51 protein-coding genes (2 of these 51 only partly in view) are annotated in these 56,158 nt (G+C 74.2%); 26 read left to right on the top strand and 25 right to left on the bottom strand.

Annotated features, from left to right (window positions below; genetic code table 11):
• Positions 1-422, bottom strand: the start of a protein-coding gene (locus tag ACIP5W_RS17605) for a hypothetical protein (protein ID WP_401473620.1). Its footprint begins 1,018 nt before the window's first position; the window shows 422 of its 1,440 coding nt (coding positions 1-422); the start codon lies at positions 420-422; its stop codon lies beyond the left edge, outside the window.
• 113 nt (positions 423-535) lie between these two features.
• Here ACIP5W_RS17605 and ACIP5W_RS17600 point away from each other — a divergent pair, with 113 nt between their 5' ends.
• Positions 536-1,804: a molybdopterin-dependent oxidoreductase gene (locus tag ACIP5W_RS17600; protein WP_401473617.1), complete on the top strand. Its 1,269-nt coding sequence runs from the start codon at positions 536-538 to the stop codon at positions 1,802-1,804.
• A 322-nt stretch (positions 1,805-2,126) separates the two neighbouring features.
• On the opposite strand, the gene ACIP5W_RS17595 is transcribed toward ACIP5W_RS17600, so the two are convergent.
• From ACIP5W_RS17595 to ACIP5W_RS17585, 3 genes are read right to left on the bottom strand one after another with little or no spacing between them, the layout of a single operon-like run.
• Entirely contained in the window at positions 2,127-2,891 is a 765-nt protein-coding gene (locus tag ACIP5W_RS17595; protein ID WP_401473614.1) for a class I SAM-dependent methyltransferase, read from the bottom strand.
• Positions 2,888-3,502 (bottom strand): DUF2064 domain-containing protein, encoded by a 615-nt coding sequence (locus ACIP5W_RS17590; RefSeq protein ID WP_401473964.1) that lies wholly within the window; start codon positions 3,500-3,502, stop codon positions 2,888-2,890. Before ACIP5W_RS17590 ends, ACIP5W_RS17595 begins: the two co-directional genes overlap by 4 nt.
• Positions 3,503-3,534: 32 nt before the next feature.
• Positions 3,535-4,245 (bottom strand): glycosyltransferase family 2 protein, encoded by a 711-nt coding sequence (locus ACIP5W_RS17585; protein WP_401473611.1) that lies wholly within the window; start codon positions 4,243-4,245, stop codon positions 3,535-3,537.
• Positions 4,246-4,359: 114 nt separating this feature from the next.
• Between ACIP5W_RS17585 and ACIP5W_RS17580 the strand changes: the two genes are divergently transcribed.
• Both ACIP5W_RS17580 and ACIP5W_RS17575 read left to right on the top strand, forming a co-directional pair.
• Positions 4,360-5,109: a response regulator transcription factor gene (locus ACIP5W_RS17580; RefSeq protein WP_401473609.1), complete on the top strand. Its 750-nt coding sequence runs from the start codon at positions 4,360-4,362 to the stop codon at positions 5,107-5,109.
• A 2-nt stretch (positions 5,110-5,111) separates the two neighbouring features.
• Positions 5,112-6,221, top strand: coding sequence for a sensor histidine kinase (locus ACIP5W_RS17575; protein WP_401473606.1), 1,110 nt, complete (start codon positions 5,112-5,114; stop codon positions 6,219-6,221).
• 33 nt (positions 6,222-6,254) lie between these two features.
• Here ACIP5W_RS17575 and ACIP5W_RS17570 read toward each other — a convergent pair whose 3' ends face one another.
• The 4 genes from ACIP5W_RS17570 to ACIP5W_RS17555 form a co-directional block, all read right to left on the bottom strand.
• Positions 6,255-7,256 carry an NAD-dependent epimerase/dehydratase family protein gene (locus ACIP5W_RS17570; protein ID WP_401473603.1) on the bottom strand — a complete coding sequence of 334 codons (1,002 nt, stop codon included), beginning with the start codon at positions 7,254-7,256 and terminating at the stop codon, positions 6,255-6,257.
• 153 nt (positions 7,257-7,409) lie between these two features.
• A complete protein-coding gene (locus ACIP5W_RS17565; RefSeq protein WP_401473600.1) occupies positions 7,410-8,693 on the bottom strand; it encodes an acyltransferase in 1,284 nt (427 codons plus the stop codon).
• Positions 8,690-10,888 (bottom strand): glycosyltransferase, encoded by a 2,199-nt coding sequence (locus ACIP5W_RS17560; RefSeq protein ID WP_401473597.1) that lies wholly within the window; start codon positions 10,886-10,888, stop codon positions 8,690-8,692. Before ACIP5W_RS17560 ends, ACIP5W_RS17565 begins: the two co-directional genes overlap by 4 nt.
• Positions 10,889-10,965: 77 nt before the next feature.
• On the bottom strand, positions 10,966-11,781 hold the full coding sequence (locus ACIP5W_RS17555; RefSeq protein WP_401473594.1) for a hypothetical protein: 816 nt from the start codon (positions 11,779-11,781) through the stop codon (positions 10,966-10,968).
• 628 nt (positions 11,782-12,409) lie between these two features.
• Here ACIP5W_RS17555 and ACIP5W_RS17550 point away from each other — a divergent pair.
• From ACIP5W_RS17550 to ACIP5W_RS17540, 3 genes are all read left to right on the top strand, one after another.
• Positions 12,410-13,642, top strand: a complete 1,233-nt coding sequence (locus ACIP5W_RS17550; protein ID WP_401473591.1) for an MFS transporter — start codon at positions 12,410-12,412, stop codon at positions 13,640-13,642.
• A gap of 503 nt (positions 13,643-14,145) precedes the next feature.
• A complete protein-coding gene (locus tag ACIP5W_RS17545; RefSeq protein WP_401473588.1) occupies positions 14,146-15,423 on the top strand; it encodes a ricin-type beta-trefoil lectin domain protein in 1,278 nt (425 codons plus the stop codon).
• Between the two features lie 296 nt (positions 15,424-15,719).
• On the top strand, positions 15,720-16,067 hold the full coding sequence (locus ACIP5W_RS17540; RefSeq protein ID WP_401473961.1) for a DUF1330 domain-containing protein: 348 nt from the start codon (positions 15,720-15,722) through the stop codon (positions 16,065-16,067).
• Between the two features lie 22 nt (positions 16,068-16,089).
• On the opposite strand, the gene ACIP5W_RS17535 is transcribed toward ACIP5W_RS17540, so the two are convergent.
• Positions 16,090-16,512, bottom strand: a complete 423-nt coding sequence (locus ACIP5W_RS17535) for an ATP-binding protein (protein ID WP_401473585.1) — start codon at positions 16,510-16,512, stop codon at positions 16,090-16,092.
• A 200-nt stretch (positions 16,513-16,712) separates the two neighbouring features.
• On the opposite strand from ACIP5W_RS17535, the gene ACIP5W_RS17530 reads away from it, so the two are divergent.
• Positions 16,713-17,690, top strand: a complete 978-nt coding sequence (locus ACIP5W_RS17530; RefSeq protein WP_401473582.1) for an expansin EXLX1 family cellulose-binding protein — start codon at positions 16,713-16,715, stop codon at positions 17,688-17,690.
• 36 nt (positions 17,691-17,726) lie between these two features.
• On the opposite strand, the gene ACIP5W_RS17525 is transcribed toward ACIP5W_RS17530, so the two are convergent.
• On the bottom strand, positions 17,727-18,488 hold the full coding sequence (locus tag ACIP5W_RS17525) for a hypothetical protein (RefSeq protein ID WP_401473579.1): 762 nt from the start codon (positions 18,486-18,488) through the stop codon (positions 17,727-17,729).
• Positions 18,489-18,589: 101 nt separating this feature from the next.
• On the opposite strand from ACIP5W_RS17525, the gene ACIP5W_RS17520 reads away from it, so the two are divergent.
• Both ACIP5W_RS17520 and ACIP5W_RS17515 read left to right on the top strand, forming a co-directional pair.
• Entirely contained in the window at positions 18,590-19,099 is a 510-nt protein-coding gene (locus ACIP5W_RS17520) for an SRPBCC family protein (RefSeq protein ID WP_401473576.1), read from the top strand.
• Positions 19,100-19,415: 316 nt separating this feature from the next.
• Positions 19,416-20,150, top strand: coding sequence for a D-Ala-D-Ala carboxypeptidase family metallohydrolase (locus ACIP5W_RS17515; RefSeq protein WP_401473573.1), 735 nt, complete (start codon positions 19,416-19,418; stop codon positions 20,148-20,150).
• A 454-nt stretch (positions 20,151-20,604) separates the two neighbouring features.
• Here the strand turns inward: ACIP5W_RS17515 and glpK are convergent, their stop codons facing one another.
• Positions 20,605-22,122, bottom strand: a complete 1,518-nt coding sequence (gene glpK, locus ACIP5W_RS17510; RefSeq protein ID WP_401473570.1) for a glycerol kinase GlpK — start codon at positions 22,120-22,122, stop codon at positions 20,605-20,607.
• Between the two features lie 24 nt (positions 22,123-22,146).
• Entirely contained in the window at positions 22,147-22,998 is an 852-nt protein-coding gene (locus ACIP5W_RS17505; RefSeq protein ID WP_401473568.1) for an MIP/aquaporin family protein, read from the bottom strand.
• Between the two features lie 310 nt (positions 22,999-23,308).
• On the opposite strand from ACIP5W_RS17505, the gene ACIP5W_RS17500 reads away from it, so the two are divergent.
• On the top strand, positions 23,309-25,294 hold the full coding sequence (locus ACIP5W_RS17500; RefSeq protein ID WP_401473958.1) for a SpoIIE family protein phosphatase: 1,986 nt from the start codon (positions 23,309-23,311) through the stop codon (positions 25,292-25,294).
• 53 nt (positions 25,295-25,347) lie between these two features.
• Here ACIP5W_RS17500 and ACIP5W_RS17495 read toward each other — a convergent pair whose 3' ends face one another.
• From ACIP5W_RS17495 to ACIP5W_RS17485, 3 genes are all read right to left on the bottom strand, one after another.
• A complete protein-coding gene (locus ACIP5W_RS17495) occupies positions 25,348-25,881 on the bottom strand; it encodes a GNAT family N-acetyltransferase (RefSeq protein ID WP_401473565.1) in 534 nt (177 codons plus the stop codon).
• Between the two features lie 57 nt (positions 25,882-25,938).
• Positions 25,939-26,427: an iron chaperone gene (locus ACIP5W_RS17490; protein ID WP_401473562.1), complete on the bottom strand. Its 489-nt coding sequence runs from the start codon at positions 26,425-26,427 to the stop codon at positions 25,939-25,941.
• Between the two features lie 115 nt (positions 26,428-26,542).
• Positions 26,543-27,100 (bottom strand): pyridoxamine 5'-phosphate oxidase family protein, encoded by a 558-nt coding sequence (locus ACIP5W_RS17485; protein WP_401473559.1) that lies wholly within the window; start codon positions 27,098-27,100, stop codon positions 26,543-26,545.
• Between the two features lie 136 nt (positions 27,101-27,236).
• On the opposite strand from ACIP5W_RS17485, the gene ACIP5W_RS17480 reads away from it, so the two are divergent.
• Positions 27,237-30,155, top strand: coding sequence for an ATP-binding protein (locus ACIP5W_RS17480; RefSeq protein ID WP_401473556.1), 2,919 nt, complete (start codon positions 27,237-27,239; stop codon positions 30,153-30,155).
• A 40-nt stretch (positions 30,156-30,195) separates the two neighbouring features.
• Here the strand turns inward: ACIP5W_RS17480 and ACIP5W_RS17475 are convergent, their stop codons facing one another.
• On the bottom strand, positions 30,196-31,782 hold the full coding sequence (locus tag ACIP5W_RS17475) for a glycerol-3-phosphate dehydrogenase/oxidase (protein WP_401473553.1): 1,587 nt from the start codon (positions 31,780-31,782) through the stop codon (positions 30,196-30,198).
• Complete coding sequence (locus ACIP5W_RS17470) at positions 31,779-32,378, bottom strand: TetR/AcrR family transcriptional regulator (protein WP_401473550.1); 600 nt, start codon at positions 32,376-32,378, stop codon at positions 31,779-31,781. Before ACIP5W_RS17470 ends, ACIP5W_RS17475 begins: the two co-directional genes overlap by 4 nt.
• A gap of 74 nt (positions 32,379-32,452) precedes the next feature.
• Between ACIP5W_RS17470 and ACIP5W_RS17465 the strand changes: the two genes are divergently transcribed.
• The 4 genes from ACIP5W_RS17465 to ACIP5W_RS17450 all read left to right on the top strand — a co-directional run bounded on the left by ACIP5W_RS17465 (position 32,453) and on the right by ACIP5W_RS17450 (position 36,671).
• Entirely contained in the window at positions 32,453-34,051 is a 1,599-nt protein-coding gene (locus ACIP5W_RS17465) for an FAD-binding oxidoreductase (protein ID WP_401473547.1), read from the top strand.
• 96 nt (positions 34,052-34,147) lie between these two features.
• Positions 34,148-35,029 (top strand): YegS/Rv2252/BmrU family lipid kinase, encoded by an 882-nt coding sequence (locus tag ACIP5W_RS17460; protein WP_401473544.1) that lies wholly within the window; start codon positions 34,148-34,150, stop codon positions 35,027-35,029.
• 333 nt (positions 35,030-35,362) lie between these two features.
• Positions 35,363-35,989 carry a hypothetical protein gene (locus ACIP5W_RS17455; RefSeq protein WP_401473541.1) on the top strand — a complete coding sequence of 209 codons (627 nt, stop codon included), beginning with the start codon at positions 35,363-35,365 and terminating at the stop codon, positions 35,987-35,989.
• Positions 35,990-36,230: 241 nt separating this feature from the next.
• Positions 36,231-36,671, top strand: a complete 441-nt coding sequence (locus ACIP5W_RS17450) for an OsmC family protein (RefSeq protein WP_401473538.1) — start codon at positions 36,231-36,233, stop codon at positions 36,669-36,671.
• 57 nt (positions 36,672-36,728) lie between these two features.
• Here the strand turns inward: ACIP5W_RS17450 and ACIP5W_RS17445 are convergent, their stop codons facing one another.
• Positions 36,729-37,802: an ABC transporter permease gene (locus tag ACIP5W_RS17445; RefSeq protein ID WP_401473535.1), complete on the bottom strand. Its 1,074-nt coding sequence runs from the start codon at positions 37,800-37,802 to the stop codon at positions 36,729-36,731.
• Between the two features lie 326 nt (positions 37,803-38,128).
• Here ACIP5W_RS17445 and ctaD point away from each other — a divergent pair, with 326 nt between their 5' ends.
• Positions 38,129-39,841 (top strand): cytochrome c oxidase subunit I, encoded by a 1,713-nt coding sequence (gene ctaD / locus ACIP5W_RS17440; protein ID WP_401473532.1) that lies wholly within the window; start codon positions 38,129-38,131, stop codon positions 39,839-39,841.
• Positions 39,838-40,209, top strand: a complete 372-nt coding sequence (locus ACIP5W_RS17435; RefSeq protein WP_401473529.1) for a hypothetical protein — start codon at positions 39,838-39,840, stop codon at positions 40,207-40,209. The genes ctaD and ACIP5W_RS17435 overlap by 4 nt, the downstream gene beginning before the upstream one ends.
• Before the next feature lie 138 nt (positions 40,210-40,347).
• On the opposite strand, the gene ACIP5W_RS17430 is transcribed toward ACIP5W_RS17435, so the two are convergent.
• The gene (locus ACIP5W_RS17430; RefSeq protein ID WP_401473526.1) at positions 40,348-41,307 is read right to left on the bottom strand and encodes a Rieske 2Fe-2S domain-containing protein; all 960 of its coding nucleotides are present in this window, start codon (positions 41,305-41,307) and stop codon (positions 40,348-40,350) included.
• Between the two features lie 629 nt (positions 41,308-41,936).
• Here ACIP5W_RS17430 and ACIP5W_RS17425 point away from each other — a divergent pair.
• The gene (locus ACIP5W_RS17425) at positions 41,937-42,275 is read left to right on the top strand and encodes a MerR family transcriptional regulator (RefSeq protein ID WP_401473523.1); all 339 of its coding nucleotides are present in this window, start codon (positions 41,937-41,939) and stop codon (positions 42,273-42,275) included.
• Positions 42,276-42,331: 56 nt separating this feature from the next.
• Here ACIP5W_RS17425 and ACIP5W_RS17420 read toward each other — a convergent pair whose 3' ends face one another.
• Positions 42,332-43,750 carry a DEAD/DEAH box helicase gene (locus ACIP5W_RS17420; RefSeq protein WP_401473520.1) on the bottom strand — a complete coding sequence of 473 codons (1,419 nt, stop codon included), beginning with the start codon at positions 43,748-43,750 and terminating at the stop codon, positions 42,332-42,334.
• A gap of 332 nt (positions 43,751-44,082) precedes the next feature.
• Between ACIP5W_RS17420 and ACIP5W_RS17415 the strand changes: the two genes are divergently transcribed.
• Together ACIP5W_RS17415 and ACIP5W_RS17410 are read left to right on the top strand one after the other, a co-directional pair.
• On the top strand, positions 44,083-44,670 hold the full coding sequence (locus ACIP5W_RS17415; protein WP_401473955.1) for a rhomboid family intramembrane serine protease: 588 nt from the start codon (positions 44,083-44,085) through the stop codon (positions 44,668-44,670).
• 101 nt (positions 44,671-44,771) lie between these two features.
• Positions 44,772-45,065 (top strand): hypothetical protein, encoded by a 294-nt coding sequence (locus ACIP5W_RS17410; protein WP_401473517.1) that lies wholly within the window; start codon positions 44,772-44,774, stop codon positions 45,063-45,065.
• Between the two features lie 181 nt (positions 45,066-45,246).
• Here ACIP5W_RS17410 and ACIP5W_RS17405 read toward each other — a convergent pair whose 3' ends face one another.
• Positions 45,247-45,714, bottom strand: coding sequence for a winged helix-turn-helix transcriptional regulator (locus ACIP5W_RS17405; RefSeq protein WP_401473514.1), 468 nt, complete (start codon positions 45,712-45,714; stop codon positions 45,247-45,249).
• Between the two features lie 93 nt (positions 45,715-45,807).
• On the opposite strand from ACIP5W_RS17405, the gene ACIP5W_RS17400 reads away from it, so the two are divergent.
• The 3 genes from ACIP5W_RS17400 to ACIP5W_RS17390 all read left to right on the top strand — a co-directional run bounded on the left by ACIP5W_RS17400 (position 45,808) and on the right by ACIP5W_RS17390 (position 48,304).
• A complete protein-coding gene (locus ACIP5W_RS17400; RefSeq protein ID WP_401473511.1) occupies positions 45,808-46,305 on the top strand; it encodes a PaaI family thioesterase in 498 nt (165 codons plus the stop codon).
• Between the two features lie 143 nt (positions 46,306-46,448).
• A complete protein-coding gene (locus ACIP5W_RS17395) occupies positions 46,449-46,694 on the top strand; it encodes a hypothetical protein (protein ID WP_401473508.1) in 246 nt (81 codons plus the stop codon).
• A gap of 368 nt (positions 46,695-47,062) precedes the next feature.
• A complete protein-coding gene (locus ACIP5W_RS17390) occupies positions 47,063-48,304 on the top strand; it encodes an NAD(P)/FAD-dependent oxidoreductase (RefSeq protein ID WP_401473505.1) in 1,242 nt (413 codons plus the stop codon).
• Positions 48,305-48,508: 204 nt separating this feature from the next.
• Here ACIP5W_RS17390 and ACIP5W_RS17385 read toward each other — a convergent pair whose 3' ends face one another.
• Positions 48,509-49,999, bottom strand: coding sequence for a cryptochrome/photolyase family protein (locus ACIP5W_RS17385; RefSeq protein WP_401473503.1), 1,491 nt, complete (start codon positions 49,997-49,999; stop codon positions 48,509-48,511).
• 267 nt (positions 50,000-50,266) lie between these two features.
• On the opposite strand from ACIP5W_RS17385, the gene ACIP5W_RS17380 reads away from it, so the two are divergent.
• Positions 50,267-50,938: an SDR family NAD(P)-dependent oxidoreductase gene (locus ACIP5W_RS17380; RefSeq protein WP_401473500.1), complete on the top strand. Its 672-nt coding sequence runs from the start codon at positions 50,267-50,269 to the stop codon at positions 50,936-50,938.
• Positions 50,939-51,185: 247 nt separating this feature from the next.
• A complete protein-coding gene (locus ACIP5W_RS17375; RefSeq protein ID WP_401473497.1) occupies positions 51,186-51,959 on the top strand; it encodes a YqjF family protein in 774 nt (257 codons plus the stop codon).
• Between the two features lie 14 nt (positions 51,960-51,973).
• Here ACIP5W_RS17375 and ACIP5W_RS17370 read toward each other — a convergent pair whose 3' ends face one another.
• Complete coding sequence (locus ACIP5W_RS17370; protein ID WP_401473494.1) at positions 51,974-53,311, bottom strand: nucleotide disphospho-sugar-binding domain-containing protein; 1,338 nt, start codon at positions 53,309-53,311, stop codon at positions 51,974-51,976.
• A gap of 284 nt (positions 53,312-53,595) precedes the next feature.
• Here ACIP5W_RS17370 and ACIP5W_RS17365 point away from each other — a divergent pair, with 284 nt between their 5' ends.
• Positions 53,596-55,653 carry a glycosyltransferase family 4 protein gene (locus ACIP5W_RS17365; RefSeq protein ID WP_401473491.1) on the top strand — a complete coding sequence of 686 codons (2,058 nt, stop codon included), beginning with the start codon at positions 53,596-53,598 and terminating at the stop codon, positions 55,651-55,653.
• A gap of 186 nt (positions 55,654-55,839) precedes the next feature.
• Here the strand turns inward: ACIP5W_RS17365 and ACIP5W_RS17360 are convergent, their stop codons facing one another.
• Both ACIP5W_RS17360 and ACIP5W_RS17355 read right to left on the bottom strand, forming a co-directional pair.
• Positions 55,840-56,019 (bottom strand): DUF6480 family protein, encoded by a 180-nt coding sequence (locus ACIP5W_RS17360; protein WP_401473488.1) that lies wholly within the window; start codon positions 56,017-56,019, stop codon positions 55,840-55,842.
• A gap of 2 nt (positions 56,020-56,021) precedes the next feature.
• Positions 56,022-56,158, bottom strand: partial view of a hypothetical protein gene (locus ACIP5W_RS17355; protein ID WP_401473485.1) — the 3' portion only. The gene runs 124 nt beyond the window's last position; only the last 137 of its 261 coding nucleotides appear in the window; the start codon falls outside the window, past its right edge; it ends in the stop codon at positions 56,022-56,024.

Below are 56,158 nucleotides of genomic sequence, written 5' to 3'. Positions count from 1 at the left end.
ACGACCCGCAGGTACTCGTGGCGCGTGGTGAGCCGGCCGGCGACGCCCCGCCCCCAGCCGTCGACCAGGGCGAGCGAGAGGATCCACGCCGTCGCCGTGCCCCAGGCCGCCGCGAGCAGCGCCCGCCAGGGCAGGCGGGCCGCCACGGCGGGGCCGTACGCCACGCAGGCCACCGCCAGGACGATCGCCGCCGGAGTGCCCGGGCCCACGTGAGGCCCCCAGCTCGCCAGCAACGGCGGCCAGTCGACGAACAGGGTGTGGCGGCTGCGCTGGATGTGACGGCCGATCAGCACGGCCGCCGCCACCAGCAGGACGGCCGCCCCCACGACGTACAGATCGAGGCGCACGCTGCCGGAGCCGGAGCCGGAGCCGGAGCTTGCGTGCGGGGTGCGGGGCCGGGTGGAGCGCGGGGTGCGGGTCACACCGGAACGCTAGGCCGCGGGGCCCGCGCCGGGCCGCCCGCGGCGCCGGACGTCAGCGTTTCGTCATGGGTCGCGCGCCCGTTCGCCGGGGTGCGCGGGCCTACGGTCGGGGCATGCGAGACGATCCACGGCTTCCCTCCGCGCCCGGCTTCTGGCGCAGCCCCCTGCGCGGCCCCTGGTTCACCTCGGTGCTGGGCCTCGTCCTCCTGGCCGGCATCACCGTGCTGTTCGTGACGGGCCTGCTGTCGTACGCCGCCTACAACCCGGATCTGGCGCCGGTCAACGACAAGACCCCGGACAAGGGGATCCTCGGCTTCTACCTCTTCGCCTGGCCGACGAACCCGCACTGGCTGTACCGGCTGAACCAGGGCGTCCACGTCACCCTCGGCATCACCCTGATCCCGGTGCTGCTGGCCAAACTGTGGTCCGTGGTCCCGAAGCTGTTCGCGCTGCCGCCGGCCCGCTCGCTCGCGCACGCGCTGGAGCGGATCTCCCTGCTGCTCCTGGTCGGGGGAGCGCTCTTCGAGTTCGTGACCGGCGTGCTCAACGTCCAGCTGGACTACGTCTTCCCGGGCTCCTTCTACCCGCTGCACTTCTACGGCGCGTGGGTGTTCTTCGCCGCGTTCGCCGCCCACGCCGCCCTGAGGACCCCGGCGGCCCTACGGAACCTGCGCGGACCCCGGAACGATCGGGAACCGCGGCCCGCGGCGGAGCCGGCCTGCGGGACCGACCCGCTGGTCTCCCCGCGGCCCGGCACCCCGACCGTCTCCCGGCGCGGCGCCCTGGGGTTCGTGGGCGGCGGCGCACTGCTGCTGTTCGCGACGACGGCCGGTCAGACCACCGACGGCCCGCTGCGACGCACCGCCCTCCTCGCGCCGCACGGCGGACCGGACCCCGGCACCGGACCGAACGGCTTCCAGATCAACAAGACGGCCCGGTACGCGGGCATCCGCCCGTCGGAGACGAGCCCGCACACGTGGCGGCTCGTGGTCACCGGACGCACGGGCACCGTCCGCCTCACCCGCACCGACCTCCTGCGCCTCCCGCTGCACAGCGCGGCCCTGCCCATCGCCTGCGTCGAGGGCTGGTCGACGTCCGACCAGTGGTGGCGCGGCGTGCGGCTGCGGGACCTCGCGGCGCTCGTCGGACACGAGGACGATCCGCCGGACGTGTTCGTCGAGTCCCTCCAGCTCCGCGGCGCCTTCCGGCACGCCGCCCTGCGCGCCGGCCAGGTGGCCGACCCGCGCTCCCTGCTCGCCCTGTACGTCAACGGCGAGGAACTCTCCCCCGACCACGGTCACCCGGCACGCGTCGTCGTGCCCGCCGCACCCGGTGTGCTCAACACCAAGTGGGTGGCCCGACTGACGTTCGGAGACCTGTGACGAGGCCGGCGCGACGACGGATTCCCCTCGGCAGCCCTCTGCAACTCCTGCTGCTCGCCTGCTCGTTCGCGCTGGCCGGTTACGCGGGCGTACGGCTGCTCGCCGGCGACCGGTTCGGCGTGCTCCTGTGGTTCGCGGGGGCCGCGGTCCTGCACGACCTGGTGCTGCTGCCCCTGTACGCGACGGCCGACCGGGCCCTGGTCCGGGGGCTGCGCACGGCCGGCCGCGGCGAGTGGACCGGGTACGTCCGTGTCCCGGCCGCCCTGTCCGGACTGCTCCTGCTGGTGTGGTTCCCGCTGATCAGCGGGACGGTGGCCGGGCGTTACCGCTCGGCCACCGGGCTCCCCGCGGACGGGTTCGCGGCCCGCTGGCTGCTGATCACCGCCGTGCTCTTCGGCACCTCGGCGCTGCTGCTGGCGCTGCGGCTGCGCAGGGCGACGAAGCAACGCCCGCCCGCCGCCCACTGATCGGCGGCACTCCAGCCCGCCCGGTCCGCGTACCGGGACAGGGCCGGGGTGCCGAGCCGCGCCCACGGGAACGGACTGCCGCTTTCCGCGTGGGCCTCGGTGACGTCGACGACCCGCACCTCGGCGCGTTCGTCGACGTCCACCGGCAGGGTCTCGGCGATCAGCAGGCCGCCGGGGGAGAGGAGCCGGGCCGCCCGGTCCAGCAGAGCACGCGGATCACCGCCGATGCCGACGTTGCCGTCCATCAGCAGGACGGTGCCCCAGCGGCCCTCGCCGGGCAGCGGCTCGAAGACGGAGCGCCGCAACGCCTGCCCGCCGAGCCGGACGGTGTGCTCCACGGCCGCCTCGCTCACGTCGACACCGAGGACCGTACGGCCGCGGGCGGCGAGTTCCGCCACCAGGCGCCCGGGCCCGCAGCCGACGTCGAGCACGGCGCCCTCGCACCGGTCCAGCACCTCCAGATCGACCCGGTCGGCCCGCGCGCACCAGCGCTCCACCTCCAGCGGCAGCAGCCGGCCGTCGGCGCGGCGCAGGAACAGCGGACCGCGACCGGCCCGCAGAGCGGTGGAGTACGGGTCGGCCGCGGCCCAGGGGACGGCGCCGGCCTGCCGGGTCCTCATCGGTGCGCCGCCGCGCAGCGGGCCAGCCGGGCCGCGAACCGGCCGTGCGGGGCCAGCGCGGCGACGGCACGGGCGTCCCGGGCGTCGTCCACGTCCCGCAGGCGCGGCAGATCGCGCACCCGCAGCCCGGCGGCGACGAGCCGCTCGCGCTGGACGGCCCCGGTGGACGGCGTCGACATGGGCACGCCCCGCAGCAGCGCGGGGTCCGGCTCGGCGAGTCCCAGCGCCCAGAAACCGCCGTCCTCGGCGGGCCCGAAGTACGCGTCGCAGCCCGCGAAGTCCACCGTCAGCAGGTTCGGCGTCACCTGCGGGGTGTCCATGCCGATCAGCAGCGCGGGCCCCTCGCAGCAGGCGAAGGCCTCCGCCAGCCGTTCGTCCAGACCCCCCGCGCACTGCGGCACGACGTCGAAGCCGGGCGGCAGCCACGGTCCGGGCGCGCCGTCCAGCACGAGGAGCCGCCGGACGGCCGGGGCGGCGGCGACGGCCGCCAGGGTGTCCGCGAGGGCGGCCGCCGCGAGAGCCGCCGCCTCCCACGGCGCGAAAGGAGGGGTGAGCCGGGTCTTCACCCGGCCGGGCAGCGGCTCCTTCGCGATGACGAGGAGCGTGGTCACCGGTGTCGGTGCGGTCACCGGGTCCGGCCGGATCACCGCGGGATCCCCTCGCGGGCGGGGACGTCGTTCAGGACGCGGCTCATGTCCCGTACCGCCTGCCAGGTGCCGCGCCAGGTTCCGGTGACCTTCGAGGCGCCGGTACGGGGCAGGTAGGGGACGTCGTGCTCGGTGATCCGCCAGCCCGCGTCGGCCGCCCGCACCACCATCTCCAGCGGGTAGCCGCTGCGCCGGTCGGTGAGGCCGAGGCCGAGCAGCGCCTCGCGGCGGCCGGCCCGCAGCGGGCCCAGGTCGTGCAGGCGCAGACCGGTGCGGCGGCGCAGCAGCCGGGCCAGGGCGAGATTGCCGGCCCGGGCGTGCGCGGGCCAGCTGCCCCGGCCGTGCGGCCGCCTCCGGCCGAGCACCAGGTCGGCCCCGCCCGCGCGCACCTCCCGGACGAACGGCTCCAGCAGGGACGGGTCGAGCGAGGCGTCGCAGTCGCAGAAGCACACCACCTCGGCGGTGGCGGCGGTCAGCCCGGCGTGGCAGGCCGCGCCGAAGCCCCGGCGCGGCTCGTGGACGACGGTCGCGCCGAGCCGCCGGGCGATCTCTGCCGAACCGTCGGTGGAGCCGTTGTCCACGACGAGCGCGCGCCAGCCGGCCGGGATCCTGGCCAGCACCCAGGGCAGGGCCCCGGCCTCGTCGAGACAGGGCAGGACGACATCGACGCCGCCCGGAGGCGGTGGGGAAAGGGTCACGGCGTTCACCCTACGAACGCGAACCGGGCGAACCGGACTTCGGCTCCTTACGAAACGCGGACGTCGACGCCGTGCGGACCCCTGCGGCCCCCACCGGCGACCCGGTGGTGCGAGGCTGGAGGCATGCAGCCGCCGTTCGAGTCCCCGCAGGCGGGAACCACCGCCGGGCCCGCGCCGGGCGCCACCGCCCGCATCCTGGTCGTCGACGACGACCCCACGGTCGCGGAGGTCGTCACCGGCTACCTCGACCGCGCCGGCTACACCGTCGACCGGGCCGACGACGGCCCCGCCGCCCTGGCCCGCGCCGCCGCCCACCGGCCCGACCTGGTGGTGCTGGACCTCATGCTGCCCGGCATGGACGGCCTGGAGGTCTGCCGCAGGCTGCGCGGCCACGGACCCGTCCCCGTCATCATGCTCACCGCCCGGGGCGACGAGGACGACCGCATACTCGGCCTGGAGGTGGGCGCCGACGACTACGTCACCAAACCCTTCAGCCCGCGCGAACTCGTCCTGCGGGTGGAGTCCGTGCTGCGCCGCGCCCGGCCAGCCACCGCCGCGCCCCCGCTGGACGCGGCCGGCCTGACGGTCGACCCCACCGCCCGCCGCGCCACCAAGAACGGCACCGAACTCGCGCTCACCCTGAGGGAGTTCGACCTCCTCGCCTTTCTCCTGCGGCACCCGGGACGGGCGTTCGGCCGCGAGGACCTGATGCGTGAGGTGTGGGGCTGGGACTTCGGCGACCTGTCCACCGTCACCGTCCACGTCCGCAGGCTGCGCGGCAAGGTCGAGGACGACCCGGCCCGTCCGCGTCTGATCCGGACCGTGTGGGGCGTGGGCTACCGCTTCGACCCCCGCGGCCAGGAGGCCGGCTGACCATGCGCGACACCCTCCTCATCGCCCTGTACGCCTTCGCCGGTGCCGCCGTCACCGGCATCGCCGGAGCGGTCGCGCTGCGTCTGATCCGACGTCGCTCGCTCACCGCCTCCCTCGCCGTGGTCGCCGCCGTCGGAGTGGTCGCGATGCTCGCGGGCACCCTCGCCGTCGCCCGGGCGATGTTCCTGTCCCCGCACGACCTCACCGTGGTGACCACCGTCGTGGCGATGGCCGCCGTGGTCTCCCTGGCGACCGCGCTGCTCCTGGGCCGCTGGGTCGTCGCCCGCAGCCGCGCACTCACCGTCGCCGCCCGCTCCTTCGGCGACGGCGGCGCCTTCACCGTCCCCGCGGGCCCGACGACCGCCGAACTGGACTCGTTGAGCCGCGAGTTGGCGTCGACCAGTGCCCGGCTCGCCGAATCCCGCGACCGCGAGCGCGCCCTGGAGACCTCCCGGCGCGAACTGGTCGCCTGGATCTCCCACGACCTGCGCACCCCGCTCGCCGGCCTGCGCGCCATGTCGGAGGCGCTGGAGGACGGGGTCGCCGCCGACCCCGGCCGCTATCTGCGGCAGATCCGCACCGAGGTCGAACGCCTCAACGACATGGTCGGCGACCTCTTCCAACTCTCCCGCATCCACGCCGGAACCCTCCCGCTCACCCCCGCCCGCATGTCCCTGTACGACCTCGTCGGCGACGCCCTCGCCGGCGCCGACCCCCTCGCCCGCGAGCACGGCGTCCGCCTCGTCGGCCACCCCGTCGAGGCGGTGCCGGTCGAGGTCGACGGCAAGGAGATGAGCCGCGTCCTGGGAAACCTCCTGGTCAACGCGATCCGGCGGACCCCCGCCGACGGCACGGTCGCGGTGAGCGCCGAGAGCTGCCCGCACGGGGTCGTGGTGTCCGTGACCGACGGCTGCGGCGGCATCCCCGAGGAGGACCTGCCGCGCGTCTTCGACACCGGCTGGCGCGGCACCCACGCGCGCACCCCGCCGGCCGGAGCGGGTCTGGGCCTGGCCATCGTGCGGGGCATCGTGGAGGCCCACCGGGGGCGCGCCACCGTCCGCAACATCCCGGGCGGCTGCCGCTTCGAGGTGACCCTGCCCACGGCGCCGTAGCCTGCCCGCCCCGGCCTGCCCGCCCGGCCGGGCTCAGGCCTCGCGCAGCCCGGCCCGCGCGAACTCCCGCATCCCCTCCGCGAAGCCGACCTCGGGCTGCCAGCCGAGACCGGCCCGCAGCCGGGCGGAGTCCGCGGTGATGTGCCGCACGTCGCCCAGCCGGTACTCGCCGGTGACCACGGGCTCGGGGCCGCCGTACGCGGCGGCCAGCGCACGGGCCGTCTCGCCCACCGTGCGCGGCTCGCCGCTGCCGGTGTTGTACGCCGTGAGCAGGCCGGCCGGGCCCCGCGCCTCCAGGGCGGCCAGGTTGGCCGCGGCCACGTCCCGCACGTGCACGAAGTCCCGCCGCTGCCGGCCGTCCTCGAAGACGCGCGGGGCCTCGCCCCGGGCGAGCGCGGAACGGAAGAAGGAGGCCACGCCGGCGTACGGCGTGTCGCGGGGCATCCGCGGTCCGTACACGTTGTGGTAGCGCAGCGAGACCGCCGAACCGCCGGTGGCCCGCGCCCACGCGGCGGCCAGGTGCTCCTGCGCGAGCTTGGTCGTCGCGTACACGTTGCGCGGGTCGGGGGGAGCGTCCTCGCCGACCAGCCCGGGGGACAGGCTCTTCCCGCACGCCGGACACGGCGGCTCGAACCGGCCCGCGTCCAGGTCGGCGACGGCCCGCGGCCCCGGCCGCACGACACCGTGCCGCGCGCACGCGTAGCGCCCCTCGCCGTACACGACCATCGACCCGGCCAGCACGAGGTGCCGTACGCCCGCTTCGGCCATGGCGGCGAGCAGCACCGCCGTCCCCAGATCGTTGCGGGAGACGTACTCCGCCGCGTCGGCGACCCCGTTGCCGAGTCCGACCATCGCCGCCTGATGGCAGACTGCGTCGACACCGGCGAGCGCGGCGGCCACGGCCGCCGGATCGCGGACGTCCGCCGCCGGATCCTCCCGCACGTCGAACACGAGCGGCTCGTGCCCGCGCGCCCGCAGGGCGTCCACGACATGGGACCCGATGAACCCGGCACCGCCGGTGACCAGTACACGCATACGCCCACGCTAGGACCGCCGTCCCGCCGCACACCGTGACCCGCCCGGCACGTCACCACTCCGTAAGACGGGGACGGGCCGGACACCCCGTCGCCGCCACACCGCACGCGGCGGCCGGCCACCGGTCACCCGTGTCGGCAACGCTGCGGCTCACTAAACCTGGCGCGCCCGGCGCGCCGTGCTCTTGCGCCCGTCGGGCCACAGGCGCGGCTTCCGCTTCGCCGCGATGTCCTCGATCCAGCCGGTCGCCAGGATCATCGCCCCGATGAGGGGCCAGACCAGGACGAACATCCACAGCATGTACGTGGAGTCGAGGAATCCCGTGGCACCGTCGCTCTCCATGAAGGGCAGTCCGTACAGCGTGTCGATGACCGGGACGGTGGCCATGATCAGCATGTTGTGCCACAGGTAGATCGTGACGGCCCGGTTGTTGGACAGGGTGATCAGCCGGTCCCAGCGGGCCAGCCCGCGCGGGAGTTCCTGCCACGAGGGCGAGTACTGGAGCAGGATCACCACGAACCCGAAGGACCAGGTCGCCTGGGCCAGCGGGATGTCGTTGAGGTCCCAGCCGTCCGGTCCCAGGTGCCCCGAGGCCCACCACAGGCCGAAGGCCATGACGAGTGCGGAGCAGGAGACCGCGGCATAGCGCGGGATCCGCGCGAGCAGCCCGTCCTGGTGGGCGAAGCCCAGCACCCAGCAGCTGCCGTACACCGCGAAGTCGCTGACCGCGTTGCCGGTCTCGCCGGGTATGGACACGACCCCCGTGCCCACCACCGCCGTCAGCGCCAGCGGCGCGAGCAGCGTGACCCAGGGCGCCCTGCGGAACGCCCGGAGCAGCAGCGGCGAGGCGAGCACGAACCACAGGTAGGCCCGCAGATACCACAGCACACCGGCCGCCTGCACCGCCCAGGTGTTCTCCAGCACGCCGGACCGGGAGCCGATGCTCCAGGGGAACGGCGGCGCACCGAGCGGGACGACGTAGTTGAGCAGTTCGACGACGCCCAGGGCGCCCCCGTGGTCGGGGTCCTCCAGCGGGTTCCAGCCCCCGGCGAACAGCAGGGTCAGCACGGCCGCGCCGAACACCCACAGCGGCGGCAGGAGCCGCCGGACCCGGCCCCGGATCACGCCCGGCGCGGGACGTTTCAGCGAACGTGCCATCAGCGAGCCCGCCAGGGCGAACATGACGCCCATGGACGGGAACAGCACGGTCAGCCAGGCCCAGCCGAACAGGTGGTAGACGACCACGCGGACCAGGGCGATCGTGCGCAGCAGGTCGAGGTAGCGGTCACGGCCCGGCTTCTTCGCGGCGGCCGTGGCCTCGGCCACGGGTGCCGCGGACGGTTCCGGGAAGGCGCTCGTGATCCGCTGCCGGGGGACGCCGAACGCCGGTGTCCGCTCGGCACCCGCGGCCGTCCCGGTCGAGTGGTCCTGGGTCATGCGACAGGCCTCCGGTCGTTGGTGTCACCGGTGTGCTGCGGCACCGGGCCGCCCGGCGCCTCGACGACACCGGTGCGGCGCAGCTTCTGCCAGCGCAGCCGGCCGCCGGTGAGGGCGGTGATCCAGGACTGGAGCAGCACGACGTACATCAGCTGGCGGTAGAGGATCTGCTGGAGGGGCAGCGAGATCAGGTGGGTCATGCGTTCGCGGTCGAGCCGGAAGGCGTAGGCCGCGCACACGGCCTGGACGGCGAGCACGCCCAGCCAGGCCACGATGGTCTTCTGCGTGGGCCCGAAGACCACCCCGTAGAGGAGGAAGACGTCGATGAGCGGCGCCAGCAGCGGGGCCACGACCATGAAGAGCGAGACGAACGGCAGCCCGACCCGGCCGAAGCGGCCGGACACACCGCGCTCGACGACCGCCCGGCGGTGCTTCCAGATCGCCTGCATGGTGCCGTACGACCAGCGGTAGCGCTGGGACCACAGTTGCTGGACCGACTCCGGGGCCTCGGTCCAGGCGCGGGCCTTCTCGGCGTACACCACCTTCCAGCCGTCGCGGTGCAGCGCCATGGTGATGTCGGTGTCCTCGGCGAGGGTGTCGTCGCTCATGCCGCCGACCCGCTCCAGGGCGGTGCGGCGGAACGCGCCGACCGCGCCGGGGATGGTCGGCATGCAGCCCAGGACGTCGTACATGCGGCGGTCGAGGTTGAAGCCCATGACGTACTCGATGTGCTGCCAGGCACCGATCAGCGAGTCCCGGTTGCCGACCTTGGCGTTGCCGGCGACGGCGCCGACGCGCGGGTCGGCGAAGGGCTGCACCAGCTCGCGGACGGTGGAGGGCTCGAAGACGGTGTCGCCGTCCATCATCACGATGAGGTCGTGCCGGGCGCTCGCGATGCCCCGGTTGAGGGCGGCGGGTTTGCCGGCGTTCGGCTGGCGGACGACGCGTACGCCGGGCAGGCCCAGGTCCTCCACGATGCGGGCGGTGCCGTCGGAGGAGCCGTCGTCGACGACGAGCACCTCGATGGGGTGCTCACCGGCCATCAGCGAGCGGACCGTGTTCTCGATGCACTTGGCCTCGTTGTACGCCGGGACCAGCACCGACACCGGTTCGGTGACCGGCGGGCCCCAGCTGAACCCGGGCCTCCGCACTCTGCGGGAGTGCAGGGCGGACAACAACAGCATCAGCACGAACCGGCTGATGACCAGGACACCGATCGCCGCGAGGCCGACCATCAGCACACCGGTGATGTTCTCGGCGGCCCCGACCAGGAAGATCCAGGCCTTGCCCTTCCACAGGTCGAGGCCGGTGACCTCGGTGTGCGCGCTGGGCGCGCCGAGGGCGTCGGTGAGGTTGTCGAACTCGTAGCCCCGGGACTGCAGGTCGGGCAGGAACCGGTCCAGTGCCTCGACGGTCTGGTGGCGGTCGCCGCCGGAGTCGTGCATCAGGACGATCGCGCCCTCGCCGCCCTCGGGCGTGGCGCGCCGGATGATCTCCTCGACGCCGGGCTTCTTCCAGTCCTCGCTGTCGGTGTCGTTGACGACGCTGAGGTAGCCGCGCGAGCCGATGTACTCGGTGACCGGCCAGGACTTGTCGTCCATCGCGTCGGCGAAGGACGAGTACGGCGGCCGGAACAGCGAGGTGCGGATACCCGCGGCGCCGGTCAGGGCGAGCTGGTTCTGCGACAGCTCCCAGTCGATACGTTTCTTCGACTGGAAGGACAGGTCGGGGTGGTTGAAGGTGTGCAGGCCCACCTCGTGGCCCTCGTCGACCATCCGCCGGACCAGTTCGGGGTAGCGGGAGGCCATGGTGCCGGTGACGAAGAAGACCGCGTGCGCGTGGTGCTTCTTCAGCACGTCCAGCACCTTCGGCGTCCACTCCGGGTCGGGGCCGTCGTCGAAGGTCAGGACCAGGCGGTGGTCGGGCACCCCCCGACTGGCGGTGCGGCCGCCGCGGGTGTCGATGACCGGGCCGCCGTCCAGGATCTCGTCGGGCACCCTGTCGGTGGACGCCTCGGGCCGGATGCGGTGGTCGGCCAGGATCTCGCTGTGCACGTAACCGCGCAGCATCAGCATCGCCATCATGGCCACCAGGACGACGGTGGGCAGCATCAGGCGCATCGGGACGCGGCGGCGTCGGACGGCGCCGTCACGGGCCGCGGTGGCGGTCCGGCGACGGCGGGCGGGAAATGCCATCGGAAGGTGTGCTCCAGGGACGGGAGGGAGAGCGGACTGCGCGGCGGGAGGGAGAGCGGACTGCGCGGCGGGTGGGTTCAGGAGGCGGACGACAGTGCGCTCGCGTCGCCGGTGCCCGTGCCCCCGCCGGTGCCGTCGTCGGCGGTCGGTGAGGGGTCGCCGCCGCTGTCGGACTGGCTCGCCTCGGGAGCGGGCGCCGACGGGGAGGCGGACGCGGCCGGGGTGGTGGGGCTGGAGGCGGTCGCCGTGGCGGCGGGCTTTTGGGTCGTCGTCCCGGTGGACGCCTCGGGCGGCGCGGACACCGTCGGCCGACCGGGGCCGGTGCTCGCGCCGGGCGCCTCGGTGGCGCCGGCCGTGGCCGCGGTCGACGCGGAGGAGCCCGACGGGCCCGCGCTCGGCGCGGCGCCGGCCGAGCCCGAGGGGCTCGCCGTGGCCGAGGGCCCGGAGGAGGTCTCGACCTGTTCGGCGGGTGTGTCGCCGGCCTGCCCCGGCAAGGGCAGCCACGGTGCGCTGGAGTTGCCGGAGACGAGGGTGGCCACGATGACGAGGGCGTACACGGAGCAGGCGATGCCGACGGCCGTGCCCACCCTGCGCAGCCGACGGCTGCGGCGGCCCGACTCGTCGACGAAGACGGGCTTTCCGGCGCCGTCCTGGGACTCGGGTCCGCCTTCGAAGGACACCGGGTCGATGTTCGCGAGGTGAACCGTCAGTTCGTGCGGGTCGTCGACGGCCCCGGCCGGGCCGGCGTTCGTGGAGTCCGGGAAGAGCGCGGCACCGGCGGGCAGGGTGGCCGTCGCCTCGGTGCGCGCGGACCCGGGTGCGTCCTCGGCCTCCCAGAAGCTCCGGGCTCGCGCCTTCCTCGTCTGCATACCGGTGCCGCGCCCGCCGAACACGGAGTCGTCGGTCGCGGATGCACCGCTCGCCTTTTGCGGTTGGGTGTCATCCAGCCAATTTTCCACTTGCCCACCCCCACGGGACTGCTGCGGGGAGGCATGGAGGATCCCCGCGCACGCCGGCCGAACCAGGATGCAACCTGGTCCGATCGCCCCCGATAGTTGATTCTTTGATCAGCGACTATAGTCCACGTGAGAAAAGCGTGAGGCTTGTGGAGTAAGTGTGAAGGAAGTGCTCTTCCGGGCGTGACCGAAAACGATCCTCGCACGCCGAACCCCGTGGAAACGGGCCGATCTCACGGACTGGGACGGGGTTCACAGGTGGCGCACAAGTGACTGTTCGGTAGTTCCGTTCGTAAGCCGCTTACGGGACATGAGTCCATCGGTGCGCGCACCTCGGCCACGGTCGGCCCGCTCGGCCCGCGGGGTGTGACGCGGCACACGGAATCCGGGGCGCGATCTTGGAATGCGCGGGCCTGCGCCATTGCTTCACTCTCTTTGGGCCTCCTCCGTTGCGGGGGGCGCACCGGGCGACGGCGGCCGGCGCGACTGGCCACGGGAGCGGCACGACCACGGTCCCCGTCCGCTCCGCCGCATCCGGATCGCCCGCGAAAGGTGTCCCCGCTCCATGCCCTTGGCCCTGCTGTCCCTCGCTGTCGTCGCGTTCGGCATCGGCACGACCGAGTTCGCCACCATGGGGCTGCTCCCCCGGATCGCCGAAGGGATCGGCGTGTCCGTGCCCCAGGCCGGCAACCTCGTCTCCGCCTACGCGCTCGGCGTCGTCGTCGGTGCCCCCGTACTGACCGGCATCGGCGCACGCATCTCCCACAAGCGGCTCCTGCTCTGGCTGTCCGGGCTGTTCGTGGCCGGCAACCTCGCCTCCGCCCTCGCCCCCGACTTCGGCCTGCTGTTCGCCGCACGCTTCCTGGCGGGCCTGCCGCACGGCGCGCTCTTCGGCGTGGGGGCCGTCGTGGCCTCCCGGCTCGTCGCCCCGGACCGTGCGGCGCGCGCCGTCTCGAAGATGTTCCTGGGGCTCACCATCGCCAACATCGTCGGCGTACCGGCCGGCACGGCCCTCGGGCAGCAGCTGGGCTGGCGGTACGCCTACTGCGCGGTGGCCGTCATCGGACTCGTCGCCCTCGCCGCGCTGGCCGCCTTCGTCCCCCACCAGCCGCGCAGCGATCAGGCGGGCATCCGCCACGAACTGCGGGCGATGGGGAACCGGCAGGTGGCCATCGGACTGGCCACCGCCGTCGTGGGCTTCGGCGGCTTCTTCGCCGTCTACAGCTACCTCGTCCCGATGCTGACGCACCTGACGGGCCTGGCCGAGTCCTCGACCACCTGGGTCCTCGCCCTCTACGGCGCAGGAATGACCCTGGGCACGCTGATCGCGGGCCCGCTGACCGACCGCGCCCTGCGCCCCACCCTGTACGGCGGGCTCGCCGTGCTCGGCACGTCGCTCGTGGTGTTCCACTTCACGGTCCACAGCACCGTACTCGCCCTGGTGACGCTCGTCTTCATGGGTGCGATGGGCGCCCTTGTCACCACGCCGGTGCAGATGCTGCTCATGCTCAAGGCGAAGGACGCCCCGACGATGGCGGCGGCCTCCAACCACTCCGCCTTCAACCTGGCCAACGCGGGTGGCGCCTGGCTCGGCGGCCTGGCCATCTCGGCCGGCTGGGGCTGGGCCTCGCCCGCCCTGGTCGGCGCGGCCCTCGCCGCCGTGGGCCTCGGCCTCGCCTTCGCCGGCGGCCTCATGGACCGCGGCAGCGGCACTTCCGAGGTCGTCACGTCCTCGGGCGCGGGGGTGCCGACGGGGGTGGCGGCAGAGGTGACGACGGCCGGCGAAACACGCCCTTAGGGCCTCTCGCCCGGATCGGGCCGTACTTTATGGGTCCGGCCCGATCCGGACGGAAGACCCCGGTACCGCAATCACCGTCTCGCCGGAATCCGACGGCTGATCACCCGTATCACCGGCCGCTCACCGGCCGCGGCCCCGCTCCCGTCGTCCGCGACGATCGGGGCCCGGCGCGCCGGGAGCGTGCGCCTGGCGCCGCAGGGCCCACCTCCGGGCGGACGACGGGAAGGCGACGGGAAGGCGACGGCAGGGCTGGCGCCGGTGGACGGCCCGGCCCGGACTGCCGCCCGCCGTACACGTCGGCCGTCGGTCGGCCGGGGCCAGCCCCGCCCGGCGGTCCGTACCAAACCCTTGACAGACGTATTGCTCACTCCTTAAATCACACAGTGAACTAAGTGCGTCCCCCACCGCCCATGCCGCGCCGGCCAGTTGATCCCGCCCGCCCGCATTTATGTCATGTGCATGCAGTCGCTGGTCTCCGTGTCATGCTCGACGAAGGGAGAGTCATGGACTCCCCGCGTTTTCCCCGCCGCCTCCTGTGGTCCCTCGCCCCGCTCCTCGCCTTCGCGTTGCTGTCCACCGGGCTCGCGCAGGGCGCGTCGCCCGCGCCGGAGGCCGCCGCACCCGCCGTCGCCGAGGCACGGGCGGCCGCCGTCACCTTCTCCGACGAGTTCGACGGGCCCGCGGGCGCCGCCGTGGACGGCGCCAAGTGGCAGATCGAGACCGGCGACAACGTCAACAACCACGAGCGGCAGTACTACACGGCAGGCAACCGCAACGCCGCCCTGGACGGCCAGGGCCATCTGGTGATCACCGCCCGCCGCGAGAACCCCGGCGACCACCAGTGCTGGTACGGACGGTGCGAGTACACCTCCGCCCGGCTGAACACGGCAGGCCGGTTCACCACCACGTACGGCCACGTCGAGGCCCGGATGAAGATTCCGCGCGGCCAGGGCATGTGGCCCGCCTTCTGGATGCTGGGCAACGACATCGGCCAGGTCGGCTGGCCGAACTCGGGCGAGATCGACGTCATGGAGAACGTGGGCTTCGAGCCGTCCGCCGTGCACGGCACCCTGCACGGGCCCGGCTACTCGGGGTCCGGGGGCATCGGCGCCGGGTACACCCTGCCCGGCGGACAGGTCTTCGCCGACGCCTTCCACACCTTCGCCGTCGACTGGAGCCCCAACGCGATCACCTGGTCCGTCGACGGCACGGTCTACCAGCGGCGCACCCCCGCCGACCTCGGCGGCCGGCAGTGGGTCTTCGACAAGCCCTTCTTCCTCATCCTCAACCTCGCGGTCGGCGGTTACTGGCCCGGGGACCCCGACGGCAGCACGGCCTTCCCGCAGCAACTCCTGGTCGACCACGTCCGCGTCAGCACCGACACCGCCCAGCCGGGCGGCAGCGGCCCCGTCACCGGCGTCGGCGGCAAGTGCGTCGACGTGGCCGGGGCCGGCACCGCGAACGGCACGGCCGTACAGCTCCACGACTGCAACGGCACCGCCGCGCAGCGCTGGACGGTCGGCGCCGACGGCACGATCCGCGCGCTCGGCAAGTGCCTGGACGTGGCCTCCGGAGGCACGGCCGACGGCACCCTCGTGCAGCTCTGGGACTGCAACGGATCCGCCGCCCAGCAGTGGGCCGTCCCCGCCGCGCGGGACATCGTCAACCCGCAGGCCGACAAGTGCCTGGACGCGACCGGAGGCAGCTCGGCCAACGGGACCCGGCTGCAGATCTGGACCTGCACCGGAGCGGTCAACCAGAAGTGGACTGTGACTCGTTGACCAGGACGGCGGCGCCGACCACGGTGCCGGGCGGGCGGCCAGGTCCCGTACGCCCTCCGCGGAAGTCCCGCACGCCCTCCGCGCGGGTGCGGTGGGCCCCGGCGCCGCCGTCACGGGCCGTGTCGGCGCCGCCCCTGCGGTACAGGGCGTTGCCTGCGATCAGGTTCCGCCCGGAGGAGGGCGGCGGGTCGTGGCCGGGTCCGCCGCCGTGCCTACCTCCCGGGTAATCGACCGCGGCCCTCCCACGGAGCAGGATCGTGGCCGTCGAGAGCATCACCGGACGGAAGGACACCATGATGTCTGCCTACGCGATCGCCCACCTGCAGGAGGCGGCCCCGCACCGGGAGGTCGCCGAGTACATCGAGCGCATCACCGCGACCTTCGAGCCGTACGGCGGCCGCTTCCTCGTGCACGGCACACAGCACGAGGTGGTGGAGGGCGCCTGGCCCGGTCATGTCGTGGTGATCGGTTTCCCCTCGATCACCGAGGCACGGGCCTGGTGGTCCTCCGCCGCCTACCGGGAGATCGCGCCCCTGCGCGCCCGGCACATCGAGGGCGACATCGTCCTCGTCCCGGGCGTCCCCGCGGACTACGACGCGAGCCGCACGGCGAAGAGGATGCGCGAGGCGCTGCCCGCTCGCTGACGGACCTCGGGCACCCGTGCGTTCAGCTCAGCCGTTCCTCGGCCGCGGGCGGACTGAAACAGGCCGTGATCGTCTTCCCGTGCGGGCAGGGATGCGCCTCCCAGCTGTCGGCCAGGGCGTCGACCAGGAACATGCCCCGCCCTCCGACCCGGTCGGTGCTGGGCTCCCGGGGAGCGGGCAGCTCGCCCGAGTGGTCGTGGACCGCGATGTGCAGACAGCGGCTGTCCCACGCCATGACGAGCTGGGCGTTGCTGCGGGCGTGCCGATGGGCGTTCGTGACCAGCTCGGAGACCGTCAGCAGGACGGCGTCCGCGGTCTCCGGGGCCTCGGTGTTCCAGCCCAGCGAGTCGAGGTGTTCCCTCGCCCAGTCGCGGGCGGCCTTCACCGAACTGTCCATCGGCAGAGTGCGTGCCCACCCGACCGCCCGCAGCGCCGACCTGTCCATCGTGACCTCTTCCCTGGATACGCCCTGACGCAGGGGCGTGTACCCCGGTTCGACGGGGTGAGGCGTGCCCGGACCCCACGCCGGGTCGGGGCCGGGTCCCGGTCCGGGCGCGGAAGGACAAGAGGAGGGGGCGGCAACCTTTTCGCGGCGGGCGGCGACCGGGTGACGTGAAGTCGACCCGCTCTTCCGAACGGACGGACATGAAGACCAGGAGGCACGCCGCGCGGCGCCGCCCGAGCACGCGCGCACGGTGGACGACGACGGCCGCGGCGCTGGTCGCCACGGGCGCACTCGTCTGCCTGGTGGTGGCACTGCGCCCCGACGGCGACGCCGACCCGGGACGCACCGTCGCGGCACCCGCCGCCGACGCCCCGTCGGGCACCGTGACACGCCCGCCGTCCGCCCCGCCGTCCCCCTCCCCGTCCCGCCCGTCCTCCGCGTCGCCCACGATGAGCCCCGGTGCGAGCCCGTCGAAGACCCCGGCGGTGACGCCGGGGGTGACGCCGGGGGCGCGCGCGTCGGCGTCGAGCCCCGCGCGGGCGGTCGCCGCCGAGCCGCCGCCGGCGGGCCGGATCCGCCCCGGTGTCGCCTACCGCGGACTCGCCACCCACTACGACGCCGGGGACGGCGACGGCGCCTGCCTCTTCGGCCCGAGCGACGACCTCATGATCGCCGCGATGAACCACGCCGACTACGAGACGTCCAGGGCGTGCGGGGCCCACCTCCGCGTCCGTGCGGCGAACGGCGCCTCCGTCACGGTCAAGGTCACCAACGAGTGCCCGTTGCCCTGCGCACCCGGTCAACTCGACCTCAGCAAGCAGGCGTTCGCGAAGCTCGGCGCTCTCTCGGCGGGGGAGATCCCGATCACGTGGACCCTGTTGAGTCCGAGCACCTCCGACACCGTCGCGGTCCGGTACAAGACCGGTTCCACCCGGTACTGGTGCGGCATCCAGGTCGTGGACCACCGCAACCCGGTGGCCCGACTGGAGGTTCGGGACGACGGCACCTGGCACCCGCTGCCCCGCGCCGAGTTCAACTACTTCCTCTCCGAACGGGGCACCGGCTGCGGAGGCCCCCTGCGGATCACCGACATCCACGGCGAACAACTCCTGCTCGACGGCATCGCGGTGCGCCCGGACGTCCTGCAGCCGACCGGACTCCAGTTCCGGCGGCACTGAGTTCCGGCGGCACCGAGTCCCGGCATGCGCCGGCCGTCAGGCCACCCGGTCGCCGGCCGTGACCCGGTGGGCCTCCAGGCCCGGCGCGGCCAGCAGTTCGGCGACGAGTTCGGAGGACCCGCCGACGTACGTGCTCACCAGGTCCACGTCGCCGCCCAGGCACCAGGCGCGGTCATCGGGCCACCACAGGTCGGGCAGTTCGGCGAACTCGTCCAGTTCCACGGGGCTGACGGCCTCGTCGAGGGTGCCGGACAGGAGCACCTCGTCCCGGCCGGGGGTCTCGAACAAGGGGTACCGGTCGAAGTCCCAGCGGCCGTAACCGTGCCACAGGCCGAACCAGCAGGTGTCGGGGGTCCGGGTGTGCCGGGCCAGGACGGGGATCAGGGACAGGGCGAGAGCGGGCGGGGTCGGCCCTTCCGCCGGATGCTCGTCCCAGACACCGGGCAGGCCGTACTCGGAGGCGTTGCGCTGGTCGAGGTCCGCGCCGATCACCTCGTGCCAGGTGGTGTGCGGCTCCACGGCACGCCCCAGAGCGGCCGCCACCGTCGCCCACCGCACGGGCCGCTCGTCCAGCGACGCCGGATGCAGCACCCGCGCGTAGGCCGCGAACCCGGGCGCGGCGACGCCCGCCACGGTCCCGAAGTCACCGTGTCCCCAAGACCGTTCGGTGAGCCACTCGGCCGGACGCAGATCGGTGGACCGCACGTCGAGGCGTCCGTACCGCTCGGGGGCCGGTTCCCTGTGCAGCAAGAGGCGGTCGTCGGCACCGAGGGGACCCGGAAGGGCGTCGTCGTTCATCCCGCCCATCATGCACGCCGCCGGGAGGTACGTCGTACGATCGAAGCTACTCGCCAGTAGCGCATGTGCTGGTCATGCGTTCCCGTCCCGTAGGAGGCCCCGTGGCCCGCATCCTCACCGTGAGCCGTGACATCGTCGTCGACGTCCCGCCCGCCACGGTCTACGACGCGGTCAGCCGGCCGGCGGACATGGGGCGCTGGAGCCCGGAGAACCTCGGCACCTCGCGGCGGACGCCGGTCGGGCCGGCCGTGGCGGGGACGTCGTTCGAGGGTCTCAACAAGCGGGGGAGGTTCCGCTGGGTCACGCGGTGCACGGTGACGGCGGCCGAGCCCGGCCGCCGATTCGCCTTCCGCGTCCACGCCATCGGCATCAGGCGGCCCCGCCTGCGCGGGCCGATCGCCACGTGGGAGTACCTCCTCGAGCCGGTGGGCGACGGGACGCGGGTGACGGAGTCCTGGACCGACGACCGCCGGGCCTGGCCGGACGCGGTCGCCCACGCCTTCGACAAGGCGGTGACCGGGGGCCGTACGTTCGCCGAGTTCCAGGTGCGCAACATCGAGATCACCCTGCGCAACCTCAAGAGGGAACTCGAAGCGGCCGCCCGGGTGTGAGGCGTCCGCGCGGGCCGTCCCCCGCCGGGCGGCCCGTCACCCGGTGAGGGACCGGGTGCCCGGGGACGGCCGGGAGTTCCAGGTCCGGATGGCACAGGTGGGCCCCGACGGCCCCGCCGGCGGCTGCTTCGGCGAGGCGGGTCCGCCCCTGGTGGGCCGTGCCGGGCACGGCGGGGCGAAAGCGAGGGCAATGTCCCCGAAGCCCGCCGTGCCCGGGCGCCGTTGACGCGCGTAGCGCGGTGCTCCACTCTGTGCACGGGCCGCCGTCGAGACGTGGCGGCCGGTCGGTACCGGAGTCGACGGTCGGGAGGCCGGGATGTTCAGACGCGTGTCACGTCTGCTTGTCTCGTTTGTCATGATCATGGCGGGCGCGGTGATCGGGGTGGGCGCCACCTCGGGCACCGCGCACGCCGACGAGTGCTACACCTGGAGCCGCACCCTGTCCGAGGGGTCCTCCGGAAGCGACGTCACCCAGCTCCAGATCCGCGTCGCGGGATGGGTGACCTCCGGCGAACGGCTCTCCTACGACGGCCAGTACGGCGCGCGGACCACCGCCGCCGTCAAGAAGTTCCAGGCCGCGTACGGCCTGACCGCGGACGGTGTCGCGGGATCGCAGACCTTCAGCAAGATCTACGCCCTCCAGGACCCGGACTGCACACCGGTCCACTTCACCTACGCCGAACTCAACAGGTGCAACTCCGACTGGTCCGGCGGCGCCGTCTCCGCGGCCACCGCGAAGGCCAACGCCCTCAAGACGATGTGGAAGCTGGAGGCCATGCGGCACGCCCTCGGCGACGTATCGCTCACCGTCTCCAGCGGCTTCCGCTCCTACGCCTGCAACAGCGCGGTCGGCGGATCGTCCACCAGCCGCCACCTCTACGGCGACGCCGCCGACCTCACCGGATCGCCGACCCTGTGCCGGCTCGCCCAGCAGGCCAGGACCCACGGCTTCTCGGAGATCCTCGGCCCGGGCTACCCGGGCCACAACGACCACACCCACGTCGCCCTCGACCCGTCCCCGTACTGGTCCGCACCCACCTGCGGCATCTGAGCCCACGCACCGCCCACGGCACGCCGGCCGCACCCGGCCCGCGGCCGGAAGGCCCGCGCGGCGGCTTTGGGCCGTCGCGCTCCCGGCCTCCCGGCCGTCCCCACGGGCCGTCCGGCACCAGGGCGCCGAGCGCGGCGGGTGGTCGAGGCGGCTCGACCCGCTCCGGCAGGGAGCGCAGCTCCGGCCGGCCGGTTCGTGCCGCCTCGCGCCTCGCGCCGCCGCCACCGGTCGACCGGTCGGCCGTGTCGTGCGGTCGTCGAAACCCTCTCGCGCAGGGAACGGCTTGCGAACGGCTTGCGAACGGTGTCCGCACGGACGGTCCACCCGCGAACGGCCCCGTCCGGCGCGGGACTTGCCCACGGGCCGGCCGCAGGCGCGCCGGGCCGAAGACACGGCGGAGCCGGGGCCGACACGTGCTGTCGGCCCCGGCTCGGGAGAGCCGGCAGGGCGTCGCCTACTCGACCTCGGCCCAGTCGAGGGTGCGTTCCACCGCCTTCTTCCAGCCGGCGTAGCCCTCGGCCCGTCGCTCGTCGGACCACTGGGGCTGCCAGCGCTTGGACTCCTGCCAGTGGGTGCGCAGTTCGTCGGTGTCGCGCCAGAAGCCGGTCGCCAGGCCGGCCGCGTAGGCGGCGCCGAGCGCGGTGGTCTCGGCGACGACCGGGCGGCTGACCGGCACCCCGAGAACGTCGGCCTGGATCTGCATGCACAGGTCGTTGGCCGTCACACCGCCGTCGACCTTGAGGACGTCGAGGTGGACCCCGGAGTCCTGCTCCATGGCCTCGACGACGTCACGGCTCTGGTAGCAGATCGACTCCAGGGTCGCGCGGGCCAGATGGCCGTTGTCGTTGTAGCGGGCCAGGCCGACGATCGCGCCGCGGGCGTCGGAGCGCCAGTACGGTGCGAACAGGCCGGAGAACGCCGGGACGAAGTACATGCCGCCGTTGTCCTCGACGGTACGGGCCAGGGTCTCGCTCTCGTCGGCACTGCTGATGATCTTCATCTGGTCGCGCAGCCACTGCACCGCGGACCCCGTGACCGCGATGGAGCCCTCCAGGGCGTAGACCGCCGGCTCGTCGCCGAACCGGTACGCCACCGTGGTGAGCAGCCCGTGCTGCGAACGCACCAGCTCGGTACCGGTGTTGAGGACCAGGAAGTTGCCGGTGCCGTAGGTGTTCTTGGCTTCGCCGGGGGCGTAGCAGACCTGTCCCACCGTGGCCGCCTGCTGGTCGCCGAGCACCCCGGTGATGGGGATGGCGGCGCGCAGCGGCCGGGAGGTGCGCGTGACGCCGTACGCCTCGCGGTGGGAGGAGGAGTTGATGGTGGGCAGCATGGACCGCGGGATCCCGAAGAAGCCCAGCAGTTCGTCGTCCCAGTCCAGCGTCTCCAGGTCCATCAGCATGGTCCGGCTGGCGTTGGTCACGTCGGTGGCGTGGATTCCGCCGTCCGGGCCGCCCGTCAGGTTCCACAGGACCCAGCTGTCGGTGTTGCCGAAGACGGCGTGGCCCTGTTCCGCCGCCTCGCGGACCCCGTCGACGTTCTCCAGGATCCACTGGATCTTGCCGCCGGAGAAGTACGTCGCCGGGGGCAGGCCCGCCTTGCGGCGGATGACCTCACCCTTGCCCGAGCGTTCCAGGGCCGCGGCGATGGAGTCGGTGCGGGTGTCCTGCCAGACGATGGCGTTGTAGTAGGGACGTCCGCTGCGCGGATCCCACACCACCGTGGTCTCCCGCTGGTTGGTGATGCCGATCGCGGCCAGGTCCTCCGGGGACAGGTTCCCGTGCCGGAGGGCGTTCTGCATCACCGAGTTGGTGCGTTCCCAGATCTCGACGGGGTCGTGCTCGACCCATCCCGACCGCGGGAGGATCTGGGCGTGCTCCAACTGGTGCTTCGCCACCTCGTTCCCGGAATGGTCGAAGATCATGAATCGGGTGCTGGTGGTGCCTTGGTCCACCGCGCCCACGAAGTCAGCCATGGGATGCCGCCTTTGCTACGGAGGTCAGCGCTCGGAGTCGGGGGCGGGGACGCGGCCGGGAGGCTCCGGCTCCGCCGTCGGCAGGAGCCGGCCGACGAACACCTTGTACAGGCCGGCGCCGAGCACACCGCCGATCAGGGGACCGAGGATCGGCACCCAGAAGTAGAGGTTCCCGTACTGGTCCCGCCACGCCCCGCCGTAGCCGGTGAGGAAGCTGGCCAACCGGGGGCCGAAGTCGCGCGCCGGATTGATCGCGTATCCCGCGTTGGTTCCCCACGCCATGCCGATCGCCACGACGATCAGGCCCACGATGAACGGGGCCAGGTTCGCGCCGGGCGGGTTGTTGAGGAGGTCCGTGACGGCCAGGATCAGCAGCAGCAGGATGGCGGTGCCGATGACCTGGTCGCGGAAGGCGCCCCATTCGTGCACCGGCAGGTTCGGGTTGCCGTTGGCGGGGAGCGTGGAGAAGACGCCCTGCGTCTTGATGGTGTGACCGGGGTCGGCCTTCGCCAGTGCCTCGGTGTAGTTCCAGCGGACGATGAGGGCCGCCACGAAGGCGCCCACCGTCTGTGCCACCACGTAGGGCGCGACCTTGCGCCACGGGAACCCCTTGAAGGTCGCCAGGGCCACGGTCACCGCGGGATTGAGGTGGGCGCCGCTCAGCCGCCCCGCGACGTACACGCCGAGGGTGACGCCGAGGCCCCACGCCCAGGCGATGCTGTCGTGGTTGCCGAGGCCGCCCGGCGGTGTCGTCAGGGCCCCGCCGGCGACCACTTGGGCCACGACTCCGCATCCGAAGAGGATGAGAACCATCGTGCCGGCGAACTCGGCCGACAACTCGCCGATCAGGCCCGACCTTTTGAATCGCTCAGCCATGGAAGCTCGCTTCCCGCCGGTCGAAGGACCGGCTCTCGACTACCGAGCCCTTCCGACGTCAGGATAAGTCGACAGGAATGAAATCGCTCGAACAGATCATATGCCCGCAAATCTGGCGGCGTGCGGTCGTGGTCGCCGCGTGGTTCCCGGCGGTCCGGGCACCACGGCTCTGCCGCCTGGTGGACTCCGCTCCTGCGGATAGGGTGTTTCCATAGGAAATGTTGCCTGGTGGTCAGGACGTGCGGTGGATGCTCACCAGACGGCGGGACCGGTGCCGGAACAGCCCTCCACGGCTGTCGGGTACGCGGGTGTGCTGCGCGAACTGCTGCCGATCGCGCTCTGGCGGGAGGACGCCGACGGACGCGTCGTGGAGTGGTCGCTGGCCGCCCAGGACCTCCTCGGCTACCGGCCCGAGGACGTGCTCGACCGTCCCGCCTCGGCCCTGCTCGTCCCCGAGGGCAACGGTGAACTCGCCGACCAGCTGACCCGCCGGGTGCACGCCGGGGAGACCGTCGTCGGAACCCTGTGGGTGCGCCACCGCGACGGCCACCAGGTGACGATGGAGATGTGGATCGTCCCGGCCGCCGACCCGCTCGGGCGGCCCGGCGCCCTGCTCATCGCCGTGGAGACCTCCCAGGTCCTGCGCATGCGGGACTCACTGGCCGCCCTGGAGAGCCTCTTCCGCCAGTCGCCCATCGGCCTGGCCACCCTCGGCACCGACCTGCGCTTCCTGCGGGTCAACGACGCGCTCGCCCGGATGAACGGCCGCTCCGCCGCCGAGCACCTGGGCAAACGCCTGTCCGAGGTGGTGCCCGACGTCAACGCCGCCGCCCTGGAATCGACGATGCGCCAGGTCCTGGACCGGGGCACCGCCGTCGTCGACGTCCGCCGCACCGGACGCACCGCCTCCGACCCCCACCACGACCGGACCTGGTCCTGTTCCTACGCCCCCCTCGTCGACGGCGCCGGCCGGACCCTCGGCCTGATCGCCTCCCTCATCGACATCACGGAGAGCCAGCGCGCCGAGGCCGACGCCGAGCGGGCCAGACGCCGCTTCGCCCTGCTGGCGGAGGCGGGCACCCGCATCGGCACCACCCTGGACCTGCGGCAGACCGCCGAGGAGATCGTGCAGATGCTGGTGCCCCAGCTTGCCGACTCCGCCGACGTGCAGCTCCTCGAGGAGGTCCTGCAGCCCGACGAGTCCGCCGCCTCCACCCACGGCGTGGTCCGGCGCATGGCCGCCCACTTCCCCGACCCCTCCGCCCCCACGGCGAAGCTCCTGCCGGGCATGACGTCCCGGATCCCGCGCGGCTCGCTGTACGAGAGGGTCATCACCGAGGGGCGTGCCACGAACCTCTACCGCTCCGACGTCCCGGCCCTCGTCACCGACCCCCGCTCCGACCACCTGCGCGCGTACCTGATGAGCCTCGGCTCCGCGCGGATGGTGCCCCTGGTCGCCCGCGGCAAGGTGCTCGGCGCGGTCGTCGTGACCCGGCTCCGCACCCGCGAACCCTTCGACGAGCAGGACTGCGTGCTCATCGACGAACTGGCCGCGCGCGCCGCCCTGAACATCGACAACGCCCTGATGTACACCCGGCAGCGCGCGGCGGCCCTCACCCTGCGGCGCAGCCTGACCAACAGTGCGCTGCCCGTCGTCCCCGGCCTCGAACTCACCGGCCGTTACCTGCCGGCCAGCGAACACGACGTCGGCGGCGACTGGTTCGACGTCATCGCGCTCCCCGACGGCAGGACCGGACTGGTCATCGGGGACGTCATGGGCCACGGCATCCACGCGGCGGCCGTCATGGGCCAGCTCCGCACGGCGGTGCGCGCCCTCGCCCGGCACGACGTCCATCCGGCCCGCATGCTCCGCTCCCTGGACGCCGTCGTGGCCGACATGGGCGAGGACGAGATGGCGACCTGCGTCTACGCCGTCCACGATCCCGCGTCCGGCGGATGCCTGGTCGCCCGGGCCGGCCACCCGCCGCCGGCCGTCATCGCGCCCGACGGGTCGGTCACCTTCCTCGACGGCCCGCCGGGCACCCCGCTGGGAACCGGCGGGCACGAGTTCCGCACGGAGGAGGTCCCGCTGCCGCCGGGCGGCCTGCTGGTCCTGTACACCGACGGTCTCGTCGAAGCCCGCGGCCGGGACTTCGACCAGGGCCTCGACCGGCTCGCCCGCGCACTGCGGGCGCCCGCGACCTCACTGGCGGAACTCTGCGACGACGTCCTCGCACGGATGCTGCCGCACCCCGCACAGGACGACGTCGCCGTCCTCATGGCCCGCCCGCAGTGACCGGCCGGGCCCCGCGGTCCGCCGCCCGCGCGTTCAGCCCTGGTACTCCGCGTTCAGCCCTGGTACTCGGTGAGGTCGATGGCGTGCACGGCCAGCGGGACGTCGTGGACCGGGTGGGTCGTCACCCGCTCCGGCACCATCCCGAGCTTGCGGATGACGTTCTCCGAGGCCTCGTCCCCCACCCGGCAGATGCCGACGACCCGGTCCAGACCCCGGTCCTGGAGCGCGAACTCCAGCGTGGCCTGCGCGGCCTCGGACGCGTACCCCTGGCCCCAGAACGGTGCACCGAGCCGCCAGCCGATCGCCACCTCGGAGGCCAGCTCCGGCAGGGACTCGGGCACGTACAGCCCCGTGAAGCCGGCCAGCTCGCCCGAGGCCAGCAACTCGACCGCGAAGAGGCCGAAGCCCTCCTCGTCCCACTCCTCCTCCCACCGCTCGATGGCCTCCGCGGTCCGGTCCAGGTCGAGCACCGAGCCGTCGTCGACCCACCGCATCACCTGTGGGTCCGCGTTGATCTCGGCCATGGGGACCAGGTCGTCGTCGTGCCAGCGACGGAGGAGGAGGCGGGGGGTGCGGATCTCGGTCATGGGGCCATCCTGCCGAAGCCACGGCCCGTACCGGTAATCAGCGGGGTGCGGGCGGTCTCAGCCGGCCGCCCTCTCGACGAGCGCGACGATCCGCGCCTCCGTGTCGGCGGTCAGTGCCGTCAGGGCGTAGGAGGTGGGCCACAGGGTGCCGTCGTCGAGGTGCGCCTGGTCGCTGAAGCCGAGCGTGGCGTACCGGGACTTGAACTTCTGCGCGCTCTGGAAGAAGCAGACGACCTTGCCGTCGCGGGCGTACGCGGGCATGCCGTACCACAGCTTCGGCGTCAGGTGCGGCGCGGTGGTCCGGACGATCTCGTGGAGCCGCTCGGCGAGGACCCGGTCGGCGTCCTCCATCCCGGCGATCTTCGCGCGGACGTCGCCCTCCCCGTCCGCCTTGGCCGAGCGCGGGCTGCGGCGCGCGGCCGCCTTCAGCTCCGCGGCGTGGTCCTTCATCGCCTCGCGTTCCTCGGCGGAGAACCCCTCGAAGCTCTGCGCGGGCGTGCCGGTCCTCCGCGCGGACTTCGGCGCGGGCTTGTGCGTGCTGGTCATGGCGGGTGCCTTTCCTGGTGGATGTGATCCGTGAAGTGCGGTCTGTCGTGAACTCTTCGGCGGCCGGGGCGTGTCCGACGATTCGCGTCAGGCGCGCGACGTTTGGCGGGAACCGTCAGACGTCCTGGTCCAGCCACCTGCCGTCGCGCATCAGCTCGCGTCCCGTCAGTTCGTCCGCCTCGCGCCAGGCCTGGACGCGGCGCGGGGTGACACGGAACCAGCGGTACGGCGTGCCGGCCGGGTCCGGCGTGCGCGGGTCGAAGCCGGTGCGGGCGGCGAACCGGTCACCCCGCTCCCGCGGCAGCGCGTCGATGTCCAGCACCTCGACGTCACCGTCGATCATCGACACGTCCCGGGTGGGGCCCAGCCCCAGGCGAACGGTCCCGGCGGCGGCCAGGTTCCGGCCGGTCCGGCCGCCGGCCGCGGTGGCGAGCAGCAACGTCTCGCCGTCCCAGTCGAAGGACAGCGGCACCAGGTACGGCACGCCGTCCGCCGAGGCCGTGGCCACCCAGACGTCGACGTCGTGGGTGAGCCGGTGCGCGGTGTCACGGCGGCGCCGGGCACGGGGGCGCGGACCGGCAGCCGTGCCGTCCGGGACCCGACCGGGGACGTCGCCGTCCGGGTCGGTGGGGTGCGCGGCGGTCCTCGAGGCGCGGGTGGCCGAGCCGGTCATGGTCACTCCCAAAGTCGCGGGTCATGATCCGCCCGGCCTGGCCTGCCGGGCTCGATCGCCGTGGTCACACCCTCTCCCCGCCGGGGCGGTCCCCGCCTCCGTGCCGGCCACGGAGATCACCACGGATAATGACCCCGTGTCCGCCTCAGTGATCTCGGCCCGGGAGGGCGAAGTGCTCGCGCTGCTCGGGGAGCACCTCAGCAACGCGGAGATCTCCGCCCGCCTGTTCATCTCCGTCCGGACGGTCGAGTCACACGTCTCCGCGCTGCTGCGCAAGCTGGAGGTGCCCGACCGGCGGGCGCTCGCCAGGCGTGCCGCCGAACTCGCCCGTGCCGAACGGCCGCGGCCGGCCCCCGTCCTCCCCGTGCCGCTGACGGCGTTCGTCGGCCGGGTCCGGGAGCGGGCGGAGCTGGCCGAGGCGCTGAAGTCCCGCCGCCAGGTGACCGCGGTCGGTCCGGGCGGCGTGGGCAAGACCCGGCTCGCGCTCGTGGTGGCGGCGGAGACGGCCGGTGACTTCGCCGACGGGGTGTGGTTCGTCGACCTGGCCCCGGTCGTCGATCCGGGCCGGGTCGGGGCGGCGGTCGCGGCGGCCGTCGGGGTCGGCGAGCAGCCCGGCCGGGGCATCGACGAGGCGGTCCTGGCGGCGCTGGCGGACCGTCAGGCGCTGCTCGTGCTCGACAACTGCGAGCAGGTACGCGACGGGGTGGCGCCGTTCCTGGAACGCCTGCTGGTGGCCTGCCCCCGGTTGCGGGTGCTGGCGACGAGCCGGGCCCGGATGATGGTGCCGTTCGAACAGGTCTTCCCGGTCCCGCCGCTGTCCTGGGCCGACGGGGACGAGTCGGAGGCCGTGACCCTGTTCATGGAACGGGCGGCGGCCGTCGGCCGGCCCCCGGGCCCCGCCGAGCGCGAGCGGATCGCGGGCCTGTGCGAACGGCTCGACGGCATGGCGCTCGCCATCGAACTGGCCGCGGCGCGTTGGCCCACGCTGGGACTGGACGGACTCACGGCCGGCCTCTCCGACCAGCTGCGGATCCTCGCGGGCGGGCCCCGCGCGGACGACCGGCACCGGTCGGTGCGGGCGGCACTGGACTGGAGCCACGACCTGCTGGAGCCGCGGGACCGGGCACTGCTGCGCCGTGTCTCGGTGTTCGCGACGGCGTTCACCGCCGACGCGGCCGTCGAGGTGGCGGCCTTCGCCCCGCTGGACCCGGCCGCGGTGGCCGACGGACTCGGCAGGCTCGCGGAGCAGAGCCTGCTCACCGCGACGCCCACCGCGACCGGCACCCGGTACCAGGCGCTGGAGACCATCCGCCAGTACGGCACGGAGCGGCTCGCCGACGCCGGCGAGCTGACCGACGTCCGCGCCCGTCACCTGGCCCGGTGCCTGGCCGGCGCGACCGCCCTCACCGCGGCGGAGGACGGGGGCACCGGCCGGCGCGCCCGGTTCGACGCCCTGGCCGAGGACATCAGAGCCGCCCTCGCCTGGGCCGCCGACCGGCCGGAGCAGTGCACGGACGCGCATCGTCTCGCCCTCGCCATGGGCGGGCTGGCCTTCGCCCACCACCTGCTCGGCGAGGCCCAGCAGTGCTACGAACTGGCGGCCGCCCTCGCCGATGACGCGGCCGGTGCCGAGGCGCTGCGGGAGGCCGCCGCGGTGGCCGGCTGCCGCAGGCTCGGCGACGACATGCTCCGCCTGCACCGCGGCGCCGCGGAGGCCGCCCGGCGGGCCGGCGACCGCCCGGGCGCCGGCCGCGACCTGGCGACGGCCGCCACCGTCGCCTACCGCTTCTCGAGCGAGTTCACCCGGGTCCCCACCGCGGCCGAGGCGAGGGCCATGCTGGGGACGGCGCGGGAACTGTCCGGCGAGGGCGAGGACCACGGCGGAGGTGACGGCGACGGCGATCCGACGGCCGAGGCGATGGCCGTGCCGGGGACCGCGCGGGAACTGTCCGGCGAGGGCGTGGGCGAGGGTGTGGGTGTGGGTCACGGCGACGGCGCCCCCGCGGTCGGGGCGGCGCTGGCGCTGGCCGAGGCGGCGGTGCTCGCGGATGCCTTCGGCGCGGTCCAGGGGGACACCGACAACACCGCGCACGAGACCGTCGGGCGCGCGAAGCGGGCCGTGGAACTCGCGCGGCGGGCGGGCGATCCGGTGGCCGAGTCCGCCGCGCTCGACGCCCTGTCCGGCGCCCTGACCTGGGCCGGTGACTCCTTCGGCGCCGCGGCTGCCGCCCGGCGCCGGATCGCCGTCCTGGAGCCGGTGCCGCACACCCCTGCCGCCACCCACGAGCGGATGGACGCCCTCGCCATGGCCGCCGGCACCGCCCTCGGCGTGGGGGACCTGCCGCGGGCCCGCCGGTGGGGCGGGCAGCTCGCCGCCCACCCGCTGTTCGCCGAGGTGGGCCACCACGCCACGTCCTGGCTCCTGATCGCGGACGCGTTCGCGGGCCGCGCCGACGACGTGCTCACCGGCAGTGCGGGGTTCCTCGACGCGTGGCGGCGCAGCGGCCGGCAACGGTCGTTCTCGCTCGGCCCGGCCGCCGCGTCGGTCGCCATGGTGCACGGCCTGCGGGGCGACCACGACGCCCGGGCGGCCTGGCTCGGCATCGTCGACCGGGCGGGTACCGCGTCGGAGCACCGCCACGGCTACGGCGCGGTCTTCGACGCGATGGTCCTGCTCCACCACGGCGACCCGGACCAGGCCCTGGAGCGGGTCGCACCGGAGCCGGACCAGGTGTGGAAGTGGGTCTCCTGGATCTGGCTGCACTGGTACGTCGCCCTGCGGGCGGAGGCCTCGGTGCTCGCCGGGCACCCGGACGCCCGTGACCGGGTCGCCGCCGCCCGCGGCACGGTCGCCGGCAACCCGGTCGCCACCGCCCAGCTGGACCGGGCCCAGGCGCTGCTGGACGGCGACCCGGTACGCCAGCTCGCCGCCGCGGCGGCCTTCGAGGCGGCGGGCTGCCCCTACCAGTCGGCACGCACGCTGCTGCTGGCCGGCCCCGGCCACCGGGAGGACGGCAGGCGCGCCCTCGCCGCCCTCGGCCTCACGGACTGCTGAGACCCCGCACGTCAGGCCCCGCCGTCCTTGTCGGCGAGGGTCACGACAGACCCGGGCGCGGCCGGTCCCGGGTCTCGTCGAGCAGGCGGCGTACGGCGGGCAGGGCCCGGTCGCGGTCGTCCGGTACCAGGCCGACGCGGGTGCGGCGGTCGAGGAGGTCGGCCTCGTCGAGGGCGCCTTCGTGGTGCAGTGCCCACACCAGTTCCGCGCCGGTGACGGGATGGCCCGCGAGGACGGGCTCGGCGAGGTGCGGGTGGGCGGCGGCGAGGGCCTGGACGGCCGGGGCCTCCGTGCCGTAGCGCCGGACGAGGCGGCGGGGAGCGGCGAGGGTGCGCAGCGTCCGCGGGGACGCCGCGCCGACGAGGGGGAGGCGGGCCGTGCGGCAGGGGGCGGCGGTGAGGCGGCCCGAGGCGACGGCGGCGTCGACGGCGTCCTGGGCCATCCGCCGGTAGGTGGTGAGCTTGCCGCCGACCACCGTGACGACGCCGTCGCCCCCGTCGACGACCGCGTGCCGTCGGGAGATGTCCGCGGTGCGGCCGGTGTCCGCCGAGTCCAGCAGCGGGCGCAGCCCGGCGAAGGCGCCGACCACGTCGCGGCGGTGCACGGGGGTGTCGAGCACGCAGCCGAGGACGTCCAGGAGGAAGCCGATGTCCGACTCGGGGGCGGCCGGGACGTCGGGCAGGTCGCCGTCGACGGGTTCGTCCGTGAGCCCGACGTAGACGCGGCCGTCGCCCTGTGGGAGGACCAGGACGAAGCGGTTCGTCTCGCCCGGGACCGGGACGTGCAGTCCTGCGGGGAGGGCGCCGAGGCGCTCGGAGCGCAGGACGAGGTGGGTGCCCCGGGAGGGCCGTATCCGGATGCCCTCGACCAGTCGGCCGGCCCAGACGCCGGAGGCGTTGACGACCGTGCGGGCCCTGATCTCGCCCTCCTCGCCGGTCAGTTCGTCGCGGACCACGGCTCCGCGGCCGGTGAGCCGCAGTGCCCGGACCCGGGTGAGGACGCGGGCGCCGTGGGCGGCGGCCGTCCGGGCGAGGGCGGTGACCAGGCGGGCGTCGTCGGTGACCTTGCCGTCCCAGGACAGCAGGCCGCCGCGGAGTCCTTCGGGACGGACGGCCGGGGCGAGGCGGCGGGCCTCCGTCGCCGAGAGGCGGCGGGGCGCCGGCAGCGTGGCCCGTGCGGTGCGGGCGGTGAGCCGCAGGGCGTCCCCGGCGCGGAAGCCCGCCCAGGCCAGGGCCGCCTGGCCGCGCGGGACCAGCGGGGTGAGCGGCAGGACGAAGGGTTCGGCGTGCACCAGGTGCGGCGCGGTGCGCTCCATGAGCAGCCCGCGCTCCACCGCGCTCTCGTGGGCGACGTCGAACTGCGCGGAGGCGAGATAGCGCAGGCCGCCGTGGATGAGCTTCGAACTCCAGCGGGAGGTGCCGAAGGCGAGGTCGTGGGCGTCGACGGCGGCGACCGTCAGGCCCCGGGCGGCCGCGTCGAGGGCGGCTCCGGCACCCGTCGCGCCCAGACCGACGACCAGGACGTCCACGGCCGGCCCGCCCACGGCCTCGGCGAGTTCCCGTGCGCGGCGGGCGGCCGACAGGGAGGAGGCGCCGCGGGGCGGGACGGGGCTGCTGGTGCGGCTCATGGCGTGAGGGTCCTCTCCAGAAGGGTCCGCAGCTCCCCGAGGAAGGCCGCGGAGTCGAGGTCCGGGTCGTCCTCGTCGGTCATGGTCCGCAGGGACAGCGTGAACGACTGGACGACGAGCAGCAGGCAGCGGGCCTGCCGCCCTGGATGGCCGGGCCGCACCGAGCCGTCCGCGTGGCCCTCGCGCACTCCGGCGGCGAGCAGTTCCAGCAGGGCTTCCTGGCTCGCTCCGCGCCGGTCGAGGACGTAGGGCAGGAGGAGTTCGGGATCCACGTCGACGATCTTGCGGAACAGCGGATGGCCGCGGAAGGCGGCCACCCCGGCCACCAGGCCGTCGACGAGGAGGGTCCGGGCGTCGGTGTCCGGGCGCCGCTCGGGCATGGCGCCGGTGGCGACTCCGATCCATTCCCGGGTCATGAGGTCGCCGACCAGCGAGCGGACGTCGGGCCAGCGCCGGTAGAGGGTCATGCGGGAGACTCCCGCCCGGCGGGCCACGTCGGTGAGCGTCGTACGGCGGACTCCGACGGCCAGGACGCAGTCGCGCACCGCGTCGAGCACCGCGTCCCCGTCCGACTGGTTGTGACGAATAGGCGTCATGTGTCACAGTGTAACGCCTCACGGGGGGCGCGACGAGACGGCCTCCCGTACCGCCGACCTGGAGGACGACACCGATGGACATGCTGTGGAGCGGCTGGGGCGATCCCGCCGCGGCGACGGCGCTGCCCGACACGGTGGTCGGGCTGCTGCACGACCTGCTCGGCGTCGAGCCGCGCGCCGCCGCCCCGGTGCCGCTCGACCGGATCCCGGTCCCCGCCGCACCCCTCGACGCCGAGGCGTACGACGCCCTGCTGGCCGCCGTCGGCGGACACCCCGAGCACGTCCGCACCGACGCCGAGGCCCGCATCCGGCACACCCGCGGCAAGTCCACCCCCGACCTGCTGCGCATCCGCGCCGGCGAGGTCGACGACCTCCCCGCGGCCGTGGTCCTCCCCGCCGGACACGACGAGGTCCTCGCCGTGCTGCGGGCCTGCGCCGCCCACGGGCTGGCGGCCGTGCCCTTCGGCGGCGGCACCTCGGTCGTCGGCGGGCTCGCCCCCGCCCGGCGCGGCGCCTTCGTCTCCCTCGACCTGCGCCGCATGAACGGCCTCCTGGCCGTCGACCCCGTCTCGCGGACCGCCACCCTCCAGGCCGGACTGCGCGCCCCGCACGCCGAGGCGCTGCTCGCCGGACACGGCTTCACCCTCGGCCACTTCCCCCAGTCCTACGAGTGGGCCACCATCGGCGGCTTCGCCGCCACCCGCTCCAGCGGGCAGGCCTCCGCCGGTCACGGCCGCTTCGACGACATGGTCCTCGGCCTCACCCTCGCCACCCCCGAGGGCACCGTCGAGACCGGCCGCGCCCCACGCTCCGCCGCCGGCCCCGACCTGCGCCAGCTCCTGCTCGGCTCGGAGGGCGCGTTCGGCGTGATCACCTCGGTCACCGTCCGCGTCCGTCCCGTCCCGCGCTCCCGCGTCTACGACGGCTGGCGCTTCCCGGACTTCCGGCAGGGCACCGACGCCCTGCGCAGGCTCGCCCAGGACGGACCCAGGCCGACGGTGCTGCGCCTGTCCGACGAGACGGAGACCCTCGTCGGCCTGGCCCAGCCCGACGCCATCGGCTCCGGCGCCCCGCACGGGAACGCCGGCTGTCTGGCCGTCGTCGGCTTCGAGGGCACCGACGAGGACACCGCCCACCGCCGCGCCGCGGCGACCGCGGTGCTGCGCGAGGCCGGCGCAGAGCCGCTGGGGGAGGAGCCCGGCCGCCGCTGGGCGCACGGCCGCTACTCCGCCCCCTACCTCAGGGACGCGCTGCTCGACGCGGGCGCCTTCGCCGAGACGCTGGAGACCGCCGCGTTCTGGTCCCGCCTGCCGGAGCTGTACGCCGGCGTCCGCGACGCCCTGACCACGGCACTCACCGGGGCGGGCACCCCGCCCCTGGTCATGTGCCACGTCTCGCACGTCTACGAGAACGGCGCCTCCCTCTACTTCACCGTCGTCAGCGCCCAGGGCGACGACCCCCTCGCCCACTGGACCCGCGCCAAGCACGCGGCCAACGACGCGATCCTCGCCGCCGGCGGCACCATCACCCACCACCACGGGGTGGGCACCGACCACCGGGACTGGTACGTACGCGAGGCCGGCGACCTGGCCGTCGACGCCCTGCGAGCCGTCAAGCGACGCCTCGACCCGGCCGGAGTCCTCAACCCGGGCGTCCTGCTTCCCGCAGACTGAACCGGCCCGGCACCCCGCTCCACCGCCGGCCGCTCCACTCGTCCCTCCGCCCATCCGCCCATGCGTCCATCCGCCGACCGCCCGGAGGCCCACCCGATGCGACAGTTCACGGCCGTCGTCAACCCCACCGCAGGCGCTGCCACGGGCGCGGCAGCCCTCCTCGGGGTGGCCAGGCTGCTGCGGGAGGCGGGCGCCGACCTGGAGACCGCCCACAGCCAGAGCCTGCGACACGCCCAGGAACTCGCCCGGACCGCCGGGGAACGCGGGCGGATCGTGCTGGCGGTCGGCGGCGACGGCATCACCGGCGCCATCGGCGGAGCCCTCAGCGGCACCGACGCGGTCCTGGGCCTGATACCGGCAGGGCGCGGCAACGACTTCGCCCGGGCGCTGGAACTGCCCACCGAGGCGGAGGCCCTGGCCCGCGTCCTGCTGGAGGCCGAACCGCGCCCCGTCGACACCATCGAGGTGCGCTCCGCGGTCCACGACCGCACAGTCGTCCTCGGCAGCGTCTACGCCGGGGTCGACGCGCTCGCCAACCGCCACGCCAACCACGCCGGACTGCTCAGGGGCGCCGCCGCCTACTACGCCGGAGGACTGCGTGCGGTGGCCGGCTGGCGCCCCGCTCGGTACCGCGTCACGGTCGACGGCGTCGAGCACGCACACCACGGCTACACCGTCGTCGCGGCCAACTCCGGCTTCTACGGCTCGGGCCGCGTCATCGCCCCCGACGCCAGGATCGACGACGGCCTGCTCGACATCGTGCTGATCCGGCACGCTCCCCGGCACCTGTTCTTCGCCCTGATGAACGAACTGAAGACCGGCACCCACGTCCGCCGCCCCGAGGTGCACGTCCTGCGCGGCACCCAGGTCCGCATCGAAGCCGACCGCGGCGTCCCCTACGGCGCCGACGGCGAGGTCGACGCCGAACTCCCGGTCACCGCCACGGTGCTCCCCGGCGCGCTGCGGGCACTGCACTGAGTCCTGCCCGCGGGTGGTGCGCCGGCGGAAGCCGACAGCCTGCGGCGCAGCGCCGGGGCGTGACGGGCCTCCGCGTCGAGCACCTGGGCACGCCGGAACGCCCGGCAGGACGACGGCGGACCCGGCCGGCCGCCCGCCCGGCCGTCCCGGGTGGCTGGGCCGCCGCATCGCCCAGATCATCGGTAGGGGGCCACGGGCCCCACCTCACGGGACGGGCGCGGAAGGCGCCGCGGTCGCTGCCGGTGGCCGGTACGGCGCACCGGGCTCGGCCGCACCGGGTGCGGCCGCCCCGCCGTGAGGCCACGCGAGGTGAGACGCGGGAGGACCGCACGGATGGACACGCATCGGAGCCGGACGGCGCCACGACGAGGGCCCCTGGCGGCCGTGGCGATGGCGCTCGCCCCCGTCCTCGGCATGACGGCGCTCGCCGCGTGCGGTTCGGACGGCGGCGGCGGTGACACGACCTCGTCCGCGAGCGTACGGCCCTCGGCACCCGCCACCGCCTCCTTCACCGGATCGGCGCCGTCCGCCCTGCGGTCGCTCGCGGAGTCGGCGAAGGCCTCGGTCTCCGCCGCCGCCTCCTCCGCCTCGGCCCGTGCCTCGGAGTTCGAGGCGTCGGTCTCCGCCGAGGCGGCCCGCGCCGGCGCCGCCGCGGAGAAGGAACTGAAGGACGTCGACGGCCGGGGCAACGCCACCGCCGACGTCTCCCTCACCGGCAAGCCGCGGGCGCAGACCGGCGGACTGCTCGCCGTCGTCGTGAACATCACCAACCGATCCGGCGACACCGCCTCGTACGCCGTCCAGGTCGACTTCCGCGACCCCGAGGGGAAGGTCGTCGAAACCCGTTACGTCGGCGCCGAAGACCTCGCGCCGGGCGGACGGGCACAGCCCCTCGCCGTCAGCCGCAAGCCCCCCGAGCCGCAACTGACGGCGGAGATCGCCAAGGCCCAGCGCTACTGAGCGCCCGGGACACGCAACGGGGGAGGGGCCTCCCCGTCAGCGGAGGGGAACGTACGGCAGCCGGTTGCCGGGGGAGCGGACACAGAGGTCTGCCACGAAGAACCACGAAGAACGACAAAAAAACAACAAAGAGCCACGGAGGGCCACGGAGAACCACGAAGGACACGGAGAAACGGCCCGGGCGCCTCGGCTGCGCCCCCAGCGATCGCCTCCGACGCGCACGCCCACTACTGTCCGTTGCATGACCGAGAACACCTTGCGTTCCGTCACCGTCGAACGGACCGGCACCGGACACTTCACCGCCACCAACCCGCGCGGCGGCACGATCAATTTCGGCACCGGTTCCGCGGACGGCGGCGAAACCGACTTCACACCGGTCGAGCTGCTGCTCGCCGCGCTCGGGGGCTGCACGGCCGTCGACGTCGACGTGGCCACCGCCCGCCACAGCGAGCCGACCCGGTTCACGGTCACCGTGACCGGCGACAAGGTCGGCGACGAACTCGGCAACCGGCTGACCGACCTCTCCGTCAGCTTCTCCGTCGCCTTCCCCGAAGGCGAAGCCGGCGACCGTGCCCGCGCGATCCTCCCCCGAGCGGTCAAGGTCTCCCACGACAAGCTCTGCACGGTCAGCCGAACCGTGGAGGCCGGAACGCCCGTCACGGTCGCGGTGGAGGACGCCTGACGGGACGGGGTCCCCGGCGAGGCGGACGCCGCCGGCCCGCCGGGGCCGCAGCAGAGGTCACGCGGCCCCGGCGTCGGCACCGCCCTCCGGCCGGGTCTCGCGGCCTCCCGGATGCCGGTGGCGCCAGGTCCAGAAGACCCCGCAGGACACCACGGCCCATCCTGCCAGCACCAGGAAGGGGAAAGCGTGCTGGTGCCCCGCGAAGTACACCGCCGTGTGCTGGGCGTTGACGGACGCACCGGGCGGGAGCCACCGGCCGATCAGGCCCAGCGGGGAGGGCAGCAGCGGCCACGACACCGCGCCGCCCGATGACGGATTGCCCAGCAGGACCATCAGCCCCCAGGTCGGCAGCATCGCCCAGCGGCCCACGAGCGTGTTGAACATCGTGAAGACCATGCCGCTCGTGAACATCGTGAGCGCCAGGATCAGCCACGACTCGACGAACGGCAGATCGAGCGCGCCCAGCAGCCAGTCCACCGTCGCGGCGATGGCGAACCCGCCCAGCAGCGCGTACAGAGCGGTGCAGGCGATGCGCTCGGCCGGTGTGAGGGCCCGTGCGTGCACGCTGAGCTGGATCGCGCCGACGAACCCGATGATCACCGCTGCGAGGGAGACGTAGAAGATCGCCAGCCCCCGCGGGTCTCCCTCCTGGAGGGGGTTGACGTCCCGGACGGTGACGGCGACGCCCGTCCGGCGGCCCACCGCCGGCGCCGCCTCGGCCAGCACCTCCGCGACCGACGCGCCGGACGCCGCGGAGAGATCCAGCACGACGGCCCGCTCTCCCCTGCGCACGTCGACGATCGCGAAGACCCGCTGCTCCTCGACCGCCGTCCGGGCTTCGGCCGCCGTGCCGTAGGGGTGGATCTTCACCGCCGTGTTGAGGGCCTCCTCCATGCCGTCGAGGAAGCGCCGGCCCTCGGGCTGATCGGGGGAGCCGACCAGCGCGGTCGGGATCGAGCGCGGGGTCGGGTCGGCCATGGAGTAGGTGTAGGAACCTGCGAACAGGGCCGCGGCCGCCGTCAGGATCAGCACGAGCACGGCCGCGGGCAGGAGCGGGGACTCCTTGAACCTGGCCCACCCCCGCGGCGGCGGAGACGGCTCACCGCGGTCGTCTTGTGGCGTTTCGGGCATGTGGGTCACGTTAGCCGCCCATGTCCCGGTAACCGGTCGATGCCCGGCACCTCGGACGGCCCGGCGCCGGCCCCGTCCGCCGGCGGAACGCGGGCCGCCGCCCGGCCGGGACCGGGCGCGGACCGCGACGTCCCCCGGCCCGGTGCGGGGGTTTCGTCCGCCGTCCGGCTGAAAGGAGGGCGCCACCGGGCGTGGCGCCTGCACGGCGGGCGTGGTCGCCGCTGGGCTGGTCGCACACTGCCGCACCCGAGCGCCCGGCTCGGCGGGCGGGCAGGACTCCCGGTGCCCCTTCGTCCACCGGGCCCCACTGTCGACCGAGGGATCTGATGGCGACCCAGACCGAACCTGTTGCTCCCGTGCCGGCGGTGGCGCGCCGCAGCCGGGGCCGAGTGATCGTCACCTGGCTGACCACGACCGATCACAAGAAGATCGGCCACCTCTACCTGATCACGTCGTTCTGCTTCTTCCTGATCGGCGGAGCACTGGCCCTGGCGATCAGGGCGGAACTGGCCAGGCCGGGACTGCAGATGCTGTCGAACGAGCAGTACAACCAGGCGTTCACCATGCACGGCACGGTCATGCTGCTGCTGTTCGCCACACCGACGTTCGCCGGGTTCGCGAACGCCATCATGCCCTTGCAGATCGGTGCCCCCGACGTCGCCTTCCCGCGGCTGAACATGCTCGCCTACTGGCTGTTCCTCTTCGGCGGCCTGATCGCGATCAGCGGCTTCATCGTTCCCGACGGCGCCGCCGACTTCGGCTGGACCGCCTACACGCCCCTCAGCGGTGGTGAGCGCACCACCCAGCTGGGCGGCGACCTGTGGATCATGGGACTCGCGCTGGGCGGCTTCGGAACGATCCTCGGCTCGGTCAACTTCATCACCACGATCCTCTGCATGCGCGCACCGGGCATGACCATGTTCCGCATGCCGATCTTCACCTGGAACGTGCTGCTCACCTCCGTACTGGTCCTGCTCGCCTTCCCCGTCCTGGCCGCGGCCCTGCTCGCCCTGGAGGCGGACCGCAAGTTCGGCGCGCAGATCTTCAACCCGGAGAACGGCGGGGCGGTCCTGTGGCAGCACCTGTTCTGGTTCTTCGGCCACCCCGAGGTGTACATCCTGGCCCTGCCGTTCTTCGGGGTGGTCACCGAGATCCTCCCGGTGTTCTCCCGCAAGCCGATCTTCGGCTACATGGGTCTGGTCGGCGCCACCATCGCCATCACCGGCCTGTCCGTGAGCGTCTGGGCGCACCACATGTTCGCCACGCAGGCCGTCCTGCTGCCGTTCTTCTCCTTCATGAGCTTCCTGATCGCGGTGCCGACCGGGGTGAAGTTCTTCAACTGGATCGGCACCATGTGGAACGGCTCGATCTCCTTCGAACCACCGATGCTGTGGGCGGCCGGCTTCCTGGTCACCTTCCTCTTCGGCGGCCTGACCGGCGTCCTGCTCGCCTCCCCGCCGATGGACTTCCACGTCACCGACAGCTACTTCGTGGTCGCCCACTTCCACTACGTCCTGTTCGGCACGATCGTCTTCGCGATGTTCGCGGGCTTCAGCTTCTGGTGGCCGAAGATGACCGGCAAGATGCTGGAACCCCGACTGGAGAAGGTCCACTTCTGGACCCTGTTCGTCGGCTTCCACATGACGTTCCTGGTCCAGCACTGGCTCGGCGCCGAAGGCATGCCCCGGCGGTACGCCGACTACCTCGCCGCGGACGGTTTCACCGCTCTCAACACCGTCTCCTCCATCGGCGCGTTCCTGCTCGGCCTGTCCACGCTCCCGTTCCTCTACAACGTCTGGAGGACCACCCAGAAGGGGCAGCGGGTCGAGGTCGACGACCCCTGGGGCTACGGCCGCTCACTGGAATGGGCCACCTCCTGCCCGCCGCCGCGCCACAACTTCGTCACCCTGCCGCGCATCCGCTCCGAATCCCCCGCCTTCGACCTGCACCACCCCGAACTCGCGCAGCTGGAGCAGGAGGTCAACGCCGGTCAGCGAGATGCCGTCGACGCCGAGGGCCACAAGGGCGAACCGCGGTGACAGCCGGTCGGCACCCCGCACCCGACGGGCGGCACAGCGCCCTGGCCGACGAAGCCGAGGGCTACCTCCTCGCCCGCGCCCACCACGACCAGGCGCACCGCGAGGCCGAGGACCTCTGCGCCCGGCTGCCCTGGCTGACCACGGGCCAGGCCGACGACCTGACCCGGCACTACGTCCGGCAGCGCACCGAGCTCACCCGCCGGATGCTCCGGGACACGGTCCGACGGGCCGCCGGGCTCCGGCGCGAGTACGAGAGCCGCTACGCCGTCCTCCGCCGCGACCTGCTCAAGCGCCACGCCGCGTTCGCGTCGGCGGTCCTCGCCTGCGCCGCCGCGGTGAGTACGGCGGTGGTCCTGCTCGCCCGCTAGGTCTTCCGCGTGGAGCGAGCCCCGGCCCGGTCCCGACGAGAGGCCACCGGTGTGCTGTTCGCAGACACGGAACCAGGCGTTGACGGGCCGGGCGGCCGGGACGGCCGGGGCGGACGGGGCGCCGCGCGCAGGTGGACGTCAGTCGTGGTGCCGGCGGAGTACGGCGGCCACGCCCGCGCCGGCGCCGCTCGCGTGCCGGCGCCTCGGCCGGTCGTGCCGGGGCAGGCGGATCTCGACGTGGCCGTCGAGGATCCGGGTGTCGAAGGCGGGCTGGGGCGCGGTGGCCGGGCCGCGTACGTTCCACCCGTCGGAGAGCCGGAAGACGCTGCCGTGCCACGGGCACCGCACGCACCCGTCGGACAAGGTGCCCTCGGACAGCGGACCCGCGAGATGGCTGCACCGTTCGGCCAGCGCGTGGACGGCCCCGCCGGATCTGCGGACCACCAGGACCGGCACGTCGTCCACGACACGACGTACGGGCTGCTCGACCGGGAACTCGTCCACGGCGCCGATCCGGTGCCAGCCCGCGCGCACGACGTGCGGGACCTCTTCCGCGTGGTTGGCGCCGGACGCCTGCCGGTAGGCCATGTGTCCGCCCAGCATGCCTCCTAGCCCGACCGCCGTCATGCCGAGGAAGCCGTAGGTCCGGCCGGCGGCCGGACGGCCCCGGAGGCGACAGGTGAGGGAGGCCGCGTAGAGGCCGACGGCGGCGAGATTCGCCACCGCGTGCACGAGTCCCACGCGGGTCTGCTCCCGGTGCAGTTCCGCCCAGTCCACCGCACCCGCCAGCGCCGCGGGCGCGGCGGTGGCCAGGCCGACACCCACGAGCAGGCCCGCCTCGCGGGAGCGGCCGGGAAGGGTGTCGAGGACGGCCGCTGACAGCCAGCTCCCGATCGGCACCTGCACCATCACCGGATGGACCGGGTGCCCCAGCCAACGGCCGTGCAGCACGTCCCGCCCCCGTCCGAGCGGCAGGGCACGTACTCCGTTGCCAAGGGTGTCGATCAGGGGATCGGCTCGCGGACTGCGCTCCAGACGGTCCAGGAGCCACAGCAGTCTGTTCTGCTTCGGACGGCGGCGTCGTGGCGTTGTGTTCATGCGCAGCCGGGTCCCCGAAGCGCGGGCGTCGCAAACGGCGGACGGAAAGCGGCGACCGCGCTCTCGGCCGGACCGCTGAAACCCGCGACCCACGGGGCCGCCGCCAGGCGCACACCCGTGAGGAAGGCCAGGGCCTCGACACCCCCGGGCCCTCTGCTGTGCGCGGCCCCGACCAGCTGGGGACACCTTGTCCGGCAGCCGTCGAAAGGGCCGCTGCCGCGACAGAAGAAGATCCCTTCGGGTGGAAGAAAATCTGTCGTGACGGCAGTAGACATTGCTGGATGCGGGGACTAACGTTGTGCGCGTACTCAGGAAGTCGAAGCAGGCGGCAGGACGAGCTGCCGCGCAGTAACCGCACATGTCGACACCGCGCAACCGAATGAGGTGAGGAGCAGACGCCATCAGGATCGCCCGGGTGAGGACGGAGTACCGCCCGGGTACCGCAGGCCCCAGATCGGAAGGTGGTCCACGGTCACGCATTCGCGATCCCCGCAGTCCCGCCCACGGAGCGGGCAGGCGGAACAAAGAAGCCGGTGCAGGTCAGCCGGTAGATGGTGTTGAAACCTCGGGGCCCTGGACGCAGACAAGCGTCCAGGGCCCCCCGACGCGTCCTTGGAAAGAAGAGGTCTATGCCCCCTGCTGATACCCGCACCCTCGACCCGCTCGACGACGACGACTACCCCGCCTACACCATCGGCCGGGCCGCCGACATGCTCGGCACCACCCCCGCCTTCCTCCGCGCCCTGGGCGACAACCGCCTGATCGCGCCCCTGCGCTCCAGCGGCGGGCACCGTCGCTACTCCCGGTACCAGCTGCGCATCGCGGCCCGCGCGCGGGAACTCGTCGACGCCGGCACCCCCATCGAGGCCGCCTGCCGGATCATCATCCTCGAGGACCAGCTCGAAGAAGCCAGGCGCATCAACGAGGAGCTGCGCGAACAGGCCGACCGGCGCAGGGCCTCGGCCTGACCTGCGACGACGGCCCCCCGGTCCGCGGCGCGGAGGAGGGGCCGGACCGCCTCCCGTCAGCGGCCCCTGCGCACCCGGGCCGCCGCACGGGCCTCTGCCGTCCTACGGGCCTCTGCGGTCCTGCGGGACTCCTTGGCGGCGCCGGCCGGACGGGTGCCCAGCCCGCGGAAGGGGGCGTTGCCGCCGCTGCCCTTCGCCCCGGCCGGCGGACGCTTCGCCCCGGTGATCGCGGTCAGCGCCGCCTCACCGGAGCGGACCTGCGTGACCGTCGGCCTGATCCCGGCCTCGGACATCATCCGGTTCACCTCACGCCGCTCGTTGGGCGTGACCAGCGTGACCACCCTGCCGGACTCCCCGGCCCGCGCCGTACGCCCGCCCCGGTGCAGATAGTCCTTGGCGTCGGCCGGCGGGTCCACGTTGACGACGAGGTCGAGCGCGTCGATGTGGATGCCGCGCGCGGCGACGTTGGTGGCCACCAGCACGGTGACCTCACCCTTCTTGAACTGGGCCAGCGTGTGGGTGCGTTGGGGCTGCGACTTCCCGCTGTGCAGGGCGGACGCCCGCACCCCGGCGGCCCGCAGGTGCCGGGTGAACTGGTCCACGGCGGCCTTGGTGTCCAGGAACATCAGCACCCGGCCGTCCCGCGCGGCGATCTCCGTCGCGGTCGCGTACTTGTCGGCGGCGTGGATGTTCAGGACGTGATGCTCCATCGTGGCGACGGAGCCGGCCGAACGGTCGACCGACGCGAGGACCGGCTCGTGCAGATGGTCCCGCACCAACTGGTCGACGCCCCGGTCGAGCGTGGCCGAGAACAGCAGCCGCTGCCCGTCGGCGGGAATCTGCTCCAGGATCTCCGAGACCTGGGGCAGGAAACCCAGGTCGCACATCTGGTCCGCCTCGTCCAGCACCGTGACCCGCACGTGGTTCAGGAAACAGTCCCGGCGCGACAGCAGATCGGTCAGCCGCCCCGGCGTCGCGACGACGACGTCGGCGCCGGCCCGCAGCAGCGCCGTCTGCCGGTTGATCGACAGGCCTCCGACCACCGTCGCCAGCCGCACGTCCAGCACCCGTGCGTACGGCTCCAGCGCCTCGCCCACCTGCTGGGCGAGCTCCCGGGTCGGCACCAGGACCAGCCCCCGGGGCCGCTTCGGCTCCGCCCGCCGGCCTGCCGTACGGACGAGGAGGGCGAGGCCGAAGGCCAGCGTCTTGCCGGAGCCGGTCCGTGCCCGGCCGAGGACGTCGCGGCCGGCCAGCGCGTCGGGCAGGGTCGCCGCCTGGATCGGGAAGGGCTCCGTCACCCCGAGGCCGGTCATCGTCGTCAGCAGCTCCGGCGGGAGGCCGAGCGCGCCGAAGGACGCGGCCGGCGGCAGGCCGGGGGAGAGGGCCGGGGACGTCGGGAGTTCACCCTGCGGCGCTGTCGCCGGCCGGTGCGTGCCGGTGTGCGGGAGTCCAGGGGCCGGCGGCTTCGCGTTCATGGGGAACCTTCCTCGGTGTGACGCCCGCAACGCGCCGGGGTCCGTACCCGTTGGTACGGACCCCGGCGGCGTCGAAAGCGTTCGCCCATTTTACCAGCGCCCGCCCGCACACCCACGGACCGGCCGACCGGTACCGGCGACCGCAGCACCGTGGACACCGACGGGTCCCGCGCCGCGCACGCGATCAGCCCTCCTCCCCGCGGTGATTGCTGATCAGGAGGCGATCGGGTCAGGCACAATTGACGGACGAGAGGGCATCGGAGGGGGCTGCTGTGGTGTACGGATCGGACTTCGGTGCCGGAGCGCGCAACGGACCGGCCGGGGCGTACGGCGTGACGCGGCCCGCACCGCCGTCGCGGCGGGCACGCGCCCGGGACGCGGCGGTGCTGGTCGCGGGGTGGGTCGCCCTGCTGTGGGTGCTGGAGATCATCGACGCGGTCAGCGGCCACGCCCTCGACTCCTACGGCATCTCGCCACGGGAGTTCGGCGAGTTGCGCGACGTCGTGCCCGCCGCCTTCCTGCACTTCGGCTTCGACCATCTCGCCGCCAACAGTCTGCCGTTGCTGGTGATGGGCTTCCTCGCCGCCCTGTCCGGCATCCGCCGCTTCCTCGCGGTCACCGCACTGATCACCCTGGTGAGCGGCCTGGGCGTATGGCTCACGGCACCGGCGTACTCCACGACGGCGGGCGCCTCCGGCGTGGTCTTCGGCCTCTTCGGCTATCTGGTCGTCCGCGGCTTCGTCGACCGCCGCGTCGGGGACGTGCTGGTGGGCCTCCTCGTCGGCGCCGTCTACGGTTCGATCCTGTGGGGCGTGCTCCCGACGGCGACCGGGGTCAGCTGGCAGGGGCATCTCTTCGGCCTGATCGGCGGCGTCGTCGCGGCGGTGGCGTTCCGGCGGACTCCCGACCGCCAGGGCTGAGCCGTCGCCCGGCTCCGCCCTGGGACCGGGCGCGGGTCGCCCGCCAGGATTCCGGGCGGTGCCGCGACGGTAGGAGCGGCGTTTCGGGGTACTGGGCCGCCATGACACCGGAGAACGATCACACCGAATCCGTGCGTGCCGCCCGGCAGCTGCGGCGCATCCGCCCCGTCTACGCAGGTGGGGCCGTCCTGTGGGCCGCCTCTGCCGCCTGGGCGGGATGGGAGGCCCCGGGGAGCCGGCAGATGTGGGTGTCGGTGTTCTTCCTGGTCGTCTTCATCGGCCTGTTGTCCGTGACGTCCCTGTGGCTGGGACACCGGCGGCCGGCCGATGCCGGTGGGGTGGTGCACCATGCCGCACCTCGGAGGATGGCCGCACGCCGGCAAGTGAGCGCCTGAGCGGGGCGGTTCGGGTTTCGCGCGGCGCGCCGCCGCCGCGCGGCCGCCACGGCTGCCGGCCCTGCCGATTCCCGCCGCGAGGGGAGCCGGCGGGGCCGGTCGGTCCGGACCCCGCCCACCCCGCCCCGCGGACGGCGCCGGGGCGCTCCCCGCCAGTGCCCGCAAGGCGGACGGCCCCTTGTCAGGAGCGGGGACGGGCCCCCGGTCCCGGCCGGGCGGTGACCTCACCGGGGGTGAGGGCCGAGTGGTCGGCGGAGCACTCGACGACGACGCGGACCGGAGCGTCGCAGCCGGTGTGGCGGACGTCCAGCACGGGACCCCCGGCGCCCAGGGCGTGGGTCTCGCCCCACTGGCCGAGCGCCATGAGGACGGGCCACAGGTCCCAGCCCTTGCGGGTCAGGCGGTACTCGTTGCGGGAGCGGGTGCCCGGCTCCCGGTAGGGAACGGCCTTCAGGACACCGGCCGAGACCAGCTTCCGGAGGCGGTCGCTGAGAACGGCTTCCGACAGGCCGATGTGACGGTGGAAGTCGTCGAAGCGGCGAACCCCGTTGACGGCGTCACGCAGGATCAGCAACGTCCATTTCTCTCCCACCACGTCGAGCGTGCGCTGGACGGGGCAGTTCTCCGTGCTCGCCTCAAGCCACTTCATTCCGCCATGGTAGAGGGCTGGCTTCGTCGTTGACAGCCAGGTGAGGCGAAGGCTAGCTTCATTTGCAAAAGTCAGACGGGAAGGCCTCGGCTCGTGGGACGAACGCGTACGTATCAGTGGGACGACCCCGCGATCCTGGCGGAAGCCGCCGGGCGCATGGCCGGTATCGACTTCCTGCGCGAGCTGCGCGCGGGGCGGCTCCCGGGGCCGCCCGTCAGCCGCACCATGGACTTCACCCTGGACGAGGTGGAGCCCGGCAGGGCGGTGTTCTCCCTGACCCCGGGGGAGGAGCACTACAACCCGATCGGCAGCGTGCACGGCGGCGTCTTCGCCACCCTGCTCGACTCGGCGGCCGGCTGCGCCGTGCAGTCCACCCTCGCGCAGGGCATGGCCTACACCTCGCTCGACCTCACCGTGAAGTTCCTGCGGCGGATCACGGTGGACACCGGAACGGTGCGGGCCATCGGCACGGTTGTCAGCCAGGGCCGCCGGACCGCCCTGGCACAAGCGCAGTTGGTGGACGGAGCGGAACGTCTGCTCGCCCACGCCACCAGCAGCTGCATGCTCTTCCCGGTGCCCTTGGCGTCGTAGGCGAGCGCGGTGCCCGGGTCTCCCGCAGGACTCCGGGCGGTGGTCCCGGCTCCCGGTCCCGGGCGGCGCCGAACCGGTCACCCGCGCCTCGTATCCTTCTCGCCGGCCGCCCACCGGGGCGCGCGAGGGGGAGGGGCACGCCCATGGGGGACGGGATCGAACGGTGGTTGCGCCGGGCCGGCAGGTCTCTGCTGACGGGGGCGGCCATGATGGGCCTCGCCGTGGCACGGGAGGGCTGGTGGCTCCCGCCTCGCGTCCTCATGTTCCTCGGGGGTGTGGCCATGGTGGTGGACTGCGGTGTCGAGACCTCGAGGCTGATCCGCTCCAGGCAGCCGACACGCGCGGCGTCGGACCGGCTGGAGGCGGCCGAGCGGGCGGAGCGCGGGTGAACCCGGGCCGTGCTCGGGGGCCGGTGGCCCGACGGGGCGTCCAGGCGGCGTAGGAGGCGGGCCGACGGCGGGACGGGCGGGCTCTGCGGCAGCCGACGCGGTCCGGCGTCCTGTCCGGCCGGAGCCCGTCTCCGGGGAACTGCGCGTCCGGGCGGCAGGGGACCGCCGCCGGTGCCGGCCGCGGTCACCCGGCATCCCGGCATCCCGGCATCCCGGCATCCCGGAGGCCGCCGGCCGCCCTCGCGGGCCACGAGCCCGGACGGGCGGCGTTCGAGCGGACGGCGCGGTGTCGCATCCGCGGGCGGGGAACCCCTGGAACACAGACGGATGCGGCACCGGCCGCGCCGAGACGTGGGAGAGGTGGTCTTGTGTCCGCAGCCAGGGACGCGACGGACGTGCTGGTGGTCGGAGCCGGACTCGCCGGGCTCGCCTGCGCCGGGGACCTGCTGGCGGCCGGCGTCGCCGTACGGGTCGTGGAGGCCGGCGACGAGGTCGGCGGCAGGATGCGCTCCGACCGGGTGGAGGACTTCGTCGTCGACCGCGGGTTCCAGGTCTTCAACACGTCCTACCCCCAGGTCCGGCGCAGGCTGGTTCTGAAGGACCTGAGGCTGCGGCCCTTCACCCCCGGCGTCCTGATCCACAGCCCCTCCGGCCGGCTCCGCTTCAGCGACCCCACCCGGCGTCCGCGCACGCTGCCCGACCTGTTGCCGGGCCGCCTCGCCGGACCGCGCGACCTGGCCGCCCTCGGCCTGCTGTCCGCCCGCGACATGCTGGCTCCGCCCCGCCGGCTCAAACGGCTCGCGGACACCACCACCCGCACGGCGCTCGCGGACGCGGGGATCTCCGACGCGTTCGTCGAGCGGTTCTTCCGCCCGTTCCTGTCGGGGGTCTTCCTGGAGGACGAGCTGGAAACCTCCGCCCGGGTGTTCCACCTCGTGTGGCGGAGCATGCTGCGCGGCACCCTGTGCCTGCCCGCCGAGGGCATCGGAGCCGTACCGCGAGCCCTGGCGGCCGCCCTGCCGCGCGGCACGGTCCACCTGGAGACCCCGGTGGAACGGCTCACGGACGACGGCGCGCTGACGGCGGGCGGCCGGGAGATCGCCGCACGGGCCGTCGTGGTCGCCACCGGCCCCGGACCCGTCAGGGACCTGCTCCCCGAGGTCGGCCTCCCCGACTACCGGGTGGTGACGACGTACTACCACGCCGCCCCGCGGTCCCCGCTCGGCGAGCCGACGCTCCTCGTGGACACCCGGCGCCGCTTCCTCAACACCTGCGTCCTCAGCGACGTCGTGCCCGCCTACGCCCCGCCCGGCCACGCGCTCGTCGCCACCTCGGTCCTGGGCCGGGACCGGGAGGGCGGGGAGCACGCCGTACGGGCGGCGCTCGGCGAGGCGTACGGCACCGGCACGGACGGCTGGGACCTGCTGACCGTCCGGACGATCGAGGACGCGCTGCCCGCGATGGCCCCGCCCCGGCCGCTGACCCGCACCACGCGTGTGGCGCCGGGCCGTTACGTGTGCGGTGACCACCGCGCCACCGGGTCCGTGCAGGGAGCCCTGGCGTCCGGGGCCCGGGCCGCCCGCGAGGTGCTGCGGGACCTGCGGCGGTAGCCGCACACCCCCTGCCGCGGCTCTGCGACGGTCGCCGGATCTCCGGTTTCCGGTCCCGCGCGTCGGCCGGACGCCCGGCTGCCGGGTCCGCGCGTCGGCCGGACGCCCGGCTGCCGGGTCCGCGGTGTCCGCCGACGCCCGGTTTCCGGGCCCGCGGCGACGGCCCGCCCTGCCGCAGGATCCGCGGCGGCGGGGCAGCACCCGTCAGGGCGGGCCGTCGCCGCGCTCCCGTTCCCGGCGCAGCACCTCCTCCAGGTCCGCCAGCCGGTCCAGGCCCCGCACGGGCTGCGCCATCCGCGGACTGCGCTCCAGGCGGGCCCGGTGCCGGTGCAGGAACGCCCAGTACCCGGCGGTGTACGGACAGGCCCGGTCGCCCACCCGGTCGCCCGGCCGGTAGGCGCACCCGCCGCACAGATCGCTCATCCGGTGCACGTAGGAGCCGCCCGACGTGTACGGCTTCGTCGTCATCCGCCCGCCGTCGGCGTACTGCGACATGCCGACGACGTTGGGGACCATCACCCAGTCGTGGCCGTCGACGAAACAGCGGTGGAACCAGTCCGTCACCGCCGCCGGGTCCCAGCCCCGCTGCAGGGCGTGACTGCCGAGCAGCATCAGCCGGGGAATGTGGTGCGTCCAGCCGGTGTCCCGCACCTGGGCCAGCGCCGTGGACAGGCAGCGCGCCCGCACCGCGTCGGCGTCCAGCTCCAGGAACCACTCCGGAAGCCGCTCGGTGTGCCCCAGGGCGTTGCGGTGGCGGTAGTCCTCGCCGAAGTACCAGTACAGCTGCCAGACGTACTCGCGCCACCCGGCGACCTGCCGGACGAACCCCTCCACGCTGTTGACCGGCGCCCGCCCCGCCCGCCAGGCCTCCTCGGCGCGCTCCACGCACTGCGCCGGATCCAGCAGCCCGAGGTTGAGCGAGGACGACAGGAGGCTGTGGCTCATCACCGGGTCCCGCGCCAGCATCGCGTCCTCGTGCGGGCCGAACCCGGCGAGCCGGTGCTCGACGAACCGGCGCAGCGCGGCCAGCGCCTCCCGCCGGGACGCCGGGAACCGGCGCGGCCCGTCCCGGCCGACGAAGCGCACCGCGCCCTCGCGCTCCCAGCGGTCGAGGTCGTGCCGCACCTCCTCGTCGATCTCGTCCTCCCGCGGCCGGTAGGGCGGCGGTGCGCCCAGGGTGCGCGCCTTCCTGGGCGGCGGCTCGCGGTTGTCGTGGTCGTGGTTCCACCTGCCGCCCGCCGGAGCGTCACCGTCCATCAGCAGGCCGTGCGAGCGCCGCACCCACCGGTAGAAGTCCTCCTGCCGCAGCCGCTGTCCGCCGTGCCCGTCGGCCCAGGCACGGAACTCCTCGTGCGGGACGAGGAACCCGCGCGCGGGCAGCACGGTCACGGAGCCGAGTGACCGCACCAGCCGCAGTGCGGCGTACGACGTCGGGTGGTGCACGGTCACCGGACCGTTCCCGACCGCCTCGCGCAGCCCCTCCCGGTAGGTCTCGGCGCGCACGTAGCGGACCCGGTCGCCGAGTTCCGCCGCACGGTGGCGCATCGCGGACAGCACCAGGTGCGCCTTGGCCCGGTGGAAGCGCCGGCGGCGGAACACCGAGCGGGCCTCGATCATCACCACGGGCGCGTCGGAACCGCCGGCCAGGAAATGCGGCCCGAGCTGGTCACCGAACAGCCAGTGGGGGACCGTCATGACAGCTCCTCCTCGTCTCCGAGCCCGTCCCCCCGCTGGGGCCGCCTGCTCGGGGACGCCGCCCACGTTTCGCCGCGCGGCCACGTCACGGATGCAACCACGAAGACGCTGCAACCGCTCGCCCCCCGTCCTGCGAAGTGGTGACGGAAGCGGACGGGACGGAGCATCGGCTCCGTCGTGAGCGGCGGCGACGCCGGACGAGACCATGGACCTGCCGGAGCCGGCGGTCGTACGTCCGGCCAGGCGTGCCGGGACAGGAGGTGGCCGGTGGAGGCGAACGGTGATCGCGTCCTCGTGCCCGGCGCCACCGGCGCCATCGGCGCGGCCCTCGCAGAGCGGCTGTACGGACTCGGCGCGCGGGTCGCCGTCGCGGGCCGTGACCCGGCCTCCCTGGCACGGGTCTCCGCCGCCTGCGGCGGTGCGCCGGCCCGTCGCTTCGACGCCTACGACCTGGACGGCTGTGCCCGCACGATCCCCTGGGCGGTCGACGTGCTGGGCGGTCTGGACACGGTGGTGGTGTGCGTCGGGGCCGCGGGGTTCGGTCCGGCCGAGGCGGTCGGCGACACGGTCGCCGAGCACCTGCTGACGGTCAACGCCCTCGCTCCCGTCGCCTTCCTCCGCGCGGCGCTCACCGTCGTACCGCCGGGCGGCACCCTCGCCGCGGTGACCGGCGTCGTCGTGGACGCCGCACCGGCCGGCATGGCCGACTACACCGCGTCCAAGGCGGCGCTGGCGGCCTGGCTGACGTCGGTCCGCCGTGAGCGCCGGCGCACCGGTACGGCGGTCCTGGACATCCGGTTGCCGCACGTGGAGTCCGGGTTCGCGGAACGCGCCGTGGCCGGCCGCCCGCCCGCCCTGCCCCCGGGGCGCACGGTCGACGAGGCGGTGGACATGATCGTCGACGCCCTGGCGGCGTCCCGTGTGCCGTCCACCCGGTGACGGCGGCCTACCGGGAGGGCGGACCGGGGCGTCCCGCTCGAACCGTTCCGAGCCCCGTGGGCCTGCGGCCGCTGCGGCCCGACGCGTCGGCCCGCACCCCGCACCCCGCACTCCGCGCCGGGAACGGGTGCCCGCCTCGCCGGTGCAACCGTCCCGGTGCTTTCGGCCGAATGATCCACGGGTCGGGCCGGACGCCGGGCGGCGTCGCCGCGCCCGCGGGACCGTCGTCTGCCGGAAGGAATGCGTGATGAGCGATCGCGGCGAACGGTACACCGGCGGCGTGGAGTCGCTGACCCCACTCGCTCCTCGCCGCCTGCGCCGTGTGCTGTTCCGACAGTTCTGGCGCGACCTGGTGTTCCTGCACTGGGAGGTCGACCCCTTCGACGTCGCCCGCCTCCTGCCGCCCGGGACGGTCCCGGACCTGTACCGCGGCCGCGCCTACGCGGGCCTGGTGTTCTTCCGCATGGAGGACCTCGCTTTCGGCAACGGCCCGCCGCTGCCGTACCTGGGCACGTTCAACGAGGTCAACGTGCGCCTGTACAGCCGTGACGCGCTCGGCCGGCGCGGTGTCGTCTTCCGCTCGCTCGACTGCGACCGGCTGCTGCCGGTCCTCGCCGCGCGGGCGGCCTTCGGGCTGCCCTACCGGTGGGCCCGCGTGTCCCGGCAGTGGCACGGGCGGCGTCTGGTGTACCGCACCCGGGGCCGGGCGCACGAGCACCCGAGCGGCCGGGTGCGGGTCCAGGTGTCGGACGACACGGTGAGGCCCCGGCCGCTGGACGAGTTCCTGACCCACCGCTGGGGACTGCACGAACGCGGGCCGACGAAGACGTACTACCTGCCCAACGCCCACCCGGTGTGGACCTTCCGGCGCTGCGACCTTCTCGACTGGGACGCCTCCCTCCTCGCCGCGGCGGGGGTCCCTCCGGTGCGCGCGGAACCCGACAGCGTCCTGTACGCGCCCGGTGTCCCGGTGCGGTTCGGTACGCCCGTGGCGCTGCCCGCGCCGGGCCGTGCGAGGTGAGGGGTGCCGGCCCCTCAGCGCGCGGGGACCGGCTCGCCCATGACGGCCAGGAGCCGGGCGGCCGCATGGTCCGGGCCGTGCTCACCGGCCTGCCGGGCCCACCGCCCCATGCGGTCGCGTACGGTCGTGGTCAGGAAGTGCAGCACCGCCGGCACGTCGCGGGGGGACAGGGTGTTCGGGTCCCGTACGACCCCGACGCCGGAGCGTTCCGCGTCGCGCGCGACGGCGAACTGGTCGCTGGAGAACGGAAGGACCAGCGCGGGGACCCCGAACCGCAGGCATTCGGTGAACGAGTTGTTGCCCCCGTGGTGGACCATCGCGTCCACGTGGGCGAGCAGGGACTGCTGCGGGACGGACGGCGCCACCACGACGCGGTCGCCGGCCAGATCCGCGAGGGCGGCCGTCCGCCGGCCCGCCGCCACGACGACGGCTGTGCTGTCGGTGCCGTCCACCACCCCGGACACGACGGCCCGCAGAACGTCGTCGCGGGCGCTCAGGAAGGTCCCGAGCGCGACGAGGACGACCCGCTCGGCCCGTTCCCGCAGCCGTCGCAGCCGCCGCGACCAGTCGTCGTCCAACGGCTCGACGGCACCGACCATGTGTCCCGCGTACACGTGGTCCGGGCCCGCCGGCGGCACGGGCAGCCAGGGCAGTTCCGGGTAGGAGTACACGACCGCGTCGGGCGACGTCAGCGCGAAGGCGCGGCCCGGGGCGGGGGCGTCGGGCGCCTCGGTCCGGACGAACGTCTCGAACAGCGCCGTGAACGCGTCGTCGTTCTCGCGGGCCGCGGCCGTCAGGCCGGCCAGTCGCCGCGGGTCGGGCCGCAGGGCGGCGGGCCAGTCGTAGGGCACGCCGAAGTAGCTGTCGGGACCCGCGAGGACGTAGGTCGGGTGCCCCGGGCAGAACGTCGCGTACCGCACCCCCAGACAGTGCAGGCCGAGCGTCACCGCGTAACTGAGCTGGTCCACCACGTACCAGTCGGGGCGCAACCGCTCGTCGAGGGCCCGCAGCTGCGCGAGCACGCTCGCCGGGTCGGCCAGCATGTCGGCCCGGCGGTGGCGGGCCTGCGTCATCAGGGCGGGAACCGCGCCGTGCCGGGTGGCCTCGAGGAACTCGTCCAGCCGGGCCGCCTCCGCGGCCTCCTGCTCCGTGGCCTCCGCCACGCCCGTGTTCGCGTTGCGCGTCACGGTCAGCGGCACGAACCGGGCACCGGCGCGGACCGCGAGATCCTCGAACGCCTCCGAGCACGCGAAGTGCACGTCCGCCCCCCGCGCCCGCAGGGCGGCCGCCAGGACGGACAGGGGGCGGGCGTGGGAGAAGAACGGCGGGCTGATGATCACAATGCGCGGCATACCACTCTTTCGTCGTGGCGCGGTGCCACGGATGCGGCGGATCCTCGACGGTGCGGTGCGGTGCGGTGCGGTGCGGTGCGGTGCGGGACGGCACGGTGCGGTGCGGGACAGGCCGCGCCAAGGCAGAATACGGCGGAGAACGGCAGAATACGGCGGAGAACGGCGGGACGCGGCCAGGGCGCGGCAGGGCCGCCCGCCGGAGCGCGCGCCGGGAGCGGGTGCATCCGGGTGAAGCCCCCCGGCAGAACTCGCAACGTCGTCCGTTCCGCACGAAGGAGACCAGAGTGTCCGCCTCCTCAGCGCCGCCGTGGGACACCACGGCGGCAACGCCGTCCCATGAGGATCCAGACCTGCTCGCCGCCGCGCGGGCCGTCTTCTTCCGCGGCACGCGCGCGGACGGGCCGGGTACCGCCACGGGCCGGCACCCCGGCGGTGAGCTGGCGATGCTGCTGGAGGCCGAGTACGGGCTCGGCCCGCGCCCCGTCCCGCACGGCCCGGCGCCCGCGCTCAGCCGCGAGGACACGGCCGTCGCCTCCCTGCGACGGGCCTGCCGCCTCGCCGTTCCGCTCACCCCCGAGGCCCTGCTCGCCCACGCCCACGGCGGGCCGAGGCTCGGTGCGGTCCTGGCCGAGATGTGGCCCGACACCGTGCGCCGCCACGGCGCGCGGTACGCCGAGGAGACGCTGCGCCACATGCTGCTGCGCGGTGCGCCCGTCGCCGCGCGCACCGCGTTCCTGCTGGACTGCGCCGAAACGGCGGACCTGCGCCCCCTGTCCGCGGCCGAGGCCGCGGCACTCGCCGGGCCCGCCGACCGGCGCGCCCGCCACGCCCTCTGGCGCTACCTGCACCGGCTTCCCGACGGCGCCGCCCACCTGCCCGTCGCCGACGCCGCGACGGATGCCTACGAGCGGCTGCTCCTCGACCCTCCCGGCACCCTCACCGAGGACACCTGGCAGGACCCCGGCATCGTCGTCGCGCAGACCATGCTCCAGGGCGACCTGGACACACCGGGACAGGGACTGAGCGGCGGCATGTCCGTCCTGCTGGGCGGACTCGGCGCCCGACTCGCCCTCAGCGACGGCATCGCCGGCGTGGTGACGGTGGTGACCGCGGGCCTCGACGGTCTGGCCCGCGACCCCCGTCTCCTGCGGGGGCGCGGCCCCGGCCACTGGGTGCTGCGCCTGCCCGTCGACGCGCCCGGGCCGCCCCAGCCGGACGCCTGGCCCGAGCACCGCGCCGCACTCGCCTGGTGGGCCACCCGCCTCCTGGGCGCCCTGCCCCGCCCCGTCGACGTCGTGCACGTGCGGTACGCCGACGACGGCAGCCTGGCCCTCGCGCAGGCGACCGCCCGGACGGGAGGACGCCTGTTCTTCACCGCGACCCCCGATCCCCACCGCAACCTGGTACGGAAGTACGCCCAGGCCGGCCCCCGGGACCCGGAGCGCGCGGAACTGCTGCGCGGCGATCTGCACCGCGTCTTCTGCGCCGACCGCCTGGTGGACCGGGCCGACACCGTGATCGGCATCCCCGGCCGCCCCGGCACCAGTGACCTGCTCCGTCACTTCCCCGTTCTCGGCGACCGGTACGGCCCCACGGGACCGCCCGCACCGCCCGAGGGAATCGCCCCGTACGTACCGGCGGCCGACGAGGTGTCACTGCGGCGGCGGATGCTGGACGACCTGTTCGCCGACGGCGGCCGGCCCGACGCGCTCGCGCCGGCCGACCGGAGTCTCCCGCTGCTGCTGTGCGTGGGACGGCTCCACCCGGTCAAACAGCAGGACCTGCTGGTGCGCACCTGGCTCACGACGGAGCTGTGGCGTACGACCACGCTGGTCCTCGTCGGAGGAGGCACGGACCGCCCCACCCCGGCCGAACAGCGGATGCGCGACACGCTCAGCGCCCTGCCAGCCGGGCAGGTGGCGGCGACACGGCGCCTCGCGATGCTCCCCGCCATGCCGAACGACGAGGTGAGACGCCTGGAGCGGGCCCTGGCCGACAGCGGCAACGGCGTGCCGACCTGGTACGTGTGCCCGAGCGTCAAGGAGGAGTTCGGGATCGCCGTACTGGAAGCGATGGAGGCGGGACTGCCGGCCGCGGGCCCGCTCCGCGGGGGAGTGGCGCACTATCTGCGCGACGGCGTCAACGGCATCCTGCTCGACACCTCGTCCGCCTCCGGCCTGGCCCGCGGCCTGCACCGGCTGGCGTCCCTGCCCGAGGACCGGCGCGCCGACCTGGCGCGCGCCGCCCGGGAGACGGTGACGACCCGCTACTCGGTGGCGGACATGGCGGAGGCCCTGGCCGCCGAGTACCGGGCGACGCCGCGCGGCTCCGCCGACGCGTGACGGCCGCCGCCGGGTGGATGTGCTGCGCCCGACGAGGGCACTGCGCCGGGCGACGCGGGACGGCGGGCGAGTGCGCTGCGCCCGGATGGCGCGGGGCTCGGATGCCGCGGGGGCCGGATGCCGCGGGGCCCGGAAGAGACGGCCCGCCCGGTGGTACGGGCGGGCCGTCGGGGTGCCGGGGCCGCCTCACAAAGTGATGACGCGCACCAGGAAGAACGCGGCGACGAGCAGGCAGCCGGCCGTGATCAGGAACAGCCAGATGCGCGGGTGCTCCCAGATGCCGCCGTCCGGTCGTTCGCGGTGCGCCTCGGCGGTCGATCCCTCCACGGGAGGGGTCTCGCCGGGAGGAGGCAGTGGCTCGCTCATGGTCACACCTCGTGGAGGGAACCGGAGGGGGCCCCGTCGGCGCGGGTCGACTTCCGCTCCTCGTAGTTCGCCAGGGCGAGACCCAGACCGAAGAACGTGGGAGCCCACTCGCCGACGAAGATGCCCCAGCGGTCGGCGC

Source organism: Streptomyces sp. NPDC088766, assembly GCF_044750845.1.
Lineage (GTDB): Bacteria > Actinomycetota > Actinomycetes > Streptomycetales > Streptomycetaceae > Streptomyces.
This window is presented reverse-complemented; position numbering and strand designations above follow the sequence as displayed.

Coding starts and splice junctions, on each gene's coding strand:
- ACIP5W_RS17600 (WP_401473617.1), top strand. CDS start 536: ATGCGAGACGATCCACGGCTTCCCTCCGCGCCCGGCTTCTGGCGCAGC.
- ACIP5W_RS17595 (WP_401473614.1), bottom strand. CDS start 2,891: ATGAGGACCCGGCAGGCCGGCGCCGTCCCCTGGGCCGCGGCCGACCCG.
- ACIP5W_RS17580 (WP_401473609.1), top strand. CDS start 4,360: ATGCAGCCGCCGTTCGAGTCCCCGCAGGCGGGAACCACCGCCGGGCCC.
- ACIP5W_RS17575 (WP_401473606.1), top strand. CDS start 5,112: ATGCGCGACACCCTCCTCATCGCCCTGTACGCCTTCGCCGGTGCCGCC.
- ACIP5W_RS17570 (WP_401473603.1), bottom strand. CDS start 7,256: ATGCGTGTACTGGTCACCGGCGGTGCCGGGTTCATCGGGTCCCATGTC.
- ACIP5W_RS17565 (WP_401473600.1), bottom strand. CDS start 8,693: ATGACCCAGGACCACTCGACCGGGACGGCCGCGGGTGCCGAGCGGACA.
- ACIP5W_RS17560 (WP_401473597.1), bottom strand. CDS start 10,888: ATGGCATTTCCCGCCCGCCGTCGCCGGACCGCCACCGCGGCCCGTGAC.
- ACIP5W_RS17550 (WP_401473591.1), top strand. CDS start 12,410: ATGCCCTTGGCCCTGCTGTCCCTCGCTGTCGTCGCGTTCGGCATCGGC.
- ACIP5W_RS17545 (WP_401473588.1), top strand. CDS start 14,146: ATGGACTCCCCGCGTTTTCCCCGCCGCCTCCTGTGGTCCCTCGCCCCG.
- ACIP5W_RS17540 (WP_401473961.1), top strand. CDS start 15,720: ATGTCTGCCTACGCGATCGCCCACCTGCAGGAGGCGGCCCCGCACCGG.
- ACIP5W_RS17535 (WP_401473585.1), bottom strand. CDS start 16,512: ATGGACAGGTCGGCGCTGCGGGCGGTCGGGTGGGCACGCACTCTGCCG.
- ACIP5W_RS17530 (WP_401473582.1), top strand. CDS start 16,713: ATGAAGACCAGGAGGCACGCCGCGCGGCGCCGCCCGAGCACGCGCGCA.
- ACIP5W_RS17525 (WP_401473579.1), bottom strand. CDS start 18,488: ATGAACGACGACGCCCTTCCGGGTCCCCTCGGTGCCGACGACCGCCTC.
- ACIP5W_RS17515 (WP_401473573.1), top strand. CDS start 19,416: ATGTTCAGACGCGTGTCACGTCTGCTTGTCTCGTTTGTCATGATCATG.
- glpK (WP_401473570.1), bottom strand. CDS start 22,122: ATGGCTGACTTCGTGGGCGCGGTGGACCAAGGCACCACCAGCACCCGA.
- ACIP5W_RS17505 (WP_401473568.1), bottom strand. CDS start 22,998: ATGGCTGAGCGATTCAAAAGGTCGGGCCTGATCGGCGAGTTGTCGGCC.
- ACIP5W_RS17495 (WP_401473565.1), bottom strand. CDS start 25,881: ATGACCGAGATCCGCACCCCCCGCCTCCTCCTCCGTCGCTGGCACGAC.
- ACIP5W_RS17490 (WP_401473562.1), bottom strand. CDS start 26,427: ATGACCAGCACGCACAAGCCCGCGCCGAAGTCCGCGCGGAGGACCGGC.
- ACIP5W_RS17485 (WP_401473559.1), bottom strand. CDS start 27,100: ATGACCGGCTCGGCCACCCGCGCCTCGAGGACCGCCGCGCACCCCACC.
- ACIP5W_RS17475 (WP_401473553.1), bottom strand. CDS start 31,782: ATGAGCCGCACCAGCAGCCCCGTCCCGCCCCGCGGCGCCTCCTCCCTG.
- ACIP5W_RS17470 (WP_401473550.1), bottom strand. CDS start 32,378: ATGACGCCTATTCGTCACAACCAGTCGGACGGGGACGCGGTGCTCGAC.
- ACIP5W_RS17465 (WP_401473547.1), top strand. CDS start 32,453: ATGGACATGCTGTGGAGCGGCTGGGGCGATCCCGCCGCGGCGACGGCG.
- ACIP5W_RS17460 (WP_401473544.1), top strand. CDS start 34,148: ATGCGACAGTTCACGGCCGTCGTCAACCCCACCGCAGGCGCTGCCACG.
- ACIP5W_RS17455 (WP_401473541.1), top strand. CDS start 35,363: ATGGACACGCATCGGAGCCGGACGGCGCCACGACGAGGGCCCCTGGCG.
- ACIP5W_RS17450 (WP_401473538.1), top strand. CDS start 36,231: ATGACCGAGAACACCTTGCGTTCCGTCACCGTCGAACGGACCGGCACC.
- ACIP5W_RS17445 (WP_401473535.1), bottom strand. CDS start 37,802: ATGCCCGAAACGCCACAAGACGACCGCGGTGAGCCGTCTCCGCCGCCG.
- ctaD (WP_401473532.1), top strand. CDS start 38,129: ATGGCGACCCAGACCGAACCTGTTGCTCCCGTGCCGGCGGTGGCGCGC.
- ACIP5W_RS17430 (WP_401473526.1), bottom strand. CDS start 41,307: ATGAACACAACGCCACGACGCCGCCGTCCGAAGCAGAACAGACTGCTG.
- ACIP5W_RS17425 (WP_401473523.1), top strand. CDS start 41,937: ATGCCCCCTGCTGATACCCGCACCCTCGACCCGCTCGACGACGACGAC.
- ACIP5W_RS17420 (WP_401473520.1), bottom strand. CDS start 43,750: ATGAACGCGAAGCCGCCGGCCCCTGGACTCCCGCACACCGGCACGCAC.
- ACIP5W_RS17410 (WP_401473517.1), top strand. CDS start 44,772: ATGACACCGGAGAACGATCACACCGAATCCGTGCGTGCCGCCCGGCAG.
- ACIP5W_RS17405 (WP_401473514.1), bottom strand. CDS start 45,714: ATGAAGTGGCTTGAGGCGAGCACGGAGAACTGCCCCGTCCAGCGCACG.
- ACIP5W_RS17395 (WP_401473508.1), top strand. CDS start 46,449: ATGGGGGACGGGATCGAACGGTGGTTGCGCCGGGCCGGCAGGTCTCTG.
- ACIP5W_RS17385 (WP_401473503.1), bottom strand. CDS start 49,999: ATGACGGTCCCCCACTGGCTGTTCGGTGACCAGCTCGGGCCGCATTTC.
- ACIP5W_RS17375 (WP_401473497.1), top strand. CDS start 51,186: ATGAGCGATCGCGGCGAACGGTACACCGGCGGCGTGGAGTCGCTGACC.
- ACIP5W_RS17370 (WP_401473494.1), bottom strand. CDS start 53,311: ATGCCGCGCATTGTGATCATCAGCCCGCCGTTCTTCTCCCACGCCCGC.
- ACIP5W_RS17360 (WP_401473488.1), bottom strand. CDS start 56,019: ATGAGCGAGCCACTGCCTCCTCCCGGCGAGACCCCTCCCGTGGAGGGA.